The organism is Nakamurella deserti, assembly GCF_003260015.1.
Taxonomy (GTDB): Bacteria; Actinomycetota; Actinomycetes; order Mycobacteriales; family Nakamurellaceae; genus Nakamurella; species Nakamurella deserti.
The window spans coordinates 227,898-284,807 of record NZ_QCXS01000004.1; the positions used below are offsets into that span (position 1 = coordinate 227,898).

The following is a 56,910-nucleotide window of genomic DNA, read 5'->3' on the forward strand; positions in this document are numbered from 1 at the left end:
ACGGGTGGGGAACACGGCAACTCCTGCAACAGGGATCAGAGGTGGGGCCCGCGCGACCGGGCGGCCGCAACGGCCGCCCGGAGCACGGCAGGACCGGGGGAACACACCGGTGTGGGGGGCAGCGCGCGGATCGGAGATCCCGGTCGGCTGCCCGATCGCGGGGCGATCAGGGGACGCCGCGGCGTCGATTCCAGCGCTAGGGGGACGTCCTCCCGCCCGGACGGTTGTCCGGTCGTGACGCGGGTCATCCGCGGCCGGCGCAAGAACCTCCGTGCAGCCGGCCGGAACGCGCGCGGCCACCACACTCTCGGACGGCGGTCCCAGGCCGCCCACATCCGCGGCGCCCATCATCCCGGTGCGTCCGGACCGGACGCCGACGATCGGAGGAACGTGGGGCTGTCCATCGCCGCCGGCTGGTTCGTGCTGCTGGGTGCGGTCACGGGCGCCGCGGCACTGCTGGTCGTCGCCGTGGGCCGCGGGCGGTCCTGGTACCGGCGCAGACTGCCCGCGGGGGTGCTGGCCGGGCTCGCCGTGACGACGGCCGTGACCCTCTACGCCGATCACGTGTGGCATCCGTTCCCCGACCCGCTGCCGTGGGTGGTCGTCCTGTGGACGGGGATGACCCTGGTGACGATGGCCGTGGCCCTGCTGCACCGCAGCGGGCGGGCCCGGGTCGCCGGTGTGGCGCTGGGGTTGATCGTCGCGGTCTGCGGCGGCATCCAGGTCAACGCCTCGTTCGGCACCTACCCGACGCTCGCGGCGGCGTTCGGGGAACCGCTGCCCGGCCAGGTCGACAGCTCCACCGTCCTCGGCCACGACGTCCCGGTCGCCGCGGTGGCCGACGGCGGGCCGCTGGACGCCTCGTGGCGTCCCGCCGCACCCGTCGCCACGAACGGCGAGGTGACCACCGCGACCATTCCCGGCACGGTGTCCGGATTCCGGGCCCGCCCGGCCTGGATCTACCTGCCGCCCGCCTATCAGGCCGATCCCCGCCCGCTGCTGCCGGTGCTGATCCTGCTCTCGGGACAGCCGGGAGAGCCGCGCAACTGGTTCGACGGCAGCCACGTGCCCGAGATCATGGACGCCTGGGCCGCCCGGCACGGCGGGCTCGCGCCGGTGGTGGTGGTCCCGGACTGGATCGGGACGGCGGCGGGCAACCCGCTGTGCGTGGACTCAGCGGCCGCCGGCGCCGACTACACCTACCTGACCCGCGACGTCCCCGACTGGATCCGCGGCGAACTCGAGGTCGACCCGCGGCCGACCCGGTGGGCGGTCGGCGGGCTCTCGGCGGGGGCGACGTGCGCCGGGCAGCTGGCCGTCAACGACCCGGCGCAGTTCCCGACGTTCCTGTTCTTCTCCGGTCAGACCGAGCCGACGCTGTCCGACCGCGCCGACACGGTGGCCACCCTGTTCGACGGCGACGAGGCGGCGTTCGTCCGGATCAACCCCCTGGACGTGCTGCGGACCCGCTCCTTCGCCGGCAGCGCGGCGGTGTTCGCGGCGGGCGCCCGGGACGGCACCTACGGACCGCAGACCAGGGCTGTCCGGGACGCCGCGCTGGCTGCGGGCGTCGACGCGCGGTACCTGGAGCTCCCCGGCGGTCACGACTCGCCGTTCTGGGCCGCGGCGCTCGCCGGGTCGATGGACTGGCTGGGCACCCGCCTGCAGCTCACCGGCTGACCGGACCGCCGGCGGACGCCGGCCCGGCGCATCGGGTGGTCGGCGTCAGCAGTCGTGCGCGGGCGAGAGATCCTCCGCGGACAGCCGCCGGGTGACCACGTCGTGGGCCGTGTCGTCCAGCGTGCTGTCGGTGGCCCAGGCGTGCCCGCGCAACACGTCCAGCGCCTCCTGGCTGGTGAGGTCCAGGGCGGCGTTGAGCATCCCGACGGCGACGACCACCTCGGAACGCCATTCCATCGGCCGGCTCAACCAGTGCGGCGGGACGAGATCCGGCGCGGCCGACGTCGGCAGCGGCACCCCGTCGAGCAGCAGGGTCGCCATCCGACCCACCACCGCGGCGACGTCACCGAGGTCGGCGGTGAAGGCGTCGTGCGGGTCGCGGTAGAACAGGTCGACGGTGCCCAGCCCGGTCAGCGGCGCACCCAGCGGCACCGCCACGATCGAGCGCACCCGGGTCTTGGCGAGCAGCTCGGCGTGGAACAGCGGCCACCGCAACGCCATCTCGGCCTCGTCGACCTGGACGGTGGACGCGGTGATGTGCGCGTGGATGCAGGGTCCCTCGCCGGTGGTGAACTGCAGCCGTTCGGCGTCCGCCGCGGCGGGGTCGCTGGCCCCCAGCGGAACCCGGATCGATCCGGCGAACAGGGCCATGCCGGCACCGGAGACCGGCAGCACGTCGGCACAGGCCCGGGTCAACCGGCTGGGCAGGAGCTCGGCCCGCCCGCCGTCGGAGTGTCCCGCCCGTTCGTAGGCGGCGACGAACGCCTCGGTGATGTCCACGCGGTTTCTTCCGTCTGGAGGGCCGTCGCGGAGGTGCGATCGACAGTCGCCCGGGGGCGGCATGCCGTTGTCATACCCGAGCCCCCCGCGTCGCTACGCACGCAGCGGGTCGGCCCAGGTCACGGCGGCCCTCCCGGCCACCCACCGGCGGCCAGCACACCCGGTGGCACCGCCGTCGCCGCGGCGACCCCGGTCATCGCCATCGTCCGGCGCAGTTCGTTCGTCAGGCCCTCGACGACCCCGGCGACGCCGTCCGCGCCGCCGGTGGCCAGCCCCCAGAGCTGTGGCCGGCCCACGAACACCGCCCGGGCGCCGAGTGCCAGTGCCGTCAACACGTCGGCCCCCGACCGCAGGCCACTGTCGACGAAGGTCTGCGCACCCGAGCCGTCCAACGCGGCCACCACCGCCGGGAGCGCCTGCCGCGAGGTGACCGACCGGTCCAGCGCACGTCCGCCGTGGGTGGAGACGAGGACACCGGCCGCCCCGGCCCCGACCGCGGCGACGGCGTCGTCCGGGTGCAGCACGCCCTTGACCACCACCGGCAACCCGCTGAGGCCGGCGAGCCAGCCCACGGTGTCGAGCCCGACGTCGGGCGCGGTCGTCCGGCGGGCCTTCGAGGCGGGGTCCGCCGGATCCGCGAGATCGTCGAGGTTGAGGCCGCGGGCGGCCAGCGCCCGGTCCGGCCAGCCCGACGGCTCGAACGCGGCCTGCCGGGTGTCCAGGGTCGGCAGGTCGACGGTCAGCACCAGGGCCCGGGCGCCCGCCGCCACCGCCCGGCGGACCAGCGCGGCGGTCAGGTCACGGTCGGTCATCACGTACACCTGCAGCCACCACGGCGCACCGGTGGCCGCGACGTCGGCGAACGGCACCCCGGCGTGCGTGCTGACCCCGAGCAGCGAGCCGGCCCGGGCGGCGGCGCGGGCGACGGCGACCTCACCGTCCGGATGCGCGGCGGTCGCCTGGGCCACCGGGCCGAGCAGCACCGGGGTGTTGACCGCGGTGCCCAGGACGGTCGTCGCCGTGGACGGACTGCCCACACCGGACAGCACCCGGGGCACGAAGCGGGAGGCCGACCAGTCCCGCAGTCCCTCCCGGTGGGTGGTGCCGCCCCCGGCGGTCATCGCGAAGTAACCGGCGACGAAGTCCGGCAGCGACCGCCCGGCGGCCGTCTCCAGGTCGGTCAACCATCCGGACGCGGCTGCTGTGTTCAGTTCCACCGGCTACCATTCCTTATTGTTCAGTGTCGATGTACATTCAGCATGCGCGACGGCGCGCAGGGAGAAGGGTGGTCCGCGATGAGCGACAACGCAACCGGCCGCACCGCGCTGGTGATCGGCGCGACCGGCATCACCGGGCAGTCCGTCGGGCGGCAGCTCGTGGAGCTCGGCTGGAAGACCTACGGCCTGTCCCGCAGCGGCAGTCACGTCGTCGAGGGCATGAGCGACCTGACCGCCGACCTGCTCGACGCGGGCGCGCTGCGCGAGGCGATCGCCGGCACGGCACCCGAGATCGTCATCATCACCGCCTGGATGCGCCACGACACCGAGGCCGAGAACATCGAGGTCAACAGCGCGATCGTGCGCAACGTGCTCGCCGCCGTCGAACCGGAGGGCAGCGTGCGGCACATCGCCCTGGTCACCGGGCTCAAGCACTACCTCGGGCCCTTCGAGTTCTACGGGCAGGGCGTGCAGGCCGAGACCCCGTTCCACGAGGACGAGCCGCGGCTGCCCTACCCCAACTTCTACTACGCGCAGGAGGACGAACTCTTCGCCGGCGCCGAGAAGTCCGGCTACACCTGGAGCGTGCACCGCGCCCACACGGTGTTCGGGTTCGCCACCGGCAACGCGATGAACATGGCCCTGACGCTGTCGGTGTACGCGACGCTGTGCCGCGAGCGCGGTGAGACGTTCGTCTTCCCCGGCTCCGAGGAGCAGTGGAACGGGCTGACCGACATCACCGACGCGGACCTGCTCGGGGAGCAGCTGGTGTGGGCGTCGACCGACCCGGCCGGCGCGAACGAGGCGTTCAACATCGCCAACGGCGACGTCTTCCGCTGGCGCTGGCTGTGGCCGCGCATCGCCGCCCACTTCGGCCTGGAGTGGGAGGGTTTCGACACCGAGCCCCGCCCGCTGGAGGCACGGATGGACGGTGCCGCCGAGCAGTGGGCCGCCATCGCCGAGCGCGAGGGCCTGGTGGAACCGCGGCTGTCGAAGGTCGCGTCCTGGTGGCACACCGACGGCGACCTCGGCCGCACCATCGAGTGCCTGACCGACATGACCAAGAGCCGCAAGGCCGGCTTCCTGAACTTCCGCGCCACCGACGAGAGCTTCTTCGACAAGGTGCGGCGCTACCGGGACGCCCGCATCATCCCCTGATCCCCACGGCGGCGCCGGCCGGTGCCGCACCCACCTCGGCAGGACACCGTCGTCCGGGAGGACACCATGAGTTTCACCGTCAGCGGCGTGCACCACGTCGGCCTCACCGTGCGGGACGTCCGGCGCTCGCTCGACTGGTACGGCAGGATGTTCGATCTCGAGCCGGGACCGGTCAACCACGGTGAGGGGGAAGCTCTCTCGCGCGCCCTGCAGGTCGACGGCGTGACGCTGTCGTTCGCGATGGTGCAGATCGGCGGCACCCGGGTCGAGTTCCTGCAGTACCACGAGCCGCCCGGGCGCGACTTCGACCGCACCAACGGTGATGTCGGATCAGCCCACGTGTGCCTGGAGGTCGACGACGTGGCCGCCGCCTACGACGACCTGACCGCCAAGGGGGCGGTGTTCAACGCACCCCCCATCACGCTGACCGACGGCGCCTTCGCCGGCAGCACCTGGGCCTACCTGCGCGACCCCGACGGCATCCAGCTGGAGATCTGGCAGTCCGGCTGAACGTTCCCCTTCCGACGTCGGGGAGGGATGTGCCCGCCGGGCGGGCACTTCCTCCCCTCCCCACGGCACGGGGGTGTCCGGTCCCCGGCGGACCGGCCGGTTCAGGGCAGGCGGGCGGCGCTGGCCTCCGCGAGCTCCAGCAGCCGGGGCACCCCGGCGGTGAGGGCCGGCGCGAACCGGGTGTCGTCGGGCCGTTCGCCGTTGAGCCAGCGGGTGTGGATGGCCTCGCAGAAGATGGCCGCCTTCCACAGTGCGAGGGTCTCGTACCAGGGCAGGGCGGCGAGATCGAGCGACGACCCCTCGGCGTAGCGCTGGACCAGCTCGCCGCGGGACGGGTAGCCCGGCTGCCGGGTGGCCGAGGTGAGCTCCATCACCGACGACGGCCGGCCCGGCTCCGCGTAGGTCGCGACCAGGTACCCCAGGTCGGCGAGCGGATCTCCGACGGTGGCCATCTCCCAGTCCAGCAGGGCCCGCACGGTGCCGTCGGGCGCGAACATCACGTTGCCCATCCGGTAGTCGCCGTGCACCACCGCCGCGGCCTGCGAGTCGGGCAGCGTCGACGCGAGCCAGGTCCCGAGCCGGCCGACCACCGGCAGGTCACGGGTGGTGTTGCCGCCCCACAACGCGCCGAACCGTTCGACCTGCCGGGACAGGTACCCGACCGGGCGGCCCAGCGCCTGCGCCGCCGGGGAGTCGACCGGCACCCGGTGCAACCGGACCAGGAGGTCGACGAGCGCCCAGCCGGTCGACTGCCGGGCGGCGGGTGCGGACAGCACGTCCGGGATGTCGTCGGTGACGACGAGACCGTCGAGGTACTCCATGACGTAGAACGGGACGCCGAGCACCGATTCGTCGGTGCAGACCGCGAGGATCCGTGGCACCGGGATGCCGTGGCCGGCGACGAACTGCTGGACCCGCGCCTCCCGCGCCATGTCGTGCGTCGACCGGGGCAGTGGCGGCCGCGGCCCGCGGCGGACGACCACCCGGGTGTCGCCGCGCCGCACCGCGAAGGTGACGTTGGACTGCCCCTCGCCGATGGGCGTGACGTCGAGATCACCGGCGCCGATGTGGTTCTCGTCGAGGAACGCGGCCAGCGCGTCGAGCACGAGCAGCGGCGGCCGGTCCAGCCGGTCGGCCTCGGTACGGGTCCGGACGACGTCGCGACCGTCGGGCACGGAACTCACCAATCGTCCCGGCAGGCGGCGACGAGCGCGTCGAGATCGGGCGCCCCGGCGGCCACCGCGGTCCGTCGGGCCTTCACGGCACGCCGCGCGATCGCCCACTTCTGCGTCTCGGTGGAGCCGTCGTACACGCGGAACGGTCGCACCTCGTCCAGGTAGGACGCCAGCGGCAGCGCGTCGGTCATACCGTCCCCGCCGCAGAGCTGCATGGCCCGGTCGATGACCCGGCAGATCGCCTCCGAGCAGTGCACCTTGGCCACGGACGACAGTGCCGAGCCGGCCCGCGGGTCGCTCTCGAGCAGCTGCGCGGTGCGGCTGATGATCGCGTCCGACGTCTCGAGATCGATGACCGACAGCGCGATCAGCTCCTGCGCGAGGCCGAGGTCGGACAGCCGGGAGCCGAACAGCTCGCGGCGCTGCACCCGGTCGAGCGCGATGTCCAGCGACCGGCGGGCCAGCCCCAGCCAGCGCATGCAGTGGGTGAGCCGGGCCGGGCCCAGCCGGACCTGCGCGTAGCGGAAGCCCTCCCCGACGGCGCCGAGCACCGCGTCGTCGGGCACCACGCAGTCGTCGAAGTGGACGTGCGGGTGGCCGCCGGCGATCGTCGAGTCCAGGGCGTGGATGCGGCGGCCGAGCCGGAACCCCGGGTCGTCGGTGTCGACGAGGAACATGGTGGCGCCGGCCGGGGCGTCACCGTCGGCGTCGGTGCGGGCCATGACGATGGCGAACGACGCGCCGACGGCGCCACTGATGAAACGCTTCTCACCGGAGATGACCCAGTCGCCGCCGCGCCGGACGGCGGTCGTCGTCAACGCCGAGGGGTCAGAGCCGGCCCCCGGGTGCGGCTCGGTCATCGCGAAACAGGACCGGATCCGCCCGGCCGCGAGCGGGGCCAGGTAGCGCTGCTGCTGCGCGGGGGTGGCGATCTGGTCGAGGAGGTGCATGTTGCCCTCGTCGGGGGCCATGCAGTTGAGCACCGACGGCCCGATCGGTGAGTACCCGGCGGCCTGGAACACCGGCGACCAGTCGCGCAGCGGCAGCCCGCCGCCGCCCCAGCGCCCCGGCACCTGCGGCGCGAACACCCCGCGCTCCCGGGCGGCGGCCTGCAGTCCGCTCAGCACCCCGGGGTCCAACGCCGTCCCCGGTCGCGGCTCCGCGGGGATGACCGTCGTCCGGACGAAGTCCTCGACAGCCGTCACCATCCCGCTCATGCGGTGCCGCCGGCCGTGATGAGGCCACCGTCCAGGGTCAGTACCTGGCCGGTGATCCACGAGGCCTCGGCCGAGGCGAGGAAGGCCACGGCGGCGGCGATGTCGTCCGGCTCGCCGAGGCGGCGCAGCGGGTACGCGGCGGCGACCTCCGCCTCGCGCCCGTCGTACAGCGCCCGGGAGAAGCCGGTGCGCACGACGGCCGGGGCGACGGCGTTGACCCGTACGCGGGGACCGAGCTCGACCGCGAGCGTGCGCGTCAACTGGTTCAGCGCCGCTTTGCTGACCCCGTAGAAACCGATGCCCTCGGAGGGTGTCTCGGCCGTCACCGACGACAGCGTGACGATCGAGCCGCCGCGGTCGGCGAACCGCAGCACCGGATGGTGAGCCACCGCCTGCACCCAGCCGAGTGCGCTGATCACGTTGACCTCCAGCACCTTCCGGGCCGCCGCGAGGTCGAGGTCCAGCAGCGGGCCGAACCACGGGTTCATCCCCGCCGCGCTGACCAGCACGTCCAGTCGCCCGTGGGACTCCGCGATGCGGTCCAGCACCTCGGCGCGGTGGTCCGGGTCGTCGGCGTTGCCGGCGACGCCGATGGCCCGCGGCCCGAGTTCGGCGACGGCCGCCTCGAGGGCGGCCGGCTTGCGCGCGGTCACGCAGACGGACGCGCCGTCGGCGATCAGCCGCCGGGCGACGGCGAAGCCGATGCCGCGGCTGGCCCCGGTGACCAGGGCGACCGGGCCGGGGGCACCTCCGTCAGCGGGCATTCACCAGCACCTTGACCTCGTTGCCGGTGGGCGACAACAGGGTCTCGAAGCCCTTCTCGACCAGATCGACCGCATCGATCTCGGCGGTGACGACCTTCTCCACGGGCAGGCCCCGGCGGGCGATCAGGTCGATGATCCGCGGCCAGTCGTGCAGCGGGTAGCACCAGGTGCCGTTGTAGGTGATCTCGCGGTTGGCGATGACCATCGGGTCGATGGACGCCGGCCTGGTGTGCAGTCCGGTCTGGGTGACCCGGCCGGCGGAACGCACGGCGGCGAAGGCACTCTGCAGCGCCCGTTCGTTGCCGGAGCACTCCACCACGGCGTCCACGCCGATGCCCTCGGTGGCGTCGTGGAGCACCTCGGTCAGGTCGACCTGCGTGGGATCGAGCACCTCACCGACGTCCAGCGAACGGGCCAGCTCGCGCCGCACCGGGTTGACCTCGGAGACGAACACCCGCGCCCCCAGGGACGCGGCGTAGATCGAGGCCAGCGCACCGATCGGGCCCGCACCGGTGATGAGCACGGTGTCACCGGGACGGACCCCCGCCGCGTCGACCCCGTAGGCCGCCACCGCGGTGGGTTCGACGAGCGCGCCCTGGATGTCGCTGACCTCGTCGGGCAGCGCGTACACCTGCGACGCCGGGACCACGGCGAGCTCGGCGATTCCGCCCCAGTCGTGGCTCAGCCCGACGCAGGCCATCCGCACGCAGAGGTGCCCGAGCGCCCGCCGACAGAAGTAGCACTCGCCGCACGCGATGATGGGCATCATCGAGACGCGTTGACCGGCAACGACGTTGGTCACGCCGGCGCCCACCTCCAGCACCTCGGCGGAGAACTCGTGGCCGAGGATCTGCGGTGCGGCGGCGCCGGTCAGCGGGTGCGGGGTGGTGGGGATGACGATCGGCCCGACGGCGTACTCGTGCAGATCGGTGCCGCAGATCCCGCACCAGTACGGACGCACCAGCACCTGTCCGGGGCCGACCTCGGTCGGGGCCGGGACGTCGGTGACCCTGATGTCCTTGGCGTCGTGGAACACAGCTGCCCGCATGGGGTTCTCCTGGAGGTGATCGTGGTTCGGGGTGGATCAGCCGGCCGTGGGTCGACCGATCGGGACGAGCCGCTCGACGAACCACTGCGTCGCCGCGGTGGCGCACCGGATGAGCAGGCTCTGGTTGCTGTACAGCGCGAGGTGGTCGGACTTGTCGATGACGACGAGATCCTTCTTCTTCGTGGGGATGGCGTTGTAGGCCGCGATCGCCTCGTCCCACAGGGTGATGTCGTCGTTCTCGGCCACGATCATCAGCGTCGGGGTGTCGACGATGCGGTGCAGGAACGGCCGGATGTCGTAGGACATCAGCAGGTCCACCGATTCCAGCGTGGCGTCGAAGTCGTAGTGGGGCGCCACCGTCTGCTGGAAGGTGTGGAACACCTCGTACCCCTCGGGGAACGGCCAGGCCGAGATCTCGTTGCCGGTGTCCAGCGTGAAGTGCGGGACCATGATGTCCTCACCGGTGGCGAAACGGTGCCGCCGCGCCTCCAGGATGGCCTTCTCCAGGCGACGGAAGTTGACCGTGCCGTTGGCCAGCCGCATGTTGAGATAGCCCTCGACGACCGGGATCTGGGACACCGCGCACTTGATGCGCGAATCGGTGGCGGCCAGGATCAGCGAGTGGCCGCCACTGTAGGACAACCCCCACACCCCGATGCGGTCGTTGTCGACCTCGTCGACGGTCTCGGCGTAGGAGATCGCGTTGCGGTAGTCCTCGAGCTGCATGTGCGGGTCGATGTGCTGGCGGCGTGAGCCGTCGCTGTCGCCGAAGTTGCGGTAGTCGAACAGCACCGCGGCGATGCCGTGGTCGGCGAACATCTGCGCGTAGTGCGGCTGGACGATCTCCTTGACGTAACACCAGCCACCGGCCATCACCACGGTGGGGAACGGTCCCTCGCCGTCGTCGGGGGTGTACAGCCATCCCCGGACGGTGTCGCCGTTGCTCTGGAACGCGATGTCGCGACGCACGGAATCTCCCTTGATCCAGCGACCCTGTCGGTCCACCGGCGGCACGCGCGGCGCGTGACCGGACCCGGCCGACCGGTTGATGGGTTCGAGTATGCAATCGTGTGCAGTCTGGGTCAACAGGGGATGCTCACGATTGCCGTGGAGCCTTGACAGGGACGTAGGCGGCGTTGAGGGTGAGGGTGACGCACCCGCCCGGGTTCCGTCGGCCGCACCTGCCGTCACGACGTCCGGCCCCGTGAACCGTCCCGTACCGCCCCCACCCACTCGTGCCTGCGGCGTTGCGCCGTACTGGACACGATGGCCCTCTCATCCCTGCACCGCCGCAGCCGGAAGGAGCCCGGACGTGCCCCCGCTAGAGCTCATCGACGTCCCGACCGCCGACCCCGACGCCCTGCTGCCGCTGTTCCGGGCGATCTGCCGGGTCCGCTCGTTCGAGCTGCTCACGTCCCAGCTCTACCGGGACGGCGTGATCCCCGGGTTCGTGCACGTGTCGCTCGGCCAGGAGGCGTCCGCCGTCGGCGCCTGCGCCCCGCTGCGACGCTCGGACCGCATCACCTCCAACCACCGCGGCCACGGGCACTGCCTGGCCAAGGGCATGGCGCCCGGCCCGATGTTCGCCGAGCTGTTCGGCCGCGCCACCGGCGCCGTCCAGGGCCGCGGCGGCTCGATGCACATCGCCGACCCCGGACTCGGGATCCTCGGCGCCAACGGCATCGTCGCGGCCGGCCTGCCCATCGCGGTCGGCGCGGCGCTGGCGTCCCGGCAGGCCGGTACCGACGACGTCGTCGTCGCCTTCTTCGGTGACGGCGCGGTGGCCCAGGGGATGTTCCACGAGGCGGTGAACCTCGCGGCCCTGTGGCGGTTGCCGGTGGTGTTCTTCTGCGAGAACAACGGCTACGCGGAGTTCACCGCGGCCGACGTCGGCCATCCCGTGCCGCTGGCCGTCCGCGCCGCCGGCTACGGCGTCCCCTACGCCGAGGTCGACGGCACCGACGTGTGGGCGGTGGCCGACCGGACCGCCCAGGTGGTGCGGTACGCGCGGGCGCACGGACCGGTGGTTCTGGAGGCGCACACCTCGCGCTGGCACGGCCACTACGAGGGCGACCAGCAGAAGTACCGCGACCCCGCCCATCTGGAGAGCGGTCTGGCCCGGGACCCGCTGGCCGTGGCCCGGCGACGCCTCGTGGCGCTGGGCGTGGACGCCGCCGTGATCGACGCCGTGGAGGCCGACGCGGCAGCCGAGGTGCAGGCCGCCGCGGACGCCGCCCGGCTCGATCCGGAGCCCGACGTCGACGGGGTCGGGGACTACGTCACCGCCGCCCGGCCCGATGTGGTGGAAAGCGAGCTCCCCGGCGACGCCGCACCGGCGAAGTACCTGGAGTCGGTCCGGGCCGCCCTCGGTGACGCGCTCGCCGACGACCCGACGGTCTTCCTGGCCGGGATCGACGTCGGCGCCGGGGGCGGGGTGTTCGCGGTGAGTCGCGGGTTGTACGAACGGTTCCCGGACCGGGTGCTGGACACCCCCATCTCCGAGTCGGCGGTGCTCGGGCTGGCGGTGGGCGCCGCGATGGCCGGCCGCCGGCCCGTCGTCGAGCTGATGTACCTGGACTTCCTCGGGGTCGCCTTCGACGCGTTGCTCAACCAGGCGGCCAAGCTGCCGTTCATGACCGCCGGCCGGGCGTCGATGGGACTGGTGGTACGGACCCAGTTCGGCGCCGGGCGGTCGGCGGGCAGCCAGCACTCCCAGAGCCTGGAGGCGCTGCTGGCGCACATCCCGGGCCTGACGGTGGTGATGCCGTCCAACGCCGCCGACGCCTACGGTCTGCTGCGCAGTGCCATCGACGACCCCAACCCGGTGCTGTTCCTGGAGAACCGCAACCTGTACGGGCGGCGGTCCCCCGCGCCGTCCCCGGGTCATCGCGTCCCGATCGGCCGGGCGAAGGTGACCCGCCCCGGCAGTCAGGTGACGGTGGTGTCGTGGTCCCGGATGGCCGTGGAGTGCCTCGAGGTGGCCGGGGCGTTGGCGGCGGAAGGCGTCGACGCCGAGGTGATCGACCTGCGGACGATCTCACCGCTGGACCGCGCGACGGTGCTGACCTCGGTGGCCAAGACCTCGCGTCTGGTCGTGGTGCAGGAGGCGGTCACCGACTTCGGGGTGGGAGCGGAGATCGTGGCGACCGTGGTGGAGCAGGCCTTCTGGTTGCTCGACGCCCCGGTGCTGCGGGTCGGCGCGGGGTTCTCCCCCGCCCCGTACGCGCCCAACCTCGAGCGCGCCTGGCTGCCGCAGCACGCCGACATCGCCGACGCGATCCGCCGGACGGCGGCGTACTGATGATCACGCCGAGCCGCCGGCGGCCGGTCGACCCGGCCGCAGCCGCCTTCGACCGTCCGCTGCAACGGCTGTTCGCCGATGCGGTCGGGTCCCGTCCCGACCATGTCCTGGTGATCGACGGCGACCGCCGACTCGGCTACCGCGAGGTCGCCGCCCGGGCGGGCGCGGTGCAACGCCGGCTGCGCGACGCCGGTGTCGGCGCCGGTGACGTCGTCACCGTGCAACTGCCGAACTGGTGGGAGACGGTCGCGGTGATGTACGCCGTCTGGGGCCTGGGCGCGGTGGTCAATCCGGTCACCCCGATCTACCGCGGCAACGAACTGCGCAGCATCCTCGGCTCGGCCCGGCCGGCGGCGGTCGTGGTGCCGCGGAGCTGGGGCGACACCGACTACCCGGCGATGGTGGCCGGCGCACTGACCGACGTCGGTCACCACGCCGCGGTGCTGCCCGTCGACCGCGACGCCCCGGCCGCGACGGACGACTACGTCTGTGCCGCAGCGGATCTCGACACCGTGGCGATGCTGATGTACACCTCGGGGACCACCGGGCATCCCAAGGGCGTCCTGCACACCCACCGGACGCTGGCCTACGAGGCCGCGTCGATCGCCGGCGTCTGCGGGCTGGACGGCGACACGGTGTTCATGCCGTCACCGTTGACACACATCACCGGGCTGCTCTACGGGGTGTTGATGCCGCTGGGCATCGGGGGCGCGGTGGCCCTGCTGGCCCGCTGGGACGCCGACCGTGCGGTCGACGTCATCGAAACCCACGGTTGCACGATGACCGTGTCGGCGACGCCGTTCCTGCGGGGCCTCACCGAGGTGCACCGGGCCCGTGGCACCCGGTCGTCGCTGCGGACGTTCGTCTGCGGGGGCGCCGACATCCCGGCCGCGCTGGTCACCGCCGCAGAGGCGGCGATGGGCACCACGGTGGCCCGCACCTACGGCTCCACCGAGATGCCGACGCTGTGCATCGTGCGCCCGGACGACGACCCGGCCACCCGGGTGTCGACCGAGGGTCGCCCGATCGGCGCCGCGGCCGCCCGTGTCGCGGGAGGTCCTGTCGGCACCGCGGGCGTCGGCGAGCTGGAGGTCACCGGCCCGGAGCTGTTCGTCGGCTACCTCGACCCGGCCGACGACGTCGGCGCGTTCACCGACGACGGTTGGTTCCGCACCGGTGATCTCGCCCGGATCGGCGCCTCGGGTGAGGTCGCGATCGTCGGGCGGCTGAAGGACGTGATCATCCGCGGCGGGGAGAACATCAGCGCCAAGGAGGTCGAGGACCTGCTGCTCACGCATCCCGCGGTCCGCGACGTGGCCGTGGTCGCCATGGCCGACGAGCGGCTGGGCGAGAAGGCCTGCGCGGTGGTCGTGGCCGACGGTGACCTCACCCTCGGCGCGCTCGCCGCCCACCTGGACGGCCTGGGGCTGGCCCGGCAGAAGTTCCCGGAGGCGCTGCACCTGGTGTCCGAGCTGCCGCGGACGGTGTCGGGCAAGGTGCAGAAGTTCCAGCTGCGCGCCGCGGTCGCCGCCGCCGTGCGCGACGGGCGGTTGGAGCTGCGGTGACCGCGTGCCGCCCGGAACGGCACGGCCCGGCATACTGAGTCGCGTTCACGCCGGAACCAGCGGCACGGCCGACGGAGAAGGACTGCGATGACGAGCGACTCCACCCTCAGCGGGCTCAGTGCCGCCGACGTCGAGAAGCGCGCGGCCGGCGTCGCCGGGGCGCAGCTGGTGGAGGACGGGATGACCGTCGGGCTCGGGACCGGTTCGACCGTGGCGTACCTGCTGCCCGCGCTCGCCGCGCGGGGCCTGTCGGTCCGGTGCGTGGCCACGTCACCGCGCACGGAGTCCGCGGCCCGCAACCTCGGACTGCGGGTCGAGACATTCGGATCCATCGACCGTTTCGACATCGCAATCGACGGCGCCGACGAGGTCACCCCCGAGGGCTGGCTGATCAAGGGCGGCGGGGCCGCACACACCCGGGAGAAGATCGTCGCGGTGACCGCCGACCGCTTCGTGGTCATCGCCGATTCGTCCAAGGCGGTGCCGGCGCTGACCTGGCCGGTGCCCGTCGAGCTGATGACCTTCGGACTGCCGTCCACCCTGCGTCGGTTGGGGACCGCCGTGCTGCGGGACGTCCCGGAGACCCCGGACGGCGGCGTCATCGCGGATTTCCACACCGATCTCGCCGACCCGGCCCGGACGGCCGCGATGCTGGGCGCCACCCCCGGGGTCGTCGCCCACGGCATCTTCGCCCCGGATTTGGTGCACGACGTGCTGGTGGCGCGGGGTACCGAGGTCGAGCACCGGAAGCTGCGGTAGATGTCGGACACCTCCGACACCTGGTGGGGGTTCGCCATCGGCGGCGTCATCGTCGGGGTGCCACTGCTGTTCTTCGCCGGCCCGATGTCACGGTGGAACCGCCGGGTCAGCCGCAGAGCGGGCTGGGACGTGCCGGCCGAAGGTCCGACCGACCAGTTCTGGTGGGGCGCGACGTACATGCGCGCCGTCGGTGCGGGCGCCCTGATCGCCGCCGTGGTGTGCACCGTGGTGGCACTCACCCGCTGAGGTGGCCCGGCCGGGGTCGCGCCCGCGTCGGGCCCTCGCGCGTCGCGGTTCAGGCCGTCGGACGACGCGCTGCGACCACCGCCCGGGCGGCGTTGCCGACCGCGACGACCAGGTACACGATCCCGAAGAAGGTGTCCGCACCGTCGTCGCCGCGCGTCAGTTTCACGATGCCCCACAGCGCGAACGCCACCGCGAGAAAGGCGTACACCGGCCAGGACGTCCAGAATCCACGCGGTCGGTCAGGCATGCGTCGGACCGTACCCCGGGCCGGGCGCCGTCGGGGTGACCGGCCAGCCGATCTCGGTGCGCCACCGTTGCGCGTCGGGGGTGTCGCGGGGTCCGACGAGGTAGGTCTCCCGGACCGGCCCGGACGGGTCCAGGCCGTGATCGAGCGCCCAGCGGGCCAACCGTCCGTAGGTCACGTCGATGTCGGCGTGGTCGCCGTGGTGGACGGTCACCGCCAGCTCTGCCGCCGGCAGCGTCCGTGCCCGGGTGCGCCCGCCGTTGGGCGGTGGGGTGGCCGGCAGGAACACGGTGACTTCGCCGCGTTCGTCGGTGAACAGCGACGTGCCGATCAGCGCACCCGGCGGCCCGTCGGGAGCGCGTCCGGCGGCGGCGAACACCTCGTCGAGTTCGGTCATCGCGGCGGCGTACCAGGTCGGCACGTCCGTCTGGTCGACGACACCGGTGACGGCGAGGACCGGCACGGCCGGCGACACCCGGCGCTCGATCACCGGCGCCACGTCGTCGGGCGCCAGCAGCCGGCGCAGCGTCGCCACCGCGCTCTGCGTCTGCGCGAGCCGATCCTCGAGGCGGTGCAGGTGTGCGGTGAGCACCTCGTGGCGGCGGCGCTCGTCCACGGTGCCGACCAGGTCGGCGATCTCCGGCAGCGGCATGTCCAGATCGCGGAGCCGGCGGATCGTCTGGGCCGTCGTGATCTGCGCCGGGTCGTAGTACCGGTAGCCGGTGCGGTCGTCGACGGCGGCCGGCTGCAGCAGCCCGCCGTCGTGGTAACGCCGCAGCGCCTTGATGGACAGGTGCGTCATCGCCGAGAACTGTCCGATGGTGAGCCACGTGTCCACGGGGACAGTCTTGACCCTCCCCCGGCGGGAGACACCACCGTGGACGGCATGACCTCCCACACCGATTTCGTCGACCGTTACCTCCGACGCGCCGCCGCGGACGACGTCGACGCCCACCTCGCGTTGTTCGCCCCCGACGCCGTGGTGCACGACGACGGCCACACCCACGTCGGCCTCGACGCCATCCGCGCCTGGCGCAGCGCCACCGTCCCCGTCCGGTCCGACGTCCTCGACGTCACCGAGGAGGGCGGGACCACCGCGCGGGTCCGCATCAGTGGCGACTTCCCCGGCAGTCCGGTGGTGCTGCGCTTCCGCTTCGCCGTCGACCACACCGGCCGCATCACGTCGTTGACCATCGGCGTCTGACCAGGCACCGCTCCGTCGGCGTGGCGTCCGGGGGTCGGGTCAGGGCACCAACGCCCGCGCGACGACCAGCCGCAGCGCCGCCCGACGCCGCTGGTGGTCGACCTCGCTGTCGGCGGCCGAGGCGGTGAAGGTGGCGCTGACCGGCGACCAGGTCCCGGCGAGCGCGATGACCAGCGAGTACACCTCGTCGGGACGGAGACCGGCCAGGATGGAACCGTCGGCCTGCGCCCGGGCGATCGCGGCGAACTTGGGCTCGGACAACTCGTCGTGGCCGACCAGCAGGTCGCCGGTGGGCATCCGCTCGAGGCGGTTCCAGCTCGCCAGCCGGACGAGTTCCGGCGCCTGGAGGTAGGAGTCGTAGAGGCGGACGGCGTACCCCGGGAGGTCGTCGGCGTCGAACGGCACCGCGTCGACGATGCCGTGCAGCTGGGCGGCGAACACGGCGTCGAACAGTCCGTCCTTGGAGCCGTACCAGGCGTACATCTGCGCCTTGTTCACCCCGGAGGACGCGGCGATGCGGTCCACCCGGGCGCCGACGATGCCGTGCTGGGCGAACTCCACCGCGGCCGCCGCCAAAAGCCGCACCCGACTCGCCGCGCCGTCCCTCGCCATCCCCCTACTCTAGAACAAACTAGTTGGTTACTATGGCCGCATGACACGCATCAGCAGTGACTTCGACAGCGACAGCACCGCCCTGCAGGTCGTCGAGGGCATCGACCTGACCGGACGGCGGGCGGTCGTGACCGGCGCGTCGTCCGGTATCGGCGTGGAGACCGCTCGGGCCCTGGCCCACGCCGGCGCCCAGGTCACCCTCGCCGTGCGCGACACCGACGCCGGCGACCGCGTGGCCGCCGACATCGCCGCCACCAGCGGCCGCACCGACATCGCCGTGGCGCCGCTCGATCTCGCGGATCTGACCAGCGTCGACGCGTTCACCGCGGCCTGGCGGGGGCCGCTGCACATCCTGGTGAACAACGCCGGGGTGATGGACACCCCGTACGGGCGGACCGCGCAAGGCTTCGAGACCCAGTTCGGCGTGAACCATCTCGGTCATTTCGCGCTCGCTCTCGGACTGCACGACGCACTGGCCACGGCGGGTGACGCCCGCATCGTGGCGGTGTCCTCGAGCGGTCACGCCGCCTCGCCGGTCGTCTTCGACGATCTGTTCTTCGATCGCCGGCCCTACGACGCGGGTCTGGCCTACGGCCAGTCCAAGACGGCCGACGCCCTGTTCGCCGTCGAGGCCAGCCGCCGGTGGGCCGCCGACGGGATCACCGCGAACTCGCTTGACCCGGGTGGGATCTGGACCCCGCTGCAACGACACTGGAGCGCCGAGCGACGTGCCGCCGCCGAGGAGCAGGCGCGTGGCGCGGCGGAAGCCGGCCTGTTCCACATGAAGTCGACCGAGCAGGGAGCGGCGACGTCGGTGTTCCTCGCGACCTCACCGTCGGTCGCCGGCACCGGTGGCCGGTACTTCCAGGACTGCCAGGAGGCCGAGGTGGTGCCGGCGCTGCACGGCCTGACCGGCGTGCTCCCCCACGCGCTGGACCCGCAGGACGCGCAGCGCCTCTGGGAGGTCAGCGAGCGGTTGATCGCCGCGGCGCGCGCCGCCTGAAGCACCGATCCGAGCCTCACCGCTCCGGGCCGGGACATCCCGGTCCGGAGCGGTCCGGGTCCGGAGCGGTCCGCTTCGACCACCGTCGTACCGGGTGGCGACGGTCCCGGCCGACCACCGGCGTCGGCGTCCGGGGCTAGGGTGATCCGGTGCTCGGCTTCGACGAACGGCTGGCTCACCCGCCGCGGCGCGTGCTGGTCGCCGGAGTGTCCGGTTGCGGCAAATCCACGCTGGCCAGGCGCATCTCGGCCGCGATCGACCGCCCGTACGTCGAACTGGACGCGCTGTTCCACGGTCCGCGGTGGACGCCCCGCGCCCAGTTCCTCGACGACGTCCGCGCCCTGGCCGCAACCGACAGCTGGGTGACCGAATGGCTGTACCCGGCGGCCAGGCCACTGTTGGCCGCCCGCGCCGATCTGCTGGTGTGGCTCGACCCCCCGTTCCTGCCGGTGACCCTGCCACGTCTCGTCCGGCGCACGCTGCGACGGCGCCTCCGCCGCGAGACGCTGTGGAACGGCAACGTCGAGCCACCGTTGCGCACCGTCGTCACCGATCCCGAACACATCCTCCGCTGGTCCATCGCCACCCGGAACGCCTACCGCGGGTGGGTGCCGGCACTGGCGTCGACGCGGCCGGAGCTGACCGTCGTCCGGCTCCGCTCCACACGCCAGGTCGAGCACTGGCTGGACACCGCCCTCCCCCGCCTGCCCTGAGGCCATGTGTCCGTCGGGACGACCGGGTCATCGGCGCGCGGCGTCGACGGGTGGATGACCGGCCTACCCGCCCGCACCGGCCCCGGCCGACCGCGGACGGGGCGTCCGGATCACCAGCCGCCGCGGCCGCCACCGCCGATGACGAGGCAACCTCCGGGCAGGGGCACGAACCGGAGGTCGCTCTCCGCCTCGTACTCCTCCCATTCCTCCGCGGGGACGGGCTCGCGGTTGACAGCCCGACGCACCGGCTCGGGTACCGGGGCGGGCACGGGCAGGGTGGGCGCCGGTGGGGTCACCCGGGCCCGGACCGCGGTGGTCACCGCCGACCGGCGGGTGAGGTCCGCGCCGCAGGCCACGCAGGTCCGGCCGCCGTCGTTCACGGTCTCGCAGACGCCGCAGCGCCAGAGTGCGCTCATCCGTCACCTCTCCTGGTCATCCTGCTGACGAGCCTGCCGACGAGGCCACCGGTCGGAGACGATTGACCGCCCGCAGGCGCGGGGTGACCGACCGGCCGGGGTCGACCGCCGGCGACCCGGAGACCACGGCCGCGTAGCGCCGAACCCGTTGTCGCGCCGGGGGTGTCGGCCGACCGGGTGGCGGCCAGCGCCGCCGCCGGCGTCGGCCGTTCGACCGGCCTGCCGGTCGTGGGTGGCGGCGGCGACGCGCCCCGCATCAGGGCGGCGTGCACGTCGGCGATGGACGGCCGGGCGGCGGGATCGGCGACCATCATGCGCTCGACCAGCTCCACCGCCCACGACGGCGCCCGGGAGGGCTGCAGACGCAACGTGGTCCCGTTGAGCACGGCGACCCCGGCAGCGCGATCGACCGGGTCGAACGCCGGCAGCGCGCCGGTGAGGTACTCGGCGTAGATCAGTCCCAGCGCGAACACGTCCGACGCGGTCGTCAGCGCAGCGCCGTCGGCGTCACCCTGGATGTAGCGGACGAGCTCGGGCGAGTAGTAGTTCATGGTGCCGACGATCTCGTCGGCCGGCGGCGGACTCCCCTGCACGTAGGAGTTGTCGAAGTCGATGAGCTTGGTGGTGTGTCCGCGTTCGGTCCGCTTGACGAGGACGTTGCCCGGCTTGAGGTCGCTGTGCACGATCTCGAGGTCGTGCAGGATCTTCAGGCTGTGGGCGACGGTCTTGAGCAGCACCAACCGGGTCGGGAAGTCCAGCGCCGCCACCTGGGCGACGTCCAGCCCGGCGACGTCGATCTTCTCCGTCACCTTGTAGTACTTCGCTCCGTGCCGGAAGAAGTCCAGGGTCGCCACCAGGTTGCCGCCGTACCGGGTCACCGGACCGAGGGCGGCCATGATGCCCCGGTGGTGTGCCTCGAAGGCCGCACACCGGGAGCGCTTGCGCGCCTTGGTGCGAGGACCGCCCGGGGCGTCGTCGTCGGGATAGGTCGGGCTCAGGAAGCGCTTCAGGAAGTACTCTCGCCCACCGCGCTCGGCGAAGGTCCACTCGCTGAGGCCGGCCCCGACGACGCGGAACTCCTCGGTCAGCGTGTAGCCGCCGATGACGTCACCGACGGTCATGATTCCTCCGCCGGGGCCTCGGACAGGTGACGCTCGTAGTCGCCCCGGTAGGCCGACCACAGCTCGGCGGACAACTCGGCGTGCCGGTTGCGCAGGATCTCCAACTCCAGCTCCAGTCGTCGCAGGTCCATCGACGCGGCGTCGAGGGGGCGCACGTGGTCGTTCTCCACCGCGTGACCGCGTGCAGCGAACAGGTCGCGCAGCGCGGTGTGGTCGGCGCCGACCGCGACCACCGCGAGGGCGGCGTCGTCGCCGGTCACGGCGGCGATCTGCCGTTGCACCGCGACCGACCAGTCCTCGACGTCCTCGGAGGTCCGCAGGGTGGTGAGCAGCAGGTGCTCGAAGTGCATCGGTGACGGCAGGTATCCGAAGGCTCCGTCGGTGGCGGCCACCAGCAGGAAGGGAGCGGTCAGGTCGACCCGCCGGGAGTGCACGACGAACGGCACGTCGGCCGAGATGGCGTTGCTCAGCACCGAATCGGCACGCAGGTTGGCCATCGCGTCCGAGGGGTCGCGGAGGTCGTCGGGGGTCAGTTGGGCGGCTCCCCGGGCCGGCTCCAGCAGGTAGACGCGGGAGTCACCCGCCCAGAACAGCTGACCGTCCCACCGGGTCGAGTCCGGTGCGCGGCGCCTGACGACCGCCACGGCCATCGTGGTCGGCAGCGCCCGGATCAACCGGGACCGCAGCGCGGACCGGGGTGCGTGCAGCGCGGCGAGGGTCTCCTTCAGGGCTGCGCCGATCGCGGCGTGCAGCTGGTCGGCCACTCCGGGCCCGTCGAGATCGCCACCACCGGAAACGATGTCGTCCAGAGAGCGGTCGACCACGTCGCGGACGACCCGGGACGCGAGGTACGCGCCGGTCCGGGGGCCGTCGGGGGTCTCGTAGACGGTGCCGCCGGCGCCGCCCATCCCGTCGAAGACGCCGACGACCACGAGGTCGCGCGCGCGACGCAGCAGGGGGTCCGCGTCCTCGCCCTGACCGAGGACCCGGTGCAGGTTGAAGCCGAAACCGACGGTGTCGGCCGGCGCGGTGCCGTCGGCGGTGACCGGGAACGCCGGCGCCCGGCCCGTCCCGGCGACGTCGTCGGTGTGCGCGTCATCGGCGGCACCATCGGGCCGGAGGGCGGATCCGTCGCCGTCGGAGTCCCGCTCCACCACCGAAGCGGTCGCGGGCGGCTCGTCGGACATCGCGCCGGGATCAGTGGCCGCCGGAGCGGATGCCGCGGGCGCGGAAGCGGCCGTACCGTCGGCGGGGTCCGTCCCTCCAGCGGCGGCCGTCACCTCGGCGGCAGCCGTCACGTCCGGGGCAGCAATTGCCTCAGGGGCGACGGCCCCTTCTGCAGCAGCCGTCCCTTCAGGGGCGACGGCCCCTTCTGCAGCGGCCGTTCCTTCGAGGGCGACCGTCGCTTGTGGGGCAGCGGTCACCTCGGGGGCGGTCGTCGCGGGCACCGGCTCCGGCACCGGGTCGATCAGCCGCACGGGTGGGCCGTGTTCGGGGAGGGCGTCGCGCGGCGGGACCTCGCTGGTCACACCGAGTTGCCGATGCTGTCGATGATGGTGCCGTAGTCGACCTCCGACAGCCCACCGCCGGCCTGCGACGGGTGGTGCACGACGTTCTCCCAGTTGGCCGAGATGTCGCTCCAACCCGGTCCGTCCGGAGCGAACAGGATGAGCCGCTTGCTGCTCGGCCCGAGGAGCCCCTGGGCGTCCTCCCACAGATCGGTCAGCGCATCGAAGTCGGCGGGCACCGATCCCGCGAGGTCGGGCGGCAGGACCGACCGGTCCAGCGGATGCGCCGGCTGATCGGTCCACACCACGATCACCTGGCGCCGGCGGTCGCCCGCCGAGGTCCACGGGGAGGTGATGGCCAGCGCCACGGCCTCCAGCCCCGATTCCGGAGCGTCCCCGCCGCCCTCGGCGACCAGTCCGTTGACGAACTGGTCGAAGAAGATCTGCTCGGCCGGCAACCCGAAGAACGCGGACTCGATGAGCGCGTTGTCGGTGTTGACCGAGAAGTCGCGGAACGCCACGACGCGCACCCGCAGCTGGTCGACGTGCTTGCCCTTGTCGGTCAGGTTCGTCTGCACGTCGTCGTAGAACCTCAGGGCGTTGGTCTTCACCGCGTCCAGCACCGGGTTCATGCTGCCCGTCACGTCGATGCAGAACACGATGTCCACCGCGTAGCTCAGACTCCGGGCGGCCGGTGTCGCCATCGACCGGCCGGCCGGGGCGGCCGACGCGGCCGGGTTTGTGGCGGCGGTTCCCGGATCGGCCGCCGGAGGCGGTCCCTGCGTCAGCGGGGGTGGCGTGGCGTCCGACCCGGCGCCGTCACCGGAGCCCTCCGATGATGTCCCGGACGCGGGATCCGCGACGCCGACGGACGGCTGGTCCGCGACGGCGGTCCCGGTCGGGTCACCCAGGTCGGTCCTGGCCACGTCGCCGAAGTCGGTCCCGGCCGGGTCGTCCGGGGCGGTTCCGGCCGGGTGGCCCGGGTCGGTTCCGGCCGTCGCGGTGGTCGGCTCGGTCGCGGCATCGTCGCTGCTCAGGCCCGTTTCGGGGGACGGCTCGGGGGTTCGTTGGTCAGTCACGGACAGGTCTCCGATGTGTGGGCGTCACGCGCCGGGCGAACCGGCCTTCTCCCGGGGCCTTACCCCCGAAGGGAGGTGTTGAGCGGTGGGCCGGCCGGTGGTGGCACGGACGTCGCCCGGTGGCGGCACTAGGGCACGGACGCCGCCCGTTGGCGGCACTGTGGCACGGACGCCGTTCCGGCGGTGGCGCCGTGGCACGGACGCCGTCCGGTGGCGGCGGCACAGGCCGATCTGTCCGGTGCGGCCCACGCCGGCGCGACGATGGCCCCGGCACGACACGATCGTCGTCGGTGGGAATCCACGGCGTTCGCGGTAGGTTGTCGCCGCGGTCGTCCCACGCACCCGCACCATGACCGAGACCGACCACAGGGAGATCCACATGAGCCTCACCGAACGAGCCCGGGAGACCACCGACGAAGCGGTCGACAAGATCAAGGACGTCGCGGAGACCGTCGGTGTCAGCGCGGCCGTGGTCGCGTCCGAGACCTGGGACAAGGCCAAGGACGTGGCCGAGACCGTCGGTCACAAGATCGCCGATCTCGCCGAGGACCTGAAGGACAGGGTGACCGGATCCGGCGAGGACGCCGACACGCGCTCGGACTCCTGACCGCACCCGGGTCGACAACCGCCCGGTCGCGCTGTTCGCGAGACCACTGATCCCGCAACATCCTCGATGTCCGCGGCTCGCCGGGACGCCGGGACGCCACGGGACCGTGCCGCGGCGTGTCGACCACGGTCGGCGCCGCGACGCACCGCCACCACGTCGGCCGGGGCGTGGCAGGGTGTCCGGCATGAGCCCCGCCACCGATCCCCGGACGTACGACCTGGACGCAGTGCGGCGACGGGTGCTGCCCGAACGCGGCGGAGCGGTCGACGACAGCATCCCGCAGCTCGCCGACGCCGATCCGGAACTGTGCGGCCTCGCGCTGGTGCTCGCCGACGGCAGCACTCACGCGAGCACCCAGAGCGACGTGCCGTTCAGCGTGCAGTCGGCGGTCAAGCCGTTCCTGTTCGCGTTGGCGCTGCTGGACACCGGCGGTCAAGCCCTCGACCGCATCGGCATCGAACCGACCGGTGAGGCTTTCGACGCGATCAAGCTGGAGACCTCCACCGGGCGCCCGCCCAACCCGATGGTCAACGCCGGCGCACTGCTGACCGCGGCGCTGGTGGACGGCGGGGACACCGACGCGCGCACCGACCGCATCCTGCGTGGCTTGTCGGCGTTCGCCGGTCGCGACCTGGAGATCGACGAAGGGGTGGCGCGCAGCGAACATCTGTGCGGCGACCGCAACCATGCCCTGGCCCATCTGATGCGCGCCGAAGGCACCCTGACCGTGAGCGCGGACGACGCGGTCGCCGTCTACGCGCGAGCGTGCGCAGTGCTCGTCGATGCGCGGACACTGGCGGTCATGGCCGCGACACTGGCGTTCGGCGGCACCAACCCCGTGACCGGAGACGTGGTCGTACCGCCCGACGTCGCCCGCGACGTGGTCTCGGTGATGGCGACCTGTGGGGTGTACGACGGGTCGGGACGCTGGATGCGCAGCGTCGGCGTGCCGGCGAAATCGAGCGTCTCCGGGGCGATCGCCCTCTCCGCCCCCGGCGTGCTGGGTGCGGCCGTCGTCAGCCCGCCACTGGACGAGCAGGGCACCAGTGTGCGTGGCCGTCTGCTCGCCGAGCATCTGTCCGACGACCTCGACCTGCACGTGTTCGGCCGGCGGGCAGGATCGGCCGCGGACCTGCCGGCGGGGTAGGCGGATGGAGGATCGGGGATCGGTCGTCCGCCCGGAGACCCCGACGTCAGCGGCGCACCTGGAAGCGCAGGTGCAGGACGCGGTCGCCGGGGATCACCACGTCGGGATCGGTCAGCAGGTGCTGGGTGGCGACCGAGCCGAAGTAGCGCCTGCCGGACCCGAAGACGACAGGGACGACGTCCATCCGCACCTCGTCGACCAGGCCGGCCGCGAACACCTGGCCGCCGACATCGCCGGCGGCGACCTCCACCGTGCGGTCGCCTGCCAGCTCCCGCGCCCTGGCCACGGCGGATTCGACACCGTCGACGAAGTGGAACGGCGCGGCGGGATCCCATCCCGCCGGCGCCGGGCGGTGCGTCACGACGACCACATGGTCGATCCCGCTCGGCGGCACCCCGTCCCAGCCGTCCGTCAGGTCGAAGACCCGACGACCGGCGACCGTCGCCCCGATCCCGTCCCAGTAGGGCCGGGTGTAGTCGTACGAGGTCTGTGACACCGTCAGCTCGCCGCCCGCGTCGAGCGGCACGTCACCGGCGGTCAGCCACTCGAAAAGCGGTCCCGGCTGGTCGTTCTCGTCGGCGATGAAGCCGTCCAGCGACACCGTGCCGTACATGACGACCTTACCCACGGGACCCTCCACTGTGCCGGGATGCGCCCACGGTAGCGCGCGCCGACCCCGGCGTCCTGCGTAGGGACGTTCCACCCGGGCGCCGGCTGCGCTCGGGCGACCACCCGGCGGGGCGGGACGGGCACCGGCGGTCCGACCCGACCGGCGCCGGGCGAGCACTGCCCTGAACCGGGGCGGCACGGCGGCGTCGGCACGACCGGGGCGGCGGCGTCACACACGGGCGACGTCGGCACGGCGGCGGCGGCACGACCGGGCGGCGGCACGACCGGGCGGCGGCACGACCGGGCGGCGGCACCACCACCGTGTCGGACGCACAGGAGCGGGCCACGGGAACCCCACGACGGTGCCGAGAGCGGACGGACCGCGTGGTGCGCCGACGACGGTGTCGGCGCGACCCGGCAGCTCGTCGCAGGCGCCTTGCCGCGCTGGTCGTGGACGTGGCCGAAGCGCGGGGTTGACGAATCGTGTCGTTCTCGCGCGCTCCTACCTGCTTCCCTCGCCACCGGCCCGGTCGTCGTCATCCGGTGACATTGCCGGGCGTGCGGGCACCGTCGTGTGTGCGGTCGTCGTCGAGGTAGGCCAGGACCGCCCGTGCCGTCTCGTCCGGTGCGCTGACGTGTGGGCAGTGGCCGGTCGCCTCCAATTGGACGAAGGCGCTGCCGCGGAGGTGGCGGTGCACGTACAGCCCCACCTCGACGGGCGCGAGGATGTCGTCGCTGGTCTGCAGGATCAGGGACGGCACCGACACCTGGTCCAGCAGCCGCCGGGCGTCGCTGAGGAAGGTGACGCGGGCGAAGTTGTACGCGATGTCGGGCCGGGTCCGACAGAAACTCGTGGTGAGCTCGTCCTGCAGCTCGCCCGGCTGTCCCGCGCCCATCACGGCGGGGGCCATCGCCGCCGCCCAGCCGAAGTAGTTGCTGTCCAACGACTCGAGGAGGCCCTCGATGTCCGCCTCGCTGAAACCCCCGGCGTACCCGTCGTCGTCGATGAACCGGGGGGACGGTGACACGAGGACGAGTCGCCGGAACAGGTCCGGCCGACGCACGGCGGCCGCGACACCGATCATCGAGCTGACGCTGTGGCCGACCAGAACGACGTCGGCGAGGCCCATCTCGTCGCACAACTCGAGGATGTCGGTCGCGTAGCCGTCCAGGTCGGCGTATTTCCCGGGATCGTAGGCGGCCAGATCCGACCGTCCGGACCCGACCAGATCGAACACCACCACCCGAAACTTGTCGGTGAACGCCGGCAGCAGCCGGTTCCACATGTTCTGGTCACAGCCGAAGCCGTGGGCGAACATCACGACGGGACCGTCCGGCACACCCAACGTCCGCGCGAAATGACGGGACACCGCAGACGTCATCACCGGTTCCTTCCTGCAGGCTGGTCACCGACCCGGCCAGCCGGCGGGTCGAGGAGCTCCTGACGCTGCCTGCAGGAACAGGCCCCACCCGGGCAGAGCGCAGGTGGAGCGTTTCTCACGATAACCCCGCCCCGTACGGGCGCCGGCGGTACCGCGGAAGATCACCGCATCGCCGACCGGCCCACTCCGCTCGGTGAGCGGAGCACTCGTCGGCTTCATCCAGTCGTGGCGGCCGGGCCGGGATGTGGTGGCGGTGAGCCGTGGACGGGATTGGCCGCAGCTGCGAGGAGCGCCGCGGAGTACGTCGGCCCGCGTCCACCCGGCCGGCCGGCTGCGGTGTGCTGAAGTCCCGGCCGCCACCACGCCCCGCGTCCGTCGTGAATCCGCTGCGATACGGCGGGCACCGGTGATGTCGCTGTGGCACCGGGCGATCGGTCGAGCCATCGGTGAACGGATCTCGCGATCGCCGTGGTTCACAGCCCGTACCGGTCGTACAGGCGGGGTAGCGCCCCGGTGCTGAGGACTCGTCCGACAGCCCGACGCGTCGGACGGCCGGCACGGTGCGGGTGGCCGCGCCGGCGGTGTCGTGGATCAAGCTGGTTGCGACTGCGGTGAGACCTCCGCTGCTACTGCGGTTCTCGAGCGCGACGACGCGCCGGCCGCCGTCGGCGGCAGGGGCGACCGCAGCGTGGTCGAGGGGTTTGACGGTGGGCACAGCGGTGACGGCGACGACGGCCCCGCCGGCGGCGGGCTTCTCCGCGGCGGCCGGCTCACGCATCGACCCGGTCGCCACCCGTCACCGGCGAGGCCTGGTGACGACGCCACCGGTGAGCGGTTCAGGCGCGCAGGCCCCGGTCGATGAACGCGATCATCCAGGTGAAGCTGGTGTCGACGTCGGTGGCCATCTGGAACCCGTCGGAGGCTTCGAGGGTGGCGAAGCCGTGCAGGATGCTGCGCAGCATGCGCAGGGCGTGGATGCGGTCGCCGGGGTCCGGTCGGTATCCCTGCAGCACGGCGGCGAAGGAGTCGAGGGTGCGCTCCAACGCGACCGCGAGGGGGTCCTGCGGGCCGGTCAGTCGGACGCCGACGGTCGCGGCGTACCGGCCCGGGTACCTCGTGACGTAGCTGCGGACCGCCCCGGCCGCCGCGGTGAGGGCGTCCCGGCCGGCGCGGCCCTGCATCGCATCCCGGAGCTCGTCGCCCAGCTCGGTCGCGGCGAGGACGGCGACGCGATGGGTGAGGTCGGCCATCCCGTCGACGTGCTTGTAGAGCGACGGTGCGCGCACGCCCAGGCGTTCCGCGACCAGGCTCATGCTCAGGTGGGCCAGGCCGACCTCGTCCGCCACCACCGCCGCCGCGGCGGTGACGACCGCAGGATCGAGTCCCGCTCTAGGCATGGTCGACCGGAGTGGTGGGCAGGGTCCGGCGCAGGAACGGCAGCAACAGGGTGATCAGCTCCGCGGGGGTCTCGGTGTGTGGGTAGTGTCCGGCGCCGTCGATGACGGCGAGTTCGCCCACCCCGTCGGGGAGATCGCCGAGAATGCGCACGCCTTCGGCCCGGGGGTCGGCCCAGTCCGGGTCGGCGCTGCCTTCGACGACCAGGACGGGGCAGCGCACGTCGGCCAGCCGGGCGCCGGCGTCCTTCGGGGAGGTCCTGGCCATCGCCCGCAGCGCCGCCATGCGTTCCGGCCGGCGCAGCGTGGTCTCGATCCGGGCACGCTCGGCGTCCCAGTCGGCCGGCTTGTTCGGGATCGCGGCGTCGAGGTAGGCCAACCAGCCCCGCAGGCTGCCCGTCATCATCACCTTGGCCAGCTGCACCGTCCCGGCCCGGTGCCGGCTGTTCCGGACCAGCCCGACCAGGTCGACCGATTGCGCGCGGGTGAACGGCGCGAGCTCGACGACGCCTACGACCAGATCCGGGGCCGTCGCGGCCGCGACGGTCGCAGCACCGCCGCTGATCGACTGCCCGACGACGACCGCAGGGCCGCCCAGGCGACGGACCACCGCCACGAGATCGCGCGCGATGTCCGCGCGCTGATAGCTGGGCCATTCGGCGCTGGAGTCCCCGCAGCCGCGGATGTCGACGTTGGCGACCCGGTAGCCCGCCGCCACGAGCTCCGGGACCACGAACCGGTAGGAATGCCGACTGTCCCCCATGCCGTGCGCCAGCACCACGAGCGGTCCGGTACCGCTGACCTCGTAGGCGATGGTCCCTTCGGGGGTCTTCAGATACTCCAGCATGACGGTCTCCAATGGCTACGGGATATAGCTAGAAGCTACTACGCATAGCCGGAACCGTCAACGCGGGCAGCAGCACCTCCGCGGTTCCGTTCGGATGTGCACCAGCCCTTCCGCCGTCCGCGAGGTGATCGAGCGCCCGAACGAGACCGCGACGCCGGGTCTCGGACCGGACCTGCGGCCTCGACGCCGACAGGCCACTCACCACGAATCCTGCGAGTGCTGGTCCCACGACCTGACCTCGCGTCTCCACGACCTCACACCAGCCGTCGAACGGCGGCTCCCGATCGACCGAGCGGACCGACAGCGGACCCGCCGCGTTCCGTGCCCCCGGGCCCGACAGCGGCCGGGCTCCGCATCACCGCCGACGAGGTCGCACTGCCGAGGCCCACGACATCGCCATCATCGATTACTCTCAGCACCACCTCTGTCACGTTTCGTCAAACAGTGCGGTACGGCGACGACGGTCTGTGGTGGTGTCTGGGAGTTGTGATGGACGGATCCATTGACGTCGCACGGGATGGTCGGGGACGCCTCCCGAGTGGCTCGTGTGTCGGCGGCGCCGGGACGTGCTGCCACGCCCACAGCCCTGGGCCGGAGGCACCGGCGGACACCTGGGCAAGCGTCGGAGCTGCGCTTTCCGCCGTGGAGCAGCGTGAACGCGCGCTGCAGAGGGCGCTCGCCGCCGTGCAGGAGCGTGAGCGGGCGTTGCGGGCTGCGGAGGAGCTCGCACAGCTGGGCAGTTGGATCTGGGAAGTCGGCTCGGATTTGGTGACCTGGTCCGAGCACGTCCACCAGATCTTCGGCACCGATCCCGCCGGCGCGCCGGCGGTGTACGACGTGTACGTGTCGATGTTGCACCCCGAGGACCGGGAGCGGGTGCTGTCGGCGATCCGGGAGGCGACCGCCACCGGCGGAAGGTACGAAGTCGACCACCGCATCGTCCGACCGGACGGCCAGGTGAGGGAGCTCCGCGGCCGGGGGCGCGCTGAGACCGATCCGTCCGGGCGTCCCGTCCGGTTGATCGGAAGCGTCCAGGACGTCACCGAACTGACAGCCGCCGCCCGGGAGATGAACCGCTCCCGGGACCTGTTCGCGGGGGTGCTCAACGCCGCGACCGAGCAGTCCATCATCGCCACCGACCCTGACGGCATCATCACCGTCTTCAACACCGGCGCGGAACGCATGCTCGGCTACACCGCGGCGGACATGATCGGCACGACCCCCGAGCGTCTCCACGACGCCGCCGAGATCCGCGCCCGCGCCGCAGAGCTGGGCATGGAACCGGGGTTCGACGTGTTCCTGGTCCGCGCGGCGAACGGGCAGGCCGAGACCCGGGAATGGACCTACATCACCCGGGACGGCCGCCGGTTGCTGGCGTCGATCACGGTCAACGCCATGTACGGGCCGTGCGGTGAGGTCACCGGTTTCATCAAGGTCGGTACCGACATCACCGAGCGGGTGCAGGCGCAGGTCGCGCTGCAGGAGAGCGAGTCCCGGTTCCGGGACATGTTCCGGTTCGCGCCGAACGGGATGATGCTGTTCGGTATCGGGAAACGGAATCTGGGCCGTTTCGTCCAGGTCAATCCGGCCATGACCCGACTCACCGGCTACACCGAGCAGCAGCTCCTGGCCATGACCATGGCCGACCTGGTCGCGCCGGACGACCTGGAAGGCTACTGGGAGCGGCTCGAGATGTTCCGCGAGAATCCGGTTCTGGACGGTCCCGTGGAGCGGCACTGGATCCGCGCCGACGGCGACGATCTGTGGGTGCAGGTCAATCTGAGCCCGGGCGATGCCACCGCGGGCAGCGCGTACGTCGTTGGTCAGGTGGAGGACATCACCGCCCGCAAACAGGCCGAGGCGACCCTGCGTCGTCAGGCGCTCCACGACGGATTGACGGGGCTGCCGAACCGTCTGCTGTTGATGGACCGCATCGAGCACGCGCTGGCGGTGAGTACCCGCATCGACCGGCACGTGGGAGTGCTCTACATCGATCTCGACGGTTTCAAGTCGATCAACGACACCGCCGGTCATGCCGCAGGCGACCGCGCGTTGGTCCACGTGGCGCACCAGATCCGGGCGGTCCTGCGGCCCGGCGACACCGTTGCCCGTCTGGGCGGTGACGAGTTCGTGGTGGTGTGCGAGAACCTCGACTCCGCCGAGGCCGCGATCGCGATCGCCGGGCGGGTCCTGGGAGCGATCCGCACTCCGCTGACCATCGACGGAGGTCTGTTCTCGCTGGGCGGCAGTATCGGTGTCGCCCTGTCCGAACACGGCTCGAGCCCGGGTCAGCTGCTGCAGTTGGCCGATCAGGCCATGTACGTCGCCAAGGGGACCGGGAAGGGCCGGGTCGAGGTCAGCGGTGTCGCGGACCCCGCCCACCTGGAGCAGTCAGCCCGGGCGACCCGGTTCATGCGGCTCACCGCGGAGCTCGATCTCGCCGTTGCCCGGGACGAGTTGGTGATGTTCGGCCAGCCCGTCCGTGACCTGCGCAACGGCGCCGTCGTCGCCGTCGAGACACTGCTCCGCTGGGCGCATCCGATACTGGGGATCCTGACACCCGGGGCGTTCCTGGACGTCGCCGAAGCCACCGACGTGATGCTCCCGATCGGCCGCCGGGCGCTGCGGGAGTCCTGCCGGATGGCAGCGGCCTGGGCAGACGTCGGAGGTACCGGCGCGCCGGCGGTGCACGTCAACGTCTCCGGGCGGCAACTGGAGTCCGGCAGCCTGCACCAGGAAGTCACCCAGGCCCTGGAGGACTTCGGCCTCGCCCCGTCGCGGCTGGTGTTGGAGCTGACGGAGACGCACATGCCGCTGATCGCCGATTCGCTGCGCTCCGATCTGCAGTCCCTCCGCGATCGTGGTGTCAAGGTCGCCATCGATGACCTCGGCACGGGATACAGCAGCCTCACCCGCATCACCGAGCTGCCGGTGGACATCCTCAAGATCGACCTGAGTTTCGTCGCCGGGATGGAGACAGACCCGGCGTGCGCCGCCGTCGTCCGCGGCGTCCTCGCCATCGGTGACGCGCTCGGCCTGGACGTCATCGCCGAAGGCGTCGAATCCCCCGTCCAGATGCAGCGCCTCGTCGACTACGGCTGCGTCCTGGCTCAGGGATACCTGTACAGCCGGCCGTTACCGGAACCGGAGTTGCTCGCTCACCTCTCAGCCGGCGCCGGCTGACGAACTGCTCGACGCCCGACCCCCCGGCCGGTTACACCGGCGCAGGAACCGCACCGGAGGTCGGTGGCGCGCCCATGCTCTCGCGTTCGACGAACCGGGTGGCGACCGTGATCCGACGGTCGGCTCCGTCGTCGCCGTGGATGCGCCCGAACAGCCGCTCGGCAGCGACCCGTCCCATCTCGTACGCCGGTTGCACCACCACCGACACCGGGGGCGTGACGAAGGTCGTCCACTCCAGGTCGTCGAAGCCGAGCAACGAGATGTCCTCCGGGATCCGAAGCCTGGTCTCGGCCAGTCCGACGAAAGCGCTCCTGGTCATGTAGCTGTCGGCGGTGAAGAGCGCCGTCGGCGGCACCGCCAGTTGCAGGATCCGCCGCACCGCCTGCCGTCTGAGCTCGGGCTCGTTGTGCGGGATGAAGGCGACGAGGTCCTGATCGGGGGGGATCCCGGCGTCGGCGAGGGCCTTCAGATAGCCCCGCGCCCGGTCCGCCGAGGGACGCGACGGGCCGGAGATGCGGGTACCGGTCGATGACACCTTCAGGGTGGGCGGCTCCTCCGGTTGCACCGACACCAGGAAGCCGATCCGCCGGTGCCCCAGCGCGACGAGTCTGCCGACGGCCGTCCGGGTGGCGCTCTCGTTGTCGGCCACCACGCTGTCCACACCGAGACCCTTCAGCTGCCGGTCCAGCATCACCATGGGCAGCCCGTCGTGCCCCATCGCGTCGAGATGCTCGTGTTGGCGGACCGAGATCGGGGACAGGATGAGTCCGTCGACCCGGTGGGACAACATCGCAGCCGTGGCCGTCTTCTCGAGATCCAGTCGGTTGTCGCTGTTGGATACGAAGACCTGATAGCCCTGGTCGGAGGCGACATCGCAGATGCCGCGCATCGCGGTGGAGAAGAAGGCGTCGGAGATGTCGGCGCAGACGAAGCCGATGGTGTCCGACCGCCCGTTGCGCATGGTGCGGGCGATCCGGCTCGGCCGGTAGCCGAGCTGCTCCGCCGCAGCCTGCACGCGGGCCTGGATCTCCTTGGACGTGTAGCCGTACCCGCCCAGAGCCCGCGCCGCGCTCGCACGTGAAACACCCGCCGCCGCAGCGACATCGACGATGGTGTGCTGAGTCGCCCTGTTCATCGTTCACCCCCGGTCCGGGCGGCCGGCGCGCTCACAGCTCCACGTGGGTACCGACACCGGCGGCCGCCGCCGAAGTGTAGGCGGACAGCGCCAGCGCGGCGTCCTGCACCCCGAGCCCGGAGCTGTGGAACACCACGATCTGATCGTCCGCGGTGCGGCCGGGACCGCCGTCGATCACCGTGCCGACGAGGCCCACCGCGCCCGGGGACGCGCGGACCGACTCGGCCGCGGCGACGAGTGGTCCGACCGAACGCTCCGCGCCGGGGCCGTCGACGAACGTCAGGTCCGCCCGCATGGAGGCCGGGAGGTCGATCTCCCGTCGATCCGGTGCGTAGGAGCCCATGGTCAGCACGGTCGTTCCGGCACCCAGCCACCGGCCCTGCAGCACCGGCTCGGCGCTGGAGGTGCAGGTCGCGATGAGCGTGCTGTCGCGGGTGAGTTGGTCAGGTCCGGATGCGACGGTGACACCCGACCGTTGCCAGCCACTGTCGGTGGCCACCCGGCGTCGACCCGCCTCCGACGGGCTCCACACGGCGGTGGCGTCGAGGGGCAACACCGCCGCCGCCAGGCGGGCCAGTTCACCGGCCTGCGCGCCGGTGCCGAAGATGCCGAGTCGCACCGGTCCCGACCCGATCAGGGCAGCAGCCGCGGCCACCAGCCCCCCGGCGGTCCGGAGAGTGGTCACCGTCGCGCCGTTGAGCAACGCGACCGGCACACCGGTCGTGCGGTCGTGCACGGTCACCGTCGCCTGCACGGTGGCCACGCCACGGCCGGTGTTGGCCGGGACCTGCACCCCTGTCTTGAACACGGCGCCACCCGCCGGGATGACAGCGCCGTGCGCGAAGACCAGATCCTTCTCGGTCGGACCGGTGAAGTGGAAGTGGCCGCCGCCGGGCCCCGTCCCGTCCGCGGCGAGGCGGTAGGCGGCGGCCTGCGAGGCGATGACGGCCGCCGGCGTCAGTACGGCCCGGATGTCACCGTCGGACAGGATCAGCACGGGTCACAACACCCGCGACAGGAAGGCGCGGGTGCGCTCCTCGCGCGGGTCGCCGAACACAGCGGCCGGACTGCCGGACTCGATGATCCGGCCACCGTCCATGAACACCACCCGGTCGGCGACATCGCGGGCGAACTTCATCTCGTGGGTCACGACGACCATCGTCATGCCCTCGTCGGCGAGAGAGCGCATCACGTCGAGCACCTCGCCCACGAGCTCCGGATCCAGCGCCGACGTCGGCTCGTCGAAGAGCATCAGGCGTGGCTTCATCGCCAGCGACCGCGCGATGGCGACCCGTTGCTGCTGGCCACCGGAGAGCTGGTCGGGGTAGGCGTCCGCCTTGGCGGCCAGGCCCACCCGGTCGAGGAGTTCACGGGCCTGGGCCTCGGCGGCGCGCCGGTCGGTGCCGCGGACGACGACGGGGCCCTCGGTGATGTTGTCGAGCACCCTACGGTGCGGGAACAGATGGAACCCCTGGAACACCATCCCCATCCGCCCCCGCTGCACCGCGAGCTCACGCGACTTCATCCGACGGAGCTCGTCGTGGCGCCAACAGTGACCGATGGGCTCGCCCTCGAGGTAGATGTGCCCGGAGTCGGGCACCTCAAGCCAGTTCACGCACCGCAACAGCGTGCTCTTGCCCGATCCGGAGGGCCCGATCACACACTGGACCTGGCGGGACCGCACGTCGAGGGAGACGTCGAAGAGCACCTGGTGCGTGCCGAAGCTCTTGTTCACGTTCTCGATGCGCAGCAGCGGGACGTCGCCCGCAGCCGGCCGGGTCGGCCGGCCCGCCACGGTGGGGACCACGGAGTGCGTGCTGTCGGTGGACATCTCAGCCCTTCTTGAAGGACGGCAGGAAGCGCAGACGCGAGGTCGACGCCACGGACGAGCCGTGGGACGACGTCAGCCGCTTCTCGATCTGCTGCTGGACGACGGTGAACACGGTGGCGAGCACGAGGTACCACGCCGTCGCCACGAGCAGCAGTGGAATGGTCTGGTAGTTGCGGGAGTAGATCATCTGGGCGCTGTACAGCAGGTCCGGCGTGGCCAGCACACTCACCAGCGAGGTGAACTTCAGCATCGAGATCAGGTCGTTGCCGATCGGCGGAATGATGATGCGCAGGGCCTGCGGCAGCACCACCCGCCGCATCGTCTGCGCTCTGGACATCCCGATCACCAGGCTGGCCTCCGTCTGGCCGCGCGGCACCGCCTGGATGCCGGCGCGGATCATCTCGGCGGCGTAAGCGCTCTCGGTCAGCGCCAGCCCCAGGATCGCCGCGGTGAAGGAGGAGATCAGCGAGTTGGTGTCCCACTCGGCGATCGTCGGCCCGAACGGGATCGACACCGTGGTGGTGGGGATGAGGGTGGCCAGGTTGAACCAGAACACCATCTGCACCAGCGGCGGGACCCCGCGGAAGAACCAGATCCAGAGCCAGCTGACGCCGCGGAACAGCGGGTTCGCCGACAGTCGCATCATCGCCAGCACGACGCCGATGGCCAGACCGATCACCATCGCCAGCGCGGTCAGCTGCAACGTCTTGAGCAGACCGTCGAGGATCTCCGGATCGAAGAGGTAGTCGAGGAAGACCCCCCACCGCATGTTCTCGTTCGACACCAGCAACCGGACGAACAGGGCGATGGCGACGACGACGACCGCGCCGCCGACCCACCACCACGGATGCCGCACCGGGATGGTGTGCACCCCGGCAGCGCTACGGAACTGCGGCGGATCGGTCTGCTGCCCGGCAGCGGGCGACGTGACGGTCATTCGGGCTCCTCGGCGGCCGTACGGGGGGGGTGGGCGGGACGGTGCGGTACGGCGGAGGTGCGACCCCCGGAACGGCGGGTCGCACCCCGGCCACCCGCTGGGATGTCGGCACCCCAGCGGGTCGGGATCAACCCTCGGGGTTCGCCTCGGTGATGAGGACGGCGTCCGTCAGGTCGCCCTGGCTGGTCACGCCCCATTCACTGCGGATCCGAGCGTAGGTCCCGTCGTCGATCACCGACTGCAGCGCAGCCTCGAACGCCGGGCCCATCTCGCTGCCCTTCGGGATGCCGACCCCGTTGTAGACCGCGTTGATCAGCAGGTCTGAGACCTCGAGCTGCCCGGTCTGCTTCGCGGTGTACTTGAGCTTGCCGGAGCCAGCGGCCACCAACTGGACCCGCCCCGACGCCACGGCGAGTTCTGCGGACGGCTGGTCCTTGAACTGTTGGATGTCCATCGGGGAGTCGCCGCACACCGTGGCGTTGTTGTCCATCAGGTACTGGTACTCGAACGCGCCGGTGAGCACCGCCACCGACCTGCCGCAGGCGTCCTCGATGGCCGAGACCGTCAGGCCGCTGCCGGCCTTCCAGCCGAACGCGGTCCCCTCCTTCTGCAGCGGCACGAAATCGACCGTCTGCAGCCGCTCCGGGGTCACCCCGAGAGAGGCCACCGCGGCGGCGTAGCGACCGTTGCCCAGGCCCGGGATGATGGCGTCGAAACCTGTCGCCTCGTAGTGGAAGTCGACGCCGAGGCGATCGGCCATGGCCTTGACCAGGTCGACGCTCCAGCCCTTCACCTCACCGTTCTCGACGTACTCCTCGGGGGCCCAGTCACCGAAGACGGCGACCGTGGAGCTGCGCAGGTCGGCGGGAACCAACGCGGCCAGGGAGCTGTCAGAGCCGCCGCCGGTGGCCGAGGCGGAACCCGACGGGGCGCTGACCGTGGAGCCCGAGGAGGTCGGCACGGCCGACGACGAGCCGGCCGACCACGAGCCCGACGACGAGGTCGAGGCCGACGGCGTCGAGCCGCCACAGGCGGTGAGGGCCAGCGCGAGACCGGCGGTGGACAGGAGGGCCGCCAGGCGGCGACCGGTGGGGTGAGCGGACATGTTCATCCTTGTCAGGAGACGTGCACGGACGGACGGGGGAAGTGCAGAGCTGCAGGTAACGCCCGGGCCGGACCGAAGGCCCCGAACCGTTCACAGACCGCCGCGGACGCCCTGGCGGCGTCGGCGAGGAATTCATCCGCCGGGCGCTCCCGGATGAGCCCGGCGAGTACCACACCGATGAACGCATCGCCCGCACCGAGGGTGTCCTCGACCCGGGACGCGACCGCCGGCTGCCGCAGCACGGTCCGGCCGTCGGAGAAGACCGCACCCGAGGAGCCTCTGGTGGCCAGGGCGGTCGAGGCGCCGCGGTCGCAGGCCCAGGCCAGCAGATCCAGCGCCTCCGACTCGGACAGGTGCGACGCCGAGAAGAACGCGTGGGTGACCGACCCGATCAGGTCCTGGCAGTACGCGTCGGCGGTGTGGACGTCGAAATCGAACGAGACAGGCACTCGCGCAGCCAGTTCCGGCACCTGCGACGTCAACTGCGCGGCGGTGCTGGAGTGGGCGATCCGGTGCGTCGCGATGAAGCGGAGATCCTCCTCGGACAAGGTGATCTCGGCGACGCCACGGTCGAAGGGGCCGAAGTGCCGGTCCCCGTCGACGTGGAAGACCGTGGCGTAGCCGGTCTCGCCCGGCAGCGTGCGGAGGCGGGAGACGTCGACGGACTCGGCGGTCAGCTCGTCACGGAGCAGGGTGCCCCGTTCGTCGGTGCCGACCGCCCCGACGTAGGACGTCGGGGCGCCGGCCCGCGCGCTGTGCACCGCCACGTTGACGCAGTTGCCCCCCGGGAACATCACGCCCTGCTCCGGGTAGCAGTCGGTGATGTTGTCGCCGACGGCGACGAGGTGCATCAGTAGGCCACTTTCCACATGTAGCGACGGTCGGTCAGCGGGCGTCCCGAGAAGGACTCGAACTGCTGCGCCAGCCGGGCGATCAGGCAGCTGGACAGGATGAAGCCACCGATCAGCGGCCGCATGGCGGCGTCCACGCCCGGCAGGGACAGCGTGGAGGTGTCCAGGACGTAGTTGCGACGGTTGTAGGTCTCCAGGAAGCGCAGCACGCGCTCACCCATCGGACGGGTCGCGTCCTCACCCATGAACACGATGACCGGGACGTTGCCGTCGACGACCTCGAAGGCGCCGTGCAGGAATTCCCCCGACCCGGTGGCGACGGCGTGCTTGTTCTGCATCTCCTGGAGGTAGCAGGCGGCGAAGGTCTGCGCGGCCCCTTCGAGCGGACCCGAACCCAGGACGTAGACGCACTTCTCGGTGGTGCACTCGGATGCGATGGACCGCAGCAGCGCGTCGGTCTCCCACACGGAGGCCTCGAACGCCGCCGAACTCGAGCGGAATGCGGCGACCACCGCGTCGTAGTCGTCGGCCACGCCCTGCTCGCGCAGCAGCGCGAAGGCGATGAGGCCGAGCAGGATCTGCTTGGATTCGACACCCTTGTGCAGCACGATGTGCTCCGCCTGCTGGGCGACCAGGCTCTCCGGGTCCTGCGTGACGAGGAGGACGGGTGCGCCGGCGGCTCGGGCGAAGGTGACCGCTCGGGCCGTCTCCGGAGTGCCGCCGTTGCTGCTGCTGGCGATGACGACGCTGTCCGGGCCGAGGTCGGCCGGGTTGCGCAGCATCATCTCGTCGGCGTTGATGGCGACCGCGGGGATCGGCGAGCGCTCCAGGATGAAGCGCATCGGGCCGAAGGTGAACAGCGACCCACCGCATCCGAGCAGGTAGATGATCCGGGTGGACGGGGTGATCGAGGCGGCGACGAACTCGCTGACCTGGGTCTCGATCTCAACCGTTGCGGCACGGTCGATGTCGGCGCGGAAGGTCGGCGAGAGATCACCGATGGGGCGGACGGCCTCGAGTTGCTGCGTCATGAGTTGCTCCTGTTTCTGAGATCGATCTCATACGTGAGGTAGATAGTGGGTGGACGGGTGGGATAAGTCAAGGAGATCTTGGGTGGGACACGGTGCCCGCAGGCGCCGTCGCGGTCAGTGTCCTGCGGTGACCGGCAGTCGACCACGGCTGGCCATCGCGGCCCGGACCCGCTCGGCCGCCACCTGGCGGCCGGCCTCGTGCGGGGTGAGACCACGACGGACGGCATCGCCGAGCACCGTGACGGTGTTCGCCCGGAGCCGGGTCGAGATGGAGCCCAGGATGGCCCCGGTGTCCGGCCGGAATCCGGAGTACCGGGCGTCCATGGCGTAGGCGGCGGCCACCACTCCTCCCGCGTTCGCGAGAAAGTCGGGCACAACTACGATCTCACGTCCTGCGAGCACGGCCTGGGCCTTCGGCGTGGTGGGCAGGTTGGCCCCCTCGACGACCAGTCGCGCCCGCACGCGGGCGGCCACGTCGACGTCGATGACGTCCTGCATGGCCGCCGGCACCAGCACCTCGCAGTCGACGGTCAACTCGGTACCCACGGGGTGGACGGGTCGTCCGAGGTGATGGACGAAGTCGTCACCGAATTCCGCCCGCGCCGCCAGCAAGGCATCCACCTCGAACCCGGCGGGATCGACGAGGGCACCACACGAGGTCGACACCGCCACGATGACGGCGTCGAGTTCTGAGAACCGGGATGCCGCAGCACCACCCACCGCGCCGAAACCCTGGATGGAGACGCGGGAGCCGGCCAGCGGGAACCCCAGCACGCCCGCCGCGGCGTCGGTGGCTTCGGCGATGCCGAACCCGGTCACGCCCAGCTGGTCGTAGGCCACTCCGCCCAGGTGCGCCGGCGTTCCGACGGCGGCACCGCGGTCCCCCAGCTCGTCCTGGATGATCGCCGCGTCGTCCTCGGTGAGTCCCATGTCGAGGCCCATCACGTATTCGCGTGGCACCTCGTTGGACAGGGCCCGGGCGAAGGCCCGGAGGACCGCCTCCTTGTCGGGAGCACGGGGGTCGGCGACGATGCCGGCCTTGGCGCCGCCGAAGAACAGGTCGACCCCGGCCCACTTCCAGGTCATCACCCGGGCCAGCCGCGCCACCTCCGCGACGGTCACCGTGGGCGCCATCCGCGTCCCGCCCTTGCCGACGCCGCGGGCGGTGTTGTCGATGACGAGCACGCCGCGCATGCCGGTCCGGCGGTGCGACACGACGACGATCTTCTCGGGACCCCAGTCGTCGACGAGTTCCAGTGCATCGGTCATGGTGGTTCCTCTGCTCGTGCGGCTCGCGAGGAGCCGGGTCCGGTCGATCCGGCCGGCGGCCGGGGCAGCGCCGCGGCGAGCAATTCGGCCACGTGCACTGCGGTGCGGGAGGTCTGCTGGTCGATCTGGGTGCGGCAGCTGAATCCATCGGCCAGTACGGCGGTCCCGGGGTCGGCGGCACGGACCGCCGGTAGCAGGACCTGCTCGCCGGCGGCGACCGAGACGTCGTAGTGGCCACGCTCGAACCCGAAGTTCCCGGCCAGTCCACAGCAGCCGGAGGGCAGCACCGTGTTGTCGACCCCCGCCGCGCCCAACAGGGCGGTGTCGGCGGTGAAGCCGGAGGTGGCGTGCTGGTGACAGTGCGTCTGACTGAGCGAACGTTGCGGGACGGCCGGGGGCGTGTAGCCCGGTGAGTGCGACACCAGCAGCTCGGCCAGGGTCAGCGTCGCCGCGGCCACCGAACGCGCCGACGGCCCCAGTTCGCTGTCGTCGTGCAGCAGCTCCGCGACGTCGGTGCGCAGGGCCGCGGTGCAGCTGGGTTCGAGTCCGACGACCGGGAGGCCCGCAGCCACCGCCGGTGCCAGCGACCGGACGGCCCGACCGGCGATCCGGCGGGCGACGCCGAGCTGCCCGGTGGTGAGCCAGGTGAGGCCACAGCACTGGGTACCGGGCGGGACCCGGACCCGGTAGCCGGCGTCCTCCAGAACGGCGACACCGGCCTGCAGGACCTGGGGCGAGAAGTGGTTGTTGAAGGAGTCCACCCAGAGCATCACCGGCCCGCGTTCACCCGACCCGGCCGGGCTCCGGTGACGGAACCAGTCGAGGAAGGTGCCGTCGGCGAATCGCGGGATCTCCCGTTGCGCCGCGATCCCGGCCATCCGCTTGATCGCCGGGGCCAGCACCGACCGGGTGGCCCGGTTGACCAACCGGGGGGCACGGGCGGCCACCCGGGACGCCAGCGGCAGCCAGCCCATCGAGTAGTGCGACGCCGGTCGGAGCCGGTGCCGGTAGTGGTGGTGGAGGAATTCCGACTTGTAGGTGGCGACGTCGACGCCGACCGGGCAGTCCACGCTGCAGCCCTTGCAGGACAGGCACAGGTCCAGGGCATCGCGGACCTCGGTGGATCGCCAGCCGTCGGTGATGACCTCGCCCTGGGTCATCTCGTAGAGCATCCGGGCGCGGCCGCGCGTGGAGTGCTGCTCGTCGAGCGTCACCTGGTAGCTCGGGCACATCACGCCCGCTCCCGGCGTGGTCACCCGGCACTTGCCGACGCCGACGCACCGACGGGACGCCTTCGCGAGGTCTCCGCCGTCTGCGGTCAGCGGTAGCAGGGTCTTCAGGGCGGGCGGCTTCCGGTCCGGGCTGATGCGCAGATCGGCGTCCACCGGCCGGGGCTGAGTGATGATGCCGGGGTTGAGGGCCTCGTCCGGATCCCAGATGGTCTTGAACCGGCGGAACAGCGCCAGCATGCCGGGGGTGTACATCAGGGGCAGCAGCTCCGAGCGGGCCTGACCGTCACCGTGCTCGCCGGAGAGCGACCCCCCGTGCGCCGCCACCAGCTGCGCAGCCTCGGTGACGAAGGCGCGGAACGCCGCGGTGCCGGCGGCGGTCTCGAAGTCGAAGTCGATGCGGACGTGCAGGCAGCCTTCGCCGAAGTGGCCGTACACAGCTCCCTCGAGTCCGGAACGTGCCATCAACGCGCTGAACTCGCGGAGGTAGGCCCCGAGCCGGGCCGGCGGCACCGCGGCGTCCTCCCAACCGGGCCACGCCTCGGATCCGTCGGGCAAACGCGTCGCCAGACCTGCCCCGTCCTCCCGGATCTGCCACATCGACCGTGCCCGGTCCGCGTCGGCGACGAGCTCCACGCCGGTGCAGCCGTCGGTGGCCAGGGCGGTCGCGGTCAGCGCCGCACCGAGCGCCGGCAGTGTCGCCGCCGTGCCGCCCAGCTCGGCGAACAACCACGCGCTACCCGCCGGCAGGGTGTCGATGACGGCCCGCGTGGACGCCCGGGTGACGATGTCGGTCAGCGACCGGTCCAGTCCCTCCAGCGCCAGCATCCGGTGCTGCAGCAACGCTGGGACCGCGTCCGCCGCGGCGACGGCGTCGCGGTACCCCAGCACGACGACGACCCGCTCGGGCGGCGGAGTGACGACTCGCAGCGTCGCGGACAGGATCACCGCACAGGTGCCCTCGCTCCCGACCAACGCCTTGGCCAGATCGAAACGATGCTCGGGCAGCAGGTGCTCCAGGGCGTAGCCGGACACCTGCCGCGGGAACCGCCCCAGCTCGGTCCGCAGCGACGCCAGGTTCTCCCGCGCGAGCGCCGCCAGCGCCCCGATCAGCCGGCCCCGCTCGCCTCCCTCGCCCACCGCGACCTCGATCTCTGCGGTGGTCATCTGGCCGACGGTGAGCACGGTGCCGCGGTAGGTCAGCACCTCCAACTCGACGACCGTGTCCGCGGTCCGCCCCCACGCCAGTGAATGCGAGCCGCAGGCGTTGTTGCCCAACATCCCGCCGATCGTGCAGCGGCTGTGGGTGGACGGATCGGGTCCGTAGAGCAGGCCGTGCGGCGCCAGGGCGGCCTGCAGGGCGTCGAGCACGATGCCGGGTTCCACGGTGGCGGTGCCGGCGACGGGATCCACCGCCAGCACCCGGTGGAAATGCCGCGAGAGGTCGACGACCACGCCCGACCCCACCGCCTGACCCGAGGTGCTGGTACCGGCGCCCCGGAGGGTGAGGGGCAGGCCGAGCTCGCGACACACCCGGACGGTGGCGATGATCTCGTTCCGGTCGCGCGGGAAGACCACGGCCGCCGGCACCCGGCGGTAGTTCGAGGCGTCGGCGGCGAAGCGGGCGCGGTGGCCGGCGTCGTCGAACGCCTCGGCGCAGCCGGCGGCGTGCAGGGCCGCCACCACGTCGGCGGACGTGGCGACCGATCGGTCGAGGACGGTCACGGTTCACCCTTCTGCGTTGTCGAGCGGAGCTGGTCCGATCACTCTGCCTCGCAGGGCATCTCGTGCACCAGCCCCAGCAGACCGAGACAATCGGCTCGCGAGCACCAGCAATGCTTATGCTGACCGGACCGGACCGGGGTCCGTCCGAGGAGGAGGGTTGCCGATGTCCACGTCGCATCATCTGCAGACACTCGAGGCGGTCTGCCGGCACGCGTCGTTCGCGGTGGCCGCCCGGGAGCTGGGATACACGCCGTCGGCGGTGTCCCAACAGATGCTGGCACTCGAGCGGTCGACGCGACTGACCCTGTTCGAGCGGCAGCCGCACGGGATCCGGCCCACGAGGGTGGCCCTGGACCTGGTCGACGCCGGCCGACGGGTGCTGTCGGCCCTGGACGACTTCGACCGCCATGTCCGGGATCTCGCCGCCGGCACCACCGGACGGCTGCGGATGGGCAGCTTCCCCACCGCCAGCGTGCGGGTGGTCCCGCGGGCGCTCGCCGCCTTCGCCCGCCGTCACCCCCGTTCCGAGGTCCAGCTCACCGAGTGCGAACCCGACGACGCGGTGACGATGGTGATGGACGGCCGACTGGACGTCGCCCTCGTGTACTCGTACGGACTCGACCCGCGGACCTGGCCGGTCGGCACCGGACTCCACCCGCTGCTCACCGAGGAACTGCTGTTGCTGCAGCCGATCGCACGGGAGGGGGACGCGGTGTCCGGCGGCGGGAAGGTGTCGCTGGACGGCCTCGCGGGCGCGCGCTGGATCTCCAGCCACGACGGCTCCGCGGGCGCCCGGTCGTTCGAGCGGCTCTGCGCCACGGCGGGTTTCGCGCCCGAGGTGGTCTTCCGGACCAACAACTACGACGTCGTGCGGGAGCTGGTGGCGACCGGGTTCGGGATCGCGGTGATCCCGATGCTCGGACACCGGCCGGACCGCCGCATCGACGCGGTGGCGGTGCCCGGGCCGGCGTCGTTCCGCAGGGTGTCCGTGCTGCACCGGGACGCGACGGATCATCCACTGCTGGCCGACGCGATCGGTGCGCTCACTCACTCCGCGGCCCGGCTCGCCCCCGGCACGGATGCCGCCCCGACGTGAGCCACCCCGTCGGGTCCCACTTCCAACCTCGCCAGGATCCCGGTGACCGCCGCCACCGACGGGCGGGCCGCCCCCTTCCTGGACACGAGCACGATCTGCCGCTCGATCCGTTCTGCCAGCGGGACGACCTCCACATCCGACGTCCGTAGCCGCAACATCAGGCCGGTCACCGTGGTGATGCCGACGCCCGCCTCCACCAGTGCCAGCGACGCCGCCGTGTCGGTGACCTCGTGCTGGACGTCCGGTTCGACTCCCACCCGGCGGCAGGCCGCGCGCACCGCGGCGCCGTAGTGCGTCGACACGGCCGGTAGCACCCAGGGCAGCGCGGCGGTGTCGGACAGCCCCATCGCCTTCCCCGGCCGGCAGTGCCCGCGCGGGACAGCCAGCGAGAACCGCTCACTGACCAGGGGTGACAGCACCAGTGACCGGTCCCGCGGGATGGGTGCGTCGGGGTAGTCGAGCCCCAGAGCCAGGTCGACGGACCCCGCGGCGACCGCGTCGAAGACCTCGTCGACCTCCATGTCGCGGCTGCGCACCGCGATCCGCGGATGGCACCGTCGCACCCGGGCGAGCACGGTCGGCAGGATCTCGGCTGCGGCCGTGGCGAACAGCCCGATCGCCACCCGGCCGCCGACGTCATCGCCCAGGCCCTCGATCTCGGCCATCGCACCCCGGTGGCCGTCGAGCAGGTCGCGGGCGGACCGGGCCAGGACCCACCCCGCGTCCGTCAGTTCGACCCGGCGTCCCACGCGACGCAGCAGCTGCCGTCCGGCACTGCGCTCGAGGGCCGACAGTTGCTGCGACACCGCGCCGGGGGTGTAACCCAGCGCCCGGGCGACCTCGGTGACGGTGCCCCGCTCCGGGAGCTCCGCGAGCGCCCTGAGCTGAACGCTCGTCCATTCCATTCAGACATCCTAAGAGATCGATCTCAGAATGTGTCGATGGACGCGGGTCCGACGCTGCCCGCACGATGGGTCGACCGGCCCCAGCGGCCCCTCCGCACCCGGCAACGCGCCCGTCGAACGGATCGCGCGCCGGCGGTCGGCCGGCGACACAATCTCGCAGTGAAAGGGTTTCGCGTATGAATGCTCCTGCGTCACGTCCCGCGCCGAACGGAACGGCGGTCGGCTCCGAGGCGGACGTCGTGATCATCGGCGGCGGCGTGATGGGCGCGAGCATCGCCTACCACCTCGCCGAGGCCGGCGTCCGCGACATCGTCGTGCTGGAACAGGGCGAGCTCGCCGGCGGCAGCTCGGGTAAGCCCATCGGCGGCGTCCGGGCCCAGTTCTCCGACCCGGTCAACATCGCACTGGGCGCCCGCAGCCTGCGCGCCTACCAGGACTTCGGTCGGCGACCCGGCGCGGACATCAAGCTCGACAGTGTCGGCTACCTGTTCCTGCTCACCGAGCCGGCACACGTCGCCGCCTTCGAGACCAGCGTCGCCCTGCAGCAGGAGTTCGGCGTACCCAGTCGGCTCATCTCCGCGCGGGAGGCACAGCAGCTGTGTCCCTACGTCGTTCCGGACGGGCTGCTCGCCGCGGTCTACTCCCCCACCGACGGCCACGCCCGACCCGGGTTGGCCGTCCAGGGTTACGCCGCGGCCGGCACCCGTGCTGGCGTCGTCTTCGCGACCGGCACCCGCGTGACCGGCCTGGTGACGACCGGTGACCGGGTCACCGCGGTGCACACCGACCGGGGCGACATCCGCTGCCGCACCGTCATCTGCGCCGCCGGTGCGTGGTCGGCAGCGGTCGGCGCGATGGCCGGTGTCGACCTGCCGGTCCGCCCGGTCCGGCGGCAGCTCGCGTTCACCGCTCCGCTGACGCCGCCCGCTCCGCGGATCCCGTTCACCATCGATTTCGCCTCGACCGCCTACTTCCACAACAGTGACGACGGGCTGCTGCTCGGCATCGCCGACCCGGACCAGGCGGACGGCTTCGACGTCACGTGGACCGCGGACTGGCTGGACCTGTTCCGGGCCGCGGTCGCGCACCGGGCCCCCGCGTTGGCCGACCTCCCCATCAGCTCCGGCTGGGCCGGACTGTACGAGGTGACCCCCGACCACAACGCGCTGATCGGACGCTCGACCACCGTCGGGAACTTCCTCTACGCGACGGGCTTCTCCGGTCACGGCTTCCTGCAGGCGCCGGCCGTCGGCGAGGTCGTCCGTGACCTCGTGCTCGATCGCCCTCCGGTGATCGACGTCAGCGCGTTGCACGCCGACCGGTTCCTGTCGTCGACCACGATCAGACCGGAAGCCGCCGTCGTATGACCGCCGTCCGTACCGTCCCGACATCCCACCCGCGACCCGGCGGAAGCCGCGCCGGCGCGGTCCCGCAGGAGGAGACACCGTGGTGACCCAGTGGCAGTTGAGATCCGCCTTCGCCCAGCGCCTCTCCGACATGTACGGCCGCGAGGTCCCCGCTTACACCACCCTCGTCGACGTCTCCCGCGAGGTGAACGCGGCGGTGATCGCCGATCTGGGACCGGCGGCCGAGCGACTCGGCTCGCTTCGACGGGTGACCGCGGAGCGGCACGGTGCGATCCGGGTGGGTACGCCGGCCGAGATGGCCCAGGTGGGCCGCATCTTCGGTGCCATGGGCATGTATCCGGTGGGCTTCTACGACCTCCGCGAAGCTTCCGAGAGTGCCGTTCCGGTGGTGTCCACCGCCTTTCGTCCGGTCGATGCCGACGAGTTGGCCCGCAACCCGTTCCGGGTCTTCACCTCGTTGCTCACCCCGACCGACCGGCGCTTCTTCACCGCCGACCTGCAGGACCAGCTGGACGGCTTCCTCGCCGATCGCGAGCTGTTCGGACCGGAACTGTTGTCACTGGCGGACCGGGCGGAGGCCGACGGTGAACTGGACGACGCGACGGCGGAGCGATTCCTGGCGCTGGCAGTCGAGGCGTTCGAACTGTCGCCGGAACCGGTCGACCGGGCCTGGTACGAGACCCTGGAACGGGTGTCGGCCGTCGCCGCCGACATCGGCGGGGTGGCCAGTACCCACATCAACCATCTCACCCCGCGGGTGCTGGACATCGACGCCCTCTACCGGGCGATGACCGCGCGCGGCATCGCGATGATCGACGCGATCCAGGGTCCGCCGCGGTGGTCCGGCCCTGACGTGCTACTGCGTCAGACGTCGTTCCGCGCCCTCGCCGAGGAACGGCCGCTGCGGGAGGCCGACGGCTCGGTGACCACCGGTGCGCTGCGGGTCCGGTTCGGCGAGGTCGAGGCGCGCGGCATCGCCCTCACCGAGTCCGGCCGGGCGCGGTACGAGGAGCTGCTGGAAGCGACCGACCGGCGCGTCGCCGACGATCCGCAGGCGGTCGCCGCCGAGGTCGCCCGCGACGTCTGGGAGCACGGCTTTCCGACGTCCGAGACGGTTCTCGCCGCCGATGGGCTCGCCTACTTCGACTTCCACGCGGTCCCGACGACCGGCACCGGCGGAGGCACTCCGCCGGCCGGTCTGGCCGCTCAGCTGGAGCAGGGCTGGGTGCGGGCGGAGCCGATCGTCTACGAGGACTTCCTGCCGCGGTCCGCCGCCGGCATCTTCCAGTCCAACCTCACCGATGCCGGCACGCGCGACCTCGACCGGGAGGGCGCCGCGTACGACAGCGCCTGGATGTCGGGTGTTCTGGGCCGCGAGGTGCTCGATCCGTACCAGCTCTACGCCGCGCGCAGCGACGCCTCCCTGGCCGCCGCGCGCTCCTCCCTGGGGCTGGCGCCGACCGCCGACTGACCCGCCCAGCACCTCGCTCCCCTCACCTCCGAACGAACGGACTCCGATGACCGCCACCGTCCTGCCCACCTCCGACGCGCTGCGCACCCGTGCCCTCGCGGCCCTCGCCGGACTCGGGGCGGTGGTGCCCGAGGGCACGGGCCTGCGGGCCCGGACGCCGATCACCGGAACGGACCTGTTCGACCTCGCGGCGACCACCCCGGCCGACGCGGACGCAGCCATCGCCACCGCAGCGGCCGCTTTCCTGGAATGGCGTCACACCCCGGCGCCGGTGCGCGGCGCCCTGGTACGCCGACTGGGCGAGCTGCTCCGCGAGCACAAGGCCGAGCTGGCGGACCTCATCACCATCGAGGTCGGCAAGATCCGCTCGGAGGCGGCGGGTGAGGTGCAGGAGATGATCGACATCTGCGAGTTCGCGGTGGGCCTGTCGCGCCAGCTGTACGGGCGCACCATCGCTTCGGAGCGCCCGGGGCATCGGCTGGCCGAGACCTGGCACCCGCTGGGTGTGGTCGGTGTCGTGTCGGCGTTCAACTTCCCGGCGGCGGTGTGGTCCTGGAACACGGCACTGGCCCTGGTCTGCGGCGACACCGTCGTGTGGAAGCCGTCCGAGCTCACCCCGCTCACCGCGCTGGGCGCCAGTGCGCTACTCGCCCGGGCCATCGCCGAGGTCGGTGCGCCTGACGGTATCCACCAGCTGTTGCTGGCCGATCGTGTCGTCGGTGGGCGGTTGGTCGACGATCCGCGGGTGGCGCTGATCAGCGCCACCGGGTCGACCCGGATGGGCCGGGAGGTCGGGCCTCGGGTGGCGGCGCGATTCGGCCGGAGCCTGCTCGAGCTGGGCGGCAACAACGCGACGGTGGTCGCCCCGTCCGCCGATCTGGATCTCGCGACCGCGGGCATCGTCTTCGCCGCGGCCGGCACCGCCGGCCAGCGCTGCACGAGCCTGCGGCGGCTCATCGTGCACGAGGACATCGCCGAGCAGCTGACCGAGCGCCTGGTCGCGGCGTACCGACGGCTGCCGATCGGCGACCCGTTCGCCGACGCGACGTTGGTCGGGCCGCTGATCTCGCGCGAGGCGCTCGACCGCATGCAGCGGGCGCTCGTCACCGCGGTGGCCGAGGGCGGCACGGTTCTGGTCGGCGGAGAGGCCCACGACGAAGGGACCCACCCCGACGCCGCCTACGTCAGGCCGGCCATCGTGAAGGTCCGCGCGCACACCGCGACGGTCCGCGCCGAGACCTTCGCACCGATCCTCTACCTGCAGACCTACCGCACTCTGGACCAGGCCATCGCCTTGAACAACGATGTACCGCAGGGGTTGTCATCGAGCATCTTCACCCGCGACCAGCAGGAGGCCGAGATGTTCACCGGTGCCGGCGGCTCGGACTGCGGGATCACCAACGTCAACATCGGGACGTCCGGTGCCGAGATCGGCGGCGCCTTCGGTGGCGAGAAGGAGACCGGGGGCGGACGCGAGTCCGGATCGGATTCCTGGAAGGCGTACATGCGGCAGGCCACCAACACCGTCAACTACACCTCACAGCTCGCCCTCGCTCAGAACGTCAGCTTCCTGGCTGCGCCTGACGCGGGGTGACCCACCGCGGTGCGACGCCGCAGATCGGTCCTGCGGGTGAGGACGCCGGTGATGATCGACGCCAGCCCGATTCCGGCGATGATGTAGTGGCCGCTGCTCGCCGGCGTTCTGCCGAGGAACATCTGCGGCACGGCGATGATCATCAGGACCACGCCGGCCAGGACGAGTCGCAGGCCGGGGCGTTGCCGGAGGGACTGCTGGATCGGAACGGCGGCGGGTGTCTGCGCACTGTCGGTCGTGGTCGGTACGGCGGGGGTGGTGGTGGACATCGTGTGCTCCTCGGGTCGGGTTCCTCGGTGGGGTGTGGGACAACCATCGCTCCCGACCGCCGTCCGTGGAATCCGCTGACCGGCCGATAGGGGGGACGAGGTCGCCCACCGGTCGGGGGACGGCCCCGAGGACGGTGCCGTGACCCGGCCCGTCCGCGACGCCGACCTCGACCGGGGTGATCGGGATGTCGGCGACGCTCCGGCAGGTCGCGCTGTCCCGGGTGGAGCCGCCGGTGCGCGGTGCGGAGGCAGGACGCACTGCCGGCAGGAGCCGGGCGCCGTAAGGTGGCGGGGTGTCCAGCGCGATGGAGGGCGGGGGACGGTACAACCGCCACGCCTCTGCACAGGCTGCGTCCGCCCGGTTCGGGCTCGACGCGCTGGCGGCAGCCGCCGGGACTGCGCCGCGGGATCCCGCCGGTGTGGTGACCGTGGTGGACTACGGGGCCTCGGAGGGCCGTAACTCGCTGCTGCCCATGACCACGGCCGTGGAGGCGATCCGCCGCCGCCACGGCGCGGCCCAGCCGATCCGGGTGCTCCACACCGACCTTCCCGACAACGACTTCAGCTCGCTGTTCCGGACGGTCGCCGCCGACGGCGGATACCGGCGGCCCGGGGTCTACTCCGCAGCGATCGGGCGGTCGTTCTACGAGCAGCTGGTGCCCGACGCCTCCGTCGGGCTCGGCTGGAGTGCGATCGCGGTGCACTGGCTCAGCGGCGTGCCCGGTCCTCTCGACGGGTTCTGGTTCACCACCGCCGACGCCGGCCAGTACGCCACCTGGGCGGCTGCGGCCGCCGCCGATTGGCGTGCGTTTCTCCGGGCGCGTGCCGCGGAGATGCTTCCGGGAGCGCGGCTGGTCGTGGTGGTGGGCACCGCGGGTGGCGACGGCCGTGGGCGCCGTTCCGGTGCCGAACGTGCGATGGACGAGATCGGGCGCGGGGTCGACGTTCTCCACGACGAAGGGCTCCTCCGCGACGGCGACCGGGAGGCGATGGTCATCCCCGCCTGGTACCGCACCGCCGACGAGTGGCGCGCACCGTTCGACGACCCCGAGATGGACCTGGACCTCGAACAGCTCGAGCTGGTCGACATCGGCGACCCGCTGTGGGATCAGACCCGGTCCGGCGGCGACTACCCCACCGCCGTCGCCGCGGCCCTGCGGGTGTCCTTCGGCCCCGCGCTACTACAGACGCTCGCTGCCGACCGACGACCGCTGATCGCGGCCAGACTGTTCGACGGGCACCTCGCCCGAGCCATCGCCGAGCAACCCGCCGAGCCCTGGTTCCACTGGCGCCTGGCGGTCCTGGTCGTCGCCAAACCCCGCTGACCGCAGGCACTGCCGCCCGAGGGCCGCCGCCCTGCTGCACGCCCGTGCCCCCGTCGAACCGGTCGACCGACCGCACGCCACCGACGGATACGGACGAACGGATGCGCGGTCTGGTGGCACACGGAACGCGGTCCATGTCGCTGGCCGACGTCGAGCACGGAGGACACGTGGCCCGCCCCACGGAGGACCGCGGTTGCGGACCCCACTCACGTCCACCGCCCTCGTGTGACCGGATCCGACGCCTCTCGAGGTTCAGCCATGACCGGTTGGCGTCGACGGATGCGGTTGGTCGTGAGCGTGGCACGGCCCCCGCTGCGCCGAGTGGCGGCACAACGGGGGCCGTGGGTATCGATCGGCCGAGTCAGCAGCCTTCGGGCATCGTCGGGAAGTCGGCGGCCGGCACTTCGAAGTTCTTCTCGTACAGCGCGGCGAGCCCGCCGTCGTTCTGCTGATCGCACAGGAATCCGTCGAGCGCGGCGACCAGGGCGGAGTTGCCCTTCTGGACCGCCCACGAGCCGTAGCCCAGGGCCAGCGGCTCGGGGAGATCGGCCTTCTTCACCTGGTCGGGGTTGGCCTTCTGGAACTGCGCGAGGATGTAGTCCTCCAGCACCGAGCCGTTGGCCCGGCCGGTGGCCACCTCCAGCAGTGCGGCACTCTGGTCGGCGAAGCCACTGACGGTGGCGTTCGGGAAGGTCTCGGTGGCGAGCTGCTCGCCGGAGGATCCCTGCAGCGCGGTGATGATCTGGCCGCCCTGGTTGTAGGTGTCGATCGCCGGGGTCGCGGTGTCGCCCTGGGCCACGGCGAGCACGGAGGTGTACGGGACGTACGCGCGGGTGAAGTCCACGACCTGTTTGCGCTCGTCGGTGGCGGTCAGACCGACCGACACCAGGTCGAACTGCCGGCTCTGCAGGCCGGGGATCAGGCCGGTGAAGTCGAGGTTCTGGATGTTCAGTGTGAGGCCCATCTCGGTGGCCAACGCGTTGAGCAGGTCGACGTCGTAGCCCGCGGGGTTGCCGGCATCGTCGAGGTACATCTCCGGCCGGAACTGCAGGTTCATCCCCACGGTCAGGGTGCCCGGGGTGATGAGATCGAACGCTGCGCTGTCGACCGGGGCGGAGGTGCTCCCGGACGATCCGGTGGCTGCCCCCGTTCCGGCCGGGGAGGTTGCGGACGTCGGGGTGGTCGAAGCCGTGCTCGCGGTGGTGCCGGCGGCGTCGGAGCCGCCGCCACAGGCGGTGAGGACGAGGGCGGTGGCCGCGGCGGCGGCCGTCAGAAAGCGGCGTTTCGCGGTGCTGGACAGGTTGAACACGGCGGTCCTCTCGGGAGCGGTGGCGTTACGGGATGGGGACGGGACGGCGCTGACCGGTGGTGGCGATCAGTTCTTCGATCCGTCGGCGCTGACGAGAACGCAGGGCGCGGGAGAAGGCTCCCTTGGGGGGGCTCGCCAGCGACGACTCCACCACCCGGAACAGGAAGTCGATGACGAACGCGGCGAGAACGTAGATTCCGGCCGCCGCGGTGTAGAGGACGAACGGCTGGAACGTCGAGCTGACCAGATTCTGCGTCACCCGGACCACTTCGAGCAGGCCGATGACGGTGAAGGTCGAGGTGTCCTTGACCATCCCGATGAACATGCTGCCGATGTTGGGCATGGCGACCTTGGTCGCCTGCGGCAGGATCACGGAGAAGAACACCCTGGTCGGCCGCATGCCCAGCGCCTGGCCGGCCTCCCGGTGGCCGGGTGGGACGGCGCTCAGGGCGGACCGGAAGATCTCGGCCATGAATGCGCTGTACAGCAGTGACAACGCGATCACACCGGCCTGGAAGACGCTGAACCGGATGCCGAACAGCAGCGAGACACCGAAGTACACCCAGATGACGCTGACCAGCGCGGGCACCCCGCGGAAGACGTTGATGTAGATGGCGGCGATCCAGGAGAAGGGTCGGCGACCCATCCGCACCATCGCCAGCAGCAGGCCGCCGACGGTCGCGATGACGAGCGCCACCAACGACACCCGCAGCGCGGTCAGCAGGCCGTTCAGGAGTGCCTCGTGGTTGTCCCAGACGAGTCCCCAGTCGTAGGTCCCCATCAGCGCACCGCCATGATGAATTCTCTGGCCCGCGGGCTCTCACAGGCGTCGTAGAAGCCGCGGCCGCCGCTCTCGACGACCCGGCCGTCCTCCATGAACACGTTGAGATCCCCTATCTCACGGGCGAAACCGATCTCGTGCGTGACCACGACCATGGTCATGCCGGTCTCGGCGACGAGGCGCATGGTGCGCAGGACCTCGCCGACGAGCTCCGGGTCCAGGGCCGAGGTCGGTTCGTCGAACAACATGACCTTCGGGTCCAGCGCGAGCGCGCGGGCGATGGCCACCCGCTGCTGCTGGCCGCCGGACAGCTGACTCGGATGGTGAGCGGCGCGCGGCAGCAGACCGACCCGGTCCAGCGCGAGGGCCGACTTCTCCTGGGCGTCGCGGCGGGACAGACCCTGCACGGACCGCAGCGGCAGGGCGACGTTGTCGAGAGCGGTCAGGTGCGGGAACAGGTTGAACTGCTGGAACACCATGCCGACGGTGCGCCGGAGCTGCAGGGGTCGCCCCTGCGGCAGGCTCTCGCCGGGAACCGGTGTGCCGTACTCGAAACCGTCGACCTGCAGCGAGCCGGCACTCGGCGTCTCGAGCAGGTTGATGCTCCGCAGCACGGTGGACTTGCCGGAACCCGAGGGCCCGAACAACACGACGTGCTCACCCGGATAGACGTTCAGGTCGATGCCCTTGAGCACCTCGAGCGGGCCGAACGACTTGCGGACACCGCGCAGCGAGATGATCGGGGTGGCGCCGTGGGTGACCGGCCCGCCCTGGGCGAAGTCGGTGCCGGTCATGACATCTCCCGTCCGCCGCCGGTGCGCCGGTACCAGTCGGCGAGCCTGCCGACCCCGAGGGTGAGCTGCTCCCGCGAGCTCGCGAGGGACAGCCGGAGATGACTCGAGGCGGTGTCGCCGAACGCGGTGCCGGGGGCGGTGGCGACCCCGGCGTGCACGAGATGGATGGCGGCCGAGCGGGAATCGACCCCGTCGGCCAGCGGGACCATCAGGTAGAACGCGCCCGACGGTACCGTGACGGCGATTCCGGCGTCGGCGAGCAGCCCGACGACGAGGTCGCGGCGGGACCGGTAGGCGGCGAGGGTCTCGGCGACGAATTCCTGGGGGCCCTCCAGCGCCGCCAACGCCTCGGCCTGGGAAGCGGCGGTGACGCAGGACAGCAGCGGCTCCTGGAGGCGGGCGACGGTGGGCATCAGCCACGCCGGGCCGACCACGTAGCCGATCCGCGAGCCGGTCATCGCGTAGGTCTTGGAGAAGCTGAAGACGCTGACCACGTGCTCGGCGGCCAGCGCTGCCGCGTTGGTGTGCGTCCCGTCGAAGACGATCTCGTCGTACACCTCGTCGCTGACCACGGTGACACCGTGCGCGACCGCGAGATCCACCAGTGCGGCGATGATCTCGGCGGGGAACACGACGCCGGTGGGGTTGGACGGCGAGTTGACGACCAGGATGCGGGTCCGCGGGGTGATCAGTGCCGCCAGCTCGGCGAGGTCGGGGACGAAACCGTTTGCCGGGCGCAACGGGTAGTGCACGGCTGCCGCGCCGTAGAGCAGGGCCTGCATCTCGTAGTTCGGCCACGCCGGGTCCGGGACGAGCACCTCGTCGCCGGGCCGCAGCAGGGCGGCGAACACCGTGGCCAGTCCCTGGACCGCACCCTGGCTGATGACGACCAGCTCCGGATCCGCGACCAGGCCGTACCGGGTGTGCAGCCGGTCGGCCAGTGCCGTCCGGAGGGCGGGGATGCCGGCGCTCTGGGTGTACCGGTTGCGCACCCGGGCGGCGGCATGGCCGGCCGCCACGATGTGCGCGGGGGTCGCGGCGTCGGGCTCGCCGATCTCCAGCCTGACCACGTCGGGCAGACTGAGGGCGAGGTTGACGATCTCGCGGATCCCGGAACCCGGGACGGACGCAGCCGCCGGGCTGACGGTTCCCGCCATGGTGACAGTCACCGGCTCACCGTCCTTTCGTCGTGGGGCGATACGTCCACGGTAGGAATGCGGTGTTTCCTGCAAAGTCGGGCCACGTTACGAACTTGCGAACAGAAGGGACTGGCCGAATCCCAGTGAGCAATCGAGAGCTACAGTGCGTGAGTGACCTTGCACGGAGCACACACAGGACCATCTGGTGAAGGTGGGGCGCGCATCGGCGCCTGGTCCGGGCTGGCCGGCGGTGGGACCGCCGAGATCCTCGCCCGCTCCGGACCGGACTGGTTGGTCCTCGACGCGCAGCACGGCGCCTACGAGGGCGCCGCGGTTGCGGCCACGCTGCACGATCTGGCCGGGATCCCGGTGCCCGTCTGGGTCCGGTTGCCCGACGACAGTGCCGCGGGGATCGGGCGCGTGTTGGATGCCGGTGCGGCGGGTGTCATCGTGCCGATGGTCGACACTCCACAGCAAGCCGCCCGGATCGCCGCCGCGTGCCGGTACCCGCCGGCGGGAGTCCGCAGCTGGGGGCCGACGACAGCCCTGTACGGCCGGTCCACGCCGGCGGCGGACGCCGCCAACAGTCGGGTCCTCTGCGCGGTGATGGTGGAGACCCGCTCGGCTGTCGCCGATGTCACCGCGATCGCCGCTACCCCGGGGGTCGACATGGTGTTCGTCGGTCCGTTCGACCTGGCCCTGTCGCTGGGGGTCGGGCTCGACGACCTGCTGGCCGATGACGCGGACGACTCACCGCTGCCGTCGGTGGTGCGGGCCTGCCGGGCCGCCGGCATCCGGGCCGGCGCCTTCGCCGGTGCGGTCGACCGCGGCGGCCGGTTGGCCGGCCTCGGATTCACCGACGTCGCCGTGCTCACCGATGCCGGCTTGCTGGCCAGCTCCGCCGAGGCGGAGCTGGCCCGGTGGCGCGGGGGCCCGACCGCTCCCCGTCGCGCGGCCTACTGAATTCCCGGCCGGGCGGGCGTACTGGCCCGCTGATGGCCTGTCCGTGCGAGCCGGCCGTCGGGAGACGGCTCGGTGCTCGCCGTGCGTCCCGTCGCCCCGGAGCGCAGGCGGTCTCGACCGACGTGTCACGGCCGGGACCGTCACGGTCGTCGCGCATGGGGCGCGTCATGGGCGGCGGCGCGCAGGACACGACACTCGGCTGCGGGATCGCCGTGTTCCCAATCGGTGTCGATGATGATCTCGTCCACTCCGGCGGTCCCGAGCTCACCCAGGCGGTCGGCGATGTCGACGGTCC

General features: G+C 71.9%; 54 protein-coding genes (1 of these 54 cut by a window edge). 19 read left to right on the forward strand and 35 right to left on the reverse strand.

Features of this window, described 5'->3' with window-relative positions:
* Positions 1-390 precede the first annotated feature (390 nt).
* The gene (locus DB033_RS19490) at positions 391-1,680 is read left to right on the forward strand and encodes an alpha/beta hydrolase (RefSeq protein ID WP_157970813.1); all 1,290 of its coding nucleotides are present in this window, start codon (positions 391-393) and stop codon (positions 1,678-1,680) included.
* Positions 1,681-1,725: 45 nt separating this feature from the next.
* Here the strand turns inward: DB033_RS19490 and DB033_RS19495 are convergent, their stop codons facing one another.
* Positions 1,726-2,460, reverse strand: a complete 735-nt coding sequence (locus tag DB033_RS19495; RefSeq protein WP_111768623.1) for an ANTAR domain-containing protein — start codon at positions 2,458-2,460, stop codon at positions 1,726-1,728.
* Positions 2,461-2,579: 119 nt separating this feature from the next.
* On the reverse strand, positions 2,580-3,677 hold the full coding sequence (locus DB033_RS19500; RefSeq protein WP_111768624.1) for an alpha-hydroxy acid oxidase: 1,098 nt from the start codon (positions 3,675-3,677) through the stop codon (positions 2,580-2,582).
* A 78-nt stretch (positions 3,678-3,755) separates the two neighbouring features.
* Here DB033_RS19500 and DB033_RS19505 point away from each other — a divergent pair, with 78 nt between their 5' ends.
* A complete protein-coding gene (locus DB033_RS19505; RefSeq protein ID WP_111768625.1) occupies positions 3,756-4,835 on the forward strand; it encodes an SDR family oxidoreductase in 1,080 nt (359 codons plus the stop codon).
* A gap of 66 nt (positions 4,836-4,901) precedes the next feature.
* The gene (locus tag DB033_RS19510) at positions 4,902-5,345 is read left to right on the forward strand and encodes a VOC family protein (RefSeq protein WP_111768626.1); all 444 of its coding nucleotides are present in this window, start codon (positions 4,902-4,904) and stop codon (positions 5,343-5,345) included.
* 101 nt (positions 5,346-5,446) lie between these two features.
* Here DB033_RS19510 and DB033_RS19515 read toward each other — a convergent pair whose 3' ends face one another.
* The 5 genes from DB033_RS19515 to DB033_RS19535 are packed head-to-tail and all read right to left on the reverse strand — an operon-like array spanning position 5,447 to position 10,518.
* Positions 5,447-6,529: a phosphotransferase family protein gene (locus DB033_RS19515; protein ID WP_205844052.1), complete on the reverse strand. Its 1,083-nt coding sequence runs from the start codon at positions 6,527-6,529 to the stop codon at positions 5,447-5,449.
* Positions 6,526-7,728, reverse strand: a complete 1,203-nt coding sequence (locus DB033_RS19520) for an acyl-CoA dehydrogenase family protein (RefSeq protein WP_205844053.1) — start codon at positions 7,726-7,728, stop codon at positions 6,526-6,528. The genes DB033_RS19515 and DB033_RS19520 overlap by 4 nt, the downstream gene beginning before the upstream one ends.
* A 5-nt stretch (positions 7,729-7,733) precedes the next feature.
* The gene (locus DB033_RS19525; RefSeq protein ID WP_111768629.1) at positions 7,734-8,501 is read right to left on the reverse strand and encodes an SDR family oxidoreductase; all 768 of its coding nucleotides are present in this window, start codon (positions 8,499-8,501) and stop codon (positions 7,734-7,736) included.
* Positions 8,491-9,549 carry a 2,3-butanediol dehydrogenase gene (locus tag DB033_RS19530; protein WP_111768630.1) on the reverse strand — a complete coding sequence of 353 codons (1,059 nt, stop codon included), beginning with the start codon at positions 9,547-9,549 and terminating at the stop codon, positions 8,491-8,493. The genes DB033_RS19525 and DB033_RS19530 overlap by 11 nt, the downstream gene beginning before the upstream one ends.
* A gap of 36 nt (positions 9,550-9,585) precedes the next feature.
* Positions 9,586-10,518: an alpha/beta hydrolase gene (locus DB033_RS19535; protein ID WP_111768631.1), complete on the reverse strand. Its 933-nt coding sequence runs from the start codon at positions 10,516-10,518 to the stop codon at positions 9,586-9,588.
* Positions 10,519-10,861: 343 nt separating this feature from the next.
* Between DB033_RS19535 and DB033_RS21545 the strand changes: the two genes are divergently transcribed.
* The 4 genes from DB033_RS21545 to DB033_RS19555 all read left to right on the forward strand — a co-directional run bounded on the left by DB033_RS21545 (position 10,862) and on the right by DB033_RS19555 (position 15,420).
* Positions 10,862-12,850 (forward strand): alpha-ketoacid dehydrogenase subunit alpha/beta, encoded by a 1,989-nt coding sequence (locus tag DB033_RS21545; RefSeq protein WP_240615990.1) that lies wholly within the window; start codon positions 10,862-10,864, stop codon positions 12,848-12,850.
* Entirely contained in the window at positions 12,850-14,415 is a 1,566-nt protein-coding gene (locus DB033_RS19545) for an AMP-binding protein (RefSeq protein ID WP_111768633.1), read from the forward strand. The genes DB033_RS21545 and DB033_RS19545 overlap by 1 nt, the downstream gene beginning before the upstream one ends.
* 87 nt (positions 14,416-14,502) lie before the next feature.
* On the forward strand, positions 14,503-15,174 hold the full coding sequence (rpiA, locus tag DB033_RS19550; protein WP_111768634.1) for a ribose 5-phosphate isomerase A: 672 nt from the start codon (positions 14,503-14,505) through the stop codon (positions 15,172-15,174).
* Positions 15,175-15,420: a hypothetical protein gene (locus tag DB033_RS19555; protein WP_111768635.1), complete on the forward strand. Its 246-nt coding sequence runs from the start codon at positions 15,175-15,177 to the stop codon at positions 15,418-15,420. It begins immediately after the preceding gene.
* Positions 15,421-15,469: 49 nt separating this feature from the next.
* Here the strand turns inward: DB033_RS19555 and DB033_RS20850 are convergent, their stop codons facing one another.
* Together DB033_RS20850 and DB033_RS19560 are read right to left on the reverse strand one after the other, a co-directional pair.
* Positions 15,470-15,667: a hypothetical protein gene (locus tag DB033_RS20850; protein ID WP_157970814.1), complete on the reverse strand. Its 198-nt coding sequence runs from the start codon at positions 15,665-15,667 to the stop codon at positions 15,470-15,472.
* Positions 15,660-16,502 (reverse strand): MerR family transcriptional regulator, encoded by an 843-nt coding sequence (locus tag DB033_RS19560; protein ID WP_111768636.1) that lies wholly within the window; start codon positions 16,500-16,502, stop codon positions 15,660-15,662. The genes DB033_RS20850 and DB033_RS19560 overlap by 8 nt, the downstream gene beginning before the upstream one ends.
* Positions 16,503-16,550: 48 nt before the next feature.
* On the opposite strand from DB033_RS19560, the gene DB033_RS19565 reads away from it, so the two are divergent.
* Positions 16,551-16,868 (forward strand): nuclear transport factor 2 family protein, encoded by a 318-nt coding sequence (locus tag DB033_RS19565; RefSeq protein ID WP_111768637.1) that lies wholly within the window; start codon positions 16,551-16,553, stop codon positions 16,866-16,868.
* Positions 16,869-16,907: 39 nt separating this feature from the next.
* On the opposite strand, the gene DB033_RS19570 is transcribed toward DB033_RS19565, so the two are convergent.
* The gene (locus DB033_RS19570; RefSeq protein WP_111768638.1) at positions 16,908-17,480 is read right to left on the reverse strand and encodes a TetR/AcrR family transcriptional regulator; all 573 of its coding nucleotides are present in this window, start codon (positions 17,478-17,480) and stop codon (positions 16,908-16,910) included.
* Positions 17,481-17,520: 40 nt separating this feature from the next.
* Between DB033_RS19570 and DB033_RS19575 the strand changes: the two genes are divergently transcribed.
* Together DB033_RS19575 and DB033_RS19580 are read left to right on the forward strand one after the other, a co-directional pair.
* Entirely contained in the window at positions 17,521-18,483 is a 963-nt protein-coding gene (locus tag DB033_RS19575; protein WP_111768639.1) for an SDR family NAD(P)-dependent oxidoreductase, read from the forward strand.
* 149 nt (positions 18,484-18,632) lie between these two features.
* Positions 18,633-19,196 (forward strand): AAA family ATPase, encoded by a 564-nt coding sequence (locus DB033_RS19580; RefSeq protein ID WP_205844054.1) that lies wholly within the window; start codon positions 18,633-18,635, stop codon positions 19,194-19,196.
* Between the two features lie 110 nt (positions 19,197-19,306).
* Here DB033_RS19580 and DB033_RS19585 read toward each other — a convergent pair whose 3' ends face one another.
* The 4 genes from DB033_RS19585 to DB033_RS19600 form a co-directional block, all read right to left on the reverse strand.
* Positions 19,307-19,612, reverse strand: a complete 306-nt coding sequence (locus DB033_RS19585; RefSeq protein ID WP_111768640.1) for a hypothetical protein — start codon at positions 19,610-19,612, stop codon at positions 19,307-19,309.
* On the reverse strand, positions 19,609-20,733 hold the full coding sequence (locus tag DB033_RS19590; protein WP_111768641.1) for a protein kinase domain-containing protein: 1,125 nt from the start codon (positions 20,731-20,733) through the stop codon (positions 19,609-19,611). Before DB033_RS19590 ends, DB033_RS19585 begins: the two co-directional genes overlap by 4 nt.
* Positions 20,730-21,920 (reverse strand): protein phosphatase 2C domain-containing protein, encoded by a 1,191-nt coding sequence (locus DB033_RS19595; RefSeq protein WP_111768642.1) that lies wholly within the window; start codon positions 21,918-21,920, stop codon positions 20,730-20,732. Before DB033_RS19595 ends, DB033_RS19590 begins: the two co-directional genes overlap by 4 nt.
* 338 nt (positions 21,921-22,258) lie before the next feature.
* Positions 22,259-23,320: a vWA domain-containing protein gene (locus DB033_RS19600; RefSeq protein WP_205844055.1), complete on the reverse strand. Its 1,062-nt coding sequence runs from the start codon at positions 23,318-23,320 to the stop codon at positions 22,259-22,261.
* Positions 23,321-23,669: 349 nt separating this feature from the next.
* Here DB033_RS19600 and DB033_RS19605 point away from each other — a divergent pair, with 349 nt between their 5' ends.
* Together DB033_RS19605 and glsA are read left to right on the forward strand one after the other, a co-directional pair.
* Positions 23,670-23,927, forward strand: a complete 258-nt coding sequence (locus DB033_RS19605; RefSeq protein WP_111768643.1) for a hypothetical protein — start codon at positions 23,670-23,672, stop codon at positions 23,925-23,927.
* A gap of 184 nt (positions 23,928-24,111) precedes the next feature.
* Complete coding sequence (gene glsA, locus DB033_RS19610) at positions 24,112-25,074, forward strand: glutaminase A (RefSeq protein ID WP_111768644.1); 963 nt, start codon at positions 24,112-24,114, stop codon at positions 25,072-25,074.
* A 46-nt stretch (positions 25,075-25,120) separates the two neighbouring features.
* Here glsA and DB033_RS19615 read toward each other — a convergent pair whose 3' ends face one another.
* From DB033_RS19615 to DB033_RS19635, 5 genes are all read right to left on the reverse strand, one after another.
* Positions 25,121-25,702, reverse strand: coding sequence for a dihydrofolate reductase family protein (locus DB033_RS19615; protein ID WP_111768645.1), 582 nt, complete (start codon positions 25,700-25,702; stop codon positions 25,121-25,123).
* Positions 25,703-26,219: 517 nt separating this feature from the next.
* Positions 26,220-27,065 carry an alpha/beta fold hydrolase gene (locus DB033_RS19620; protein WP_111768646.1) on the reverse strand — a complete coding sequence of 282 codons (846 nt, stop codon included), beginning with the start codon at positions 27,063-27,065 and terminating at the stop codon, positions 26,220-26,222.
* A gap of 115 nt (positions 27,066-27,180) precedes the next feature.
* A complete protein-coding gene (locus DB033_RS21860; protein WP_111768647.1) occupies positions 27,181-27,858 on the reverse strand; it encodes a transketolase C-terminal domain-containing protein in 678 nt (225 codons plus the stop codon).
* 43 nt (positions 27,859-27,901) lie between these two features.
* Positions 27,902-28,462: a TetR-like C-terminal domain-containing protein gene (locus tag DB033_RS19630; protein WP_111768648.1), complete on the reverse strand. Its 561-nt coding sequence runs from the start codon at positions 28,460-28,462 to the stop codon at positions 27,902-27,904.
* On the reverse strand, positions 28,455-29,306 hold the full coding sequence (locus DB033_RS19635) for an alpha/beta fold hydrolase (protein ID WP_111768807.1): 852 nt from the start codon (positions 29,304-29,306) through the stop codon (positions 28,455-28,457). Before DB033_RS19635 ends, DB033_RS19630 begins: the two co-directional genes overlap by 8 nt.
* A gap of 642 nt (positions 29,307-29,948) precedes the next feature.
* On the opposite strand from DB033_RS19635, the gene DB033_RS19640 reads away from it, so the two are divergent.
* Positions 29,949-32,489 carry a sensor domain-containing protein gene (locus DB033_RS19640; protein ID WP_170315605.1) on the forward strand — a complete coding sequence of 847 codons (2,541 nt, stop codon included), beginning with the start codon at positions 29,949-29,951 and terminating at the stop codon, positions 32,487-32,489.
* A 31-nt stretch (positions 32,490-32,520) separates the two neighbouring features.
* On the opposite strand, the gene DB033_RS19645 is transcribed toward DB033_RS19640, so the two are convergent.
* The 9 genes from DB033_RS19645 to DB033_RS19685 form a co-directional block, all read right to left on the reverse strand.
* Positions 32,521-33,624, reverse strand: coding sequence for a LacI family DNA-binding transcriptional regulator (locus DB033_RS19645; protein ID WP_111768650.1), 1,104 nt, complete (start codon positions 33,622-33,624; stop codon positions 32,521-32,523).
* A 31-nt stretch (positions 33,625-33,655) separates the two neighbouring features.
* Positions 33,656-34,621, reverse strand: a complete 966-nt coding sequence (locus DB033_RS19650; RefSeq protein WP_111768651.1) for an ornithine cyclodeaminase family protein — start codon at positions 34,619-34,621, stop codon at positions 33,656-33,658.
* Between the two features lie 3 nt (positions 34,622-34,624).
* A complete protein-coding gene (locus DB033_RS19655; protein ID WP_111768652.1) occupies positions 34,625-35,455 on the reverse strand; it encodes an ATP-binding cassette domain-containing protein in 831 nt (276 codons plus the stop codon).
* Position 35,456: 1 nt separating this feature from the next.
* Positions 35,457-36,392 carry an amino acid ABC transporter permease gene (locus DB033_RS19660; protein ID WP_111768653.1) on the reverse strand — a complete coding sequence of 312 codons (936 nt, stop codon included), beginning with the start codon at positions 36,390-36,392 and terminating at the stop codon, positions 35,457-35,459.
* 127 nt (positions 36,393-36,519) lie between these two features.
* On the reverse strand, positions 36,520-37,497 hold the full coding sequence (locus DB033_RS19665; protein ID WP_157970815.1) for a transporter substrate-binding domain-containing protein: 978 nt from the start codon (positions 37,495-37,497) through the stop codon (positions 36,520-36,522).
* Positions 37,498-37,508: 11 nt separating this feature from the next.
* Entirely contained in the window at positions 37,509-38,348 is an 840-nt protein-coding gene (locus DB033_RS19670; protein WP_111768655.1) for a PfkB family carbohydrate kinase, read from the reverse strand.
* Positions 38,348-39,379 (reverse strand): SIS domain-containing protein, encoded by a 1,032-nt coding sequence (locus tag DB033_RS19675; RefSeq protein ID WP_111768656.1) that lies wholly within the window; start codon positions 39,377-39,379, stop codon positions 38,348-38,350. Before DB033_RS19675 ends, DB033_RS19670 begins: the two co-directional genes overlap by 1 nt.
* Before the next feature lie 114 nt (positions 39,380-39,493).
* On the reverse strand, positions 39,494-40,648 hold the full coding sequence (locus DB033_RS19680; protein ID WP_111768657.1) for a Glu/Leu/Phe/Val family dehydrogenase: 1,155 nt from the start codon (positions 40,646-40,648) through the stop codon (positions 39,494-39,496).
* On the reverse strand, positions 40,645-43,602 hold the full coding sequence (locus DB033_RS19685; RefSeq protein ID WP_111768658.1) for an FAD-binding and (Fe-S)-binding domain-containing protein: 2,958 nt from the start codon (positions 43,600-43,602) through the stop codon (positions 40,645-40,647). The genes DB033_RS19680 and DB033_RS19685 overlap by 4 nt, the downstream gene beginning before the upstream one ends.
* Positions 43,603-43,765: 163 nt before the next feature.
* On the opposite strand from DB033_RS19685, the gene DB033_RS19690 reads away from it, so the two are divergent.
* Positions 43,766-44,698, forward strand: a complete 933-nt coding sequence (locus DB033_RS19690) for a LysR substrate-binding domain-containing protein (RefSeq protein ID WP_111768659.1) — start codon at positions 43,766-43,768, stop codon at positions 44,696-44,698.
* Here DB033_RS19690 and DB033_RS19695 read toward each other — a convergent pair.
* Positions 44,650-45,603 (reverse strand): LysR family transcriptional regulator, encoded by a 954-nt coding sequence (locus DB033_RS19695; protein WP_111768660.1) that lies wholly within the window; start codon positions 45,601-45,603, stop codon positions 44,650-44,652. The two genes, DB033_RS19690 and DB033_RS19695, sit on opposite strands and share 49 nt — an antisense overlap.
* A 176-nt stretch (positions 45,604-45,779) precedes the next feature.
* Between DB033_RS19695 and DB033_RS19700 the strand changes: the two genes are divergently transcribed.
* The 3 genes from DB033_RS19700 to amaB all read left to right on the forward strand — a co-directional run bounded on the left by DB033_RS19700 (position 45,780) and on the right by amaB (position 50,035).
* Positions 45,780-46,970, forward strand: a complete 1,191-nt coding sequence (locus tag DB033_RS19700) for an NAD(P)/FAD-dependent oxidoreductase (protein ID WP_111768661.1) — start codon at positions 45,780-45,782, stop codon at positions 46,968-46,970.
* Positions 46,971-47,049: 79 nt separating this feature from the next.
* Complete coding sequence (gene hglS / locus DB033_RS19705; RefSeq protein ID WP_111768662.1) at positions 47,050-48,441, forward strand: 2-oxoadipate dioxygenase/decarboxylase; 1,392 nt, start codon at positions 47,050-47,052, stop codon at positions 48,439-48,441.
* 46 nt (positions 48,442-48,487) lie between these two features.
* Positions 48,488-50,035 carry an L-piperidine-6-carboxylate dehydrogenase gene (amaB, locus tag DB033_RS19710; protein WP_111768663.1) on the forward strand — a complete coding sequence of 516 codons (1,548 nt, stop codon included), beginning with the start codon at positions 48,488-48,490 and terminating at the stop codon, positions 50,033-50,035.
* Here amaB and DB033_RS19715 read toward each other — a convergent pair.
* The gene (locus DB033_RS19715; RefSeq protein WP_111768664.1) at positions 49,996-50,304 is read right to left on the reverse strand and encodes a hypothetical protein; all 309 of its coding nucleotides are present in this window, start codon (positions 50,302-50,304) and stop codon (positions 49,996-49,998) included. The genes amaB and DB033_RS19715 overlap by 40 nt on opposite strands.
* Positions 50,305-50,597: 293 nt before the next feature.
* Here DB033_RS19715 and DB033_RS19720 point away from each other — a divergent pair, with 293 nt between their 5' ends.
* Complete coding sequence (locus tag DB033_RS19720; RefSeq protein ID WP_157970816.1) at positions 50,598-51,629, forward strand: class I SAM-dependent methyltransferase; 1,032 nt, start codon at positions 50,598-50,600, stop codon at positions 51,627-51,629.
* Positions 51,630-51,990: 361 nt separating this feature from the next.
* On the opposite strand, the gene DB033_RS19725 is transcribed toward DB033_RS19720, so the two are convergent.
* The 4 genes from DB033_RS19725 to DB033_RS19740 are packed head-to-tail and all read right to left on the reverse strand — an operon-like array spanning position 51,991 to position 55,682.
* Complete coding sequence (locus tag DB033_RS19725; RefSeq protein WP_111768666.1) at positions 51,991-52,938, reverse strand: ABC transporter substrate-binding protein; 948 nt, start codon at positions 52,936-52,938, stop codon at positions 51,991-51,993.
* A gap of 25 nt (positions 52,939-52,963) precedes the next feature.
* On the reverse strand, positions 52,964-53,719 hold the full coding sequence (locus tag DB033_RS19730) for an amino acid ABC transporter permease (protein WP_111768667.1): 756 nt from the start codon (positions 53,717-53,719) through the stop codon (positions 52,964-52,966).
* Positions 53,719-54,513 (reverse strand): amino acid ABC transporter ATP-binding protein, encoded by a 795-nt coding sequence (locus DB033_RS19735; protein ID WP_111768668.1) that lies wholly within the window; start codon positions 54,511-54,513, stop codon positions 53,719-53,721. Before DB033_RS19735 ends, DB033_RS19730 begins: the two co-directional genes overlap by 1 nt.
* A complete protein-coding gene (locus tag DB033_RS19740) occupies positions 54,510-55,682 on the reverse strand; it encodes a pyridoxal phosphate-dependent aminotransferase (protein WP_157970817.1) in 1,173 nt (390 codons plus the stop codon). Before DB033_RS19740 ends, DB033_RS19735 begins: the two co-directional genes overlap by 4 nt.
* Before the next feature lie 141 nt (positions 55,683-55,823).
* Here DB033_RS19740 and DB033_RS19745 point away from each other — a divergent pair, with 141 nt between their 5' ends.
* Positions 55,824-56,615 (forward strand): HpcH/HpaI aldolase family protein, encoded by a 792-nt coding sequence (locus DB033_RS19745; protein WP_111768670.1) that lies wholly within the window; start codon positions 55,824-55,826, stop codon positions 56,613-56,615.
* Between the two features lie 140 nt (positions 56,616-56,755).
* Here the strand turns inward: DB033_RS19745 and DB033_RS19750 are convergent, their stop codons facing one another.
* Positions 56,756-56,910 carry the end of a TIGR03619 family F420-dependent LLM class oxidoreductase gene (locus DB033_RS19750; protein WP_111768671.1) on the reverse strand. Its footprint extends 751 nt past the window's final position, so 155 of the gene's 906 nt are visible here — the last part of the coding sequence; the start codon falls outside the window, past its right edge; the stop codon is at positions 56,756-56,758.

Excerpts from the sequence above, each read along its gene's own strand:
- DB033_RS19700 (WP_111768661.1), top strand. The coding sequence starts at position 45,780 with ATGAATGCTCCTGCGTCACGTCCCGCGCCGAACGGAACGGCGGTCGGC.
- rpiA (WP_111768634.1), top strand. The coding sequence starts at position 14,503 with ATGACGAGCGACTCCACCCTCAGCGGGCTCAGTGCCGCCGACGTCGAG.
- DB033_RS19575 (WP_111768639.1), top strand. The coding sequence starts at position 17,521 with ATGACACGCATCAGCAGTGACTTCGACAGCGACAGCACCGCCCTGCAG.
- DB033_RS19585 (WP_111768640.1), bottom strand. The coding sequence starts at position 19,612 with ATGAGCGCACTCTGGCGCTGCGGCGTCTGCGAGACCGTGAACGACGGC.
- DB033_RS19620 (WP_111768646.1), bottom strand. The coding sequence starts at position 27,065 with ATGACGTCTGCGGTGTCCCGTCATTTCGCGCGGACGTTGGGTGTGCCG.
- amaB (WP_111768663.1), top strand. The coding sequence starts at position 48,488 with ATGACCGCCACCGTCCTGCCCACCTCCGACGCGCTGCGCACCCGTGCC.
- DB033_RS19730 (WP_111768667.1), bottom strand. The coding sequence starts at position 53,719 with ATGGGGACCTACGACTGGGGACTCGTCTGGGACAACCACGAGGCACTC.
- DB033_RS19505 (WP_111768625.1), top strand. The coding sequence starts at position 3,756 with ATGAGCGACAACGCAACCGGCCGCACCGCGCTGGTGATCGGCGCGACC.
- DB033_RS19655 (WP_111768652.1), bottom strand. The coding sequence starts at position 35,455 with ATGTCCACCGACAGCACGCACTCCGTGGTCCCCACCGTGGCGGGCCGG.
- DB033_RS19695 (WP_111768660.1), bottom strand. The coding sequence starts at position 45,603 with ATGGAATGGACGAGCGTTCAGCTCAGGGCGCTCGCGGAGCTCCCGGAG.
- DB033_RS19715 (WP_111768664.1), bottom strand. The coding sequence starts at position 50,304 with ATGTCCACCACCACCCCCGCCGTACCGACCACGACCGACAGTGCGCAG.
- DB033_RS19510 (WP_111768626.1), top strand. The coding sequence starts at position 4,902 with ATGAGTTTCACCGTCAGCGGCGTGCACCACGTCGGCCTCACCGTGCGG.
- DB033_RS19680 (WP_111768657.1), bottom strand. The coding sequence starts at position 40,648 with ATGACCGATGCACTGGAACTCGTCGACGACTGGGGTCCCGAGAAGATC.
- DB033_RS19590 (WP_111768641.1), bottom strand. The coding sequence starts at position 20,733 with ATGACCGTCGGTGACGTCATCGGCGGCTACACGCTGACCGAGGAGTTC.
- DB033_RS19665 (WP_157970815.1), bottom strand. The coding sequence starts at position 37,497 with ATGTCCGCTCACCCCACCGGTCGCCGCCTGGCGGCCCTCCTGTCCACC.
- DB033_RS19645 (WP_111768650.1), bottom strand. The coding sequence starts at position 33,624 with ATGAACAGGGCGACTCAGCACACCATCGTCGATGTCGCTGCGGCGGCG.
- DB033_RS19520 (WP_205844053.1), bottom strand. The coding sequence starts at position 7,728 with ATGGTGACGGCTGTCGAGGACTTCGTCCGGACGACGGTCATCCCCGCG.
- DB033_RS19670 (WP_111768655.1), bottom strand. The coding sequence starts at position 38,348 with ATGCACCTCGTCGCCGTCGGCGACAACATCACCGACTGCTACCCGGAG.
- DB033_RS19735 (WP_111768668.1), bottom strand. The coding sequence starts at position 54,513 with ATGACCGGCACCGACTTCGCCCAGGGCGGGCCGGTCACCCACGGCGCC.
- glsA (WP_111768644.1), top strand. The coding sequence starts at position 24,112 with ATGAGCCCCGCCACCGATCCCCGGACGTACGACCTGGACGCAGTGCGG.
- DB033_RS19595 (WP_111768642.1), bottom strand. The coding sequence starts at position 21,920 with ATGTCCGACGAGCCGCCCGCGACCGCTTCGGTGGTGGAGCGGGACTCC.
- DB033_RS19635 (WP_111768807.1), bottom strand. The coding sequence starts at position 29,306 with ATGCTGGAGTATCTGAAGACCCCCGAAGGGACCATCGCCTACGAGGTC.
- DB033_RS19690 (WP_111768659.1), top strand. The coding sequence starts at position 43,766 with ATGTCCACGTCGCATCATCTGCAGACACTCGAGGCGGTCTGCCGGCAC.
- DB033_RS19545 (WP_111768633.1), top strand. The coding sequence starts at position 12,850 with ATGATCACGCCGAGCCGCCGGCGGCCGGTCGACCCGGCCGCAGCCGCC.
- DB033_RS20850 (WP_157970814.1), bottom strand. The coding sequence starts at position 15,667 with ATGCCTGACCGACCGCGTGGATTCTGGACGTCCTGGCCGGTGTACGCC.
- DB033_RS19525 (WP_111768629.1), bottom strand. The coding sequence starts at position 8,501 with ATGCCCGCTGACGGAGGTGCCCCCGGCCCGGTCGCCCTGGTCACCGGG.
- DB033_RS19605 (WP_111768643.1), top strand. The coding sequence starts at position 23,670 with ATGACCGAGACCGACCACAGGGAGATCCACATGAGCCTCACCGAACGA.
- DB033_RS19630 (WP_111768648.1), bottom strand. The coding sequence starts at position 28,462 with ATGCCTAGAGCGGGACTCGATCCTGCGGTCGTCACCGCCGCGGCGGCG.
- DB033_RS19570 (WP_111768638.1), bottom strand. The coding sequence starts at position 17,480 with ATGGCGAGGGACGGCGCGGCGAGTCGGGTGCGGCTTTTGGCGGCGGCC.
- DB033_RS19555 (WP_111768635.1), top strand. The coding sequence starts at position 15,175 with ATGTCGGACACCTCCGACACCTGGTGGGGGTTCGCCATCGGCGGCGTC.
- DB033_RS19530 (WP_111768630.1), bottom strand. The coding sequence starts at position 9,549 with ATGCGGGCAGCTGTGTTCCACGACGCCAAGGACATCAGGGTCACCGAC.
- DB033_RS19565 (WP_111768637.1), top strand. The coding sequence starts at position 16,551 with ATGACCTCCCACACCGATTTCGTCGACCGTTACCTCCGACGCGCCGCC.
- DB033_RS19675 (WP_111768656.1), bottom strand. The coding sequence starts at position 39,379 with ATGACGCAGCAACTCGAGGCCGTCCGCCCCATCGGTGATCTCTCGCCG.
- DB033_RS19660 (WP_111768653.1), bottom strand. The coding sequence starts at position 36,392 with ATGACCGTCACGTCGCCCGCTGCCGGGCAGCAGACCGATCCGCCGCAG.